Source organism: Brevundimonas sp. 2YAF1, from assembly GCF_052114745.1.
Classification (GTDB): Bacteria; Pseudomonadota; Alphaproteobacteria; order Caulobacterales; family Caulobacteraceae; genus Brevundimonas.
The window spans coordinates 56814-113267 of sequence record NZ_JBFRFI010000001.1 but is presented as its reverse complement, the minus strand read 5'-3'; the positions used below and the strand labels follow the sequence as shown (position 1 = coordinate 113267).

Annotated in this window: 53 protein-coding genes (1 of these 53 cut by a window edge); 32 read left to right on the top strand and 21 right to left on the bottom strand. The window is 67.5% G+C overall.

Annotated features, from left to right (window positions below; genetic code table 11):
* The first annotated feature begins 142 nt into the window (after positions 1 to 142).
* The 4 genes from AB4Y68_RS00510 (at position 143) to AB4Y68_RS00495 (ending at position 5029) form a co-directional block, all read left to right on the top strand.
* On the top strand, positions 143 to 817 hold the full coding sequence (locus tag AB4Y68_RS00510) for a chromosomal replication initiator DnaA (RefSeq protein WP_441453092.1): 675 nt from the start codon (positions 143 to 145) through the stop codon (positions 815 to 817).
* 61 nt (positions 818 to 878) lie between these two features.
* On the top strand, positions 879 to 3110 hold the full coding sequence (locus tag AB4Y68_RS00505; RefSeq protein ID WP_441453090.1) for an RNA degradosome polyphosphate kinase: 2232 nt from the start codon (positions 879 to 881) through the stop codon (positions 3108 to 3110).
* Positions 3110 to 4630: a Ppx/GppA phosphatase family protein gene (locus AB4Y68_RS00500; RefSeq protein ID WP_441453088.1), complete on the top strand. Its 1521-nt coding sequence runs from the start codon at positions 3110 to 3112 to the stop codon at positions 4628 to 4630. Before AB4Y68_RS00505 ends, AB4Y68_RS00500 begins: the two co-directional genes overlap by 1 nt.
* Before the next feature lie 33 nt (positions 4631 to 4663).
* Complete coding sequence (locus tag AB4Y68_RS00495) at positions 4664 to 5029, top strand: VOC family protein (RefSeq protein ID WP_441453086.1); 366 nt, start codon at positions 4664 to 4666, stop codon at positions 5027 to 5029.
* 3 nt (positions 5030 to 5032) lie between these two features.
* On the opposite strand, the gene rnd is transcribed toward AB4Y68_RS00495, so the two are convergent.
* A complete protein-coding gene (gene rnd, locus AB4Y68_RS00490; RefSeq protein WP_441453084.1) occupies positions 5033 to 6184 on the bottom strand; it encodes a ribonuclease D in 1152 nt (383 codons plus the stop codon).
* Positions 6185 to 6265: 81 nt separating this feature from the next.
* On the opposite strand from rnd, the gene purM reads away from it, so the two are divergent.
* Positions 6266 to 7303, top strand: a complete 1038-nt coding sequence (gene purM, locus AB4Y68_RS00485; RefSeq protein ID WP_441453082.1) for a phosphoribosylformylglycinamidine cyclo-ligase — start codon at positions 6266 to 6268, stop codon at positions 7301 to 7303.
* A 248-nt stretch (positions 7304 to 7551) separates the two neighbouring features.
* On the opposite strand, the gene AB4Y68_RS00480 is transcribed toward purM, so the two are convergent.
* Positions 7552 to 9144 carry a S10 family peptidase gene (locus tag AB4Y68_RS00480; RefSeq protein WP_441453081.1) on the bottom strand — a complete coding sequence of 531 codons (1593 nt, stop codon included), beginning with the start codon at positions 9142 to 9144 and terminating at the stop codon, positions 7552 to 7554.
* Positions 9145 to 9317: 173 nt separating this feature from the next.
* Between AB4Y68_RS00480 and purN the strand changes: the two genes are divergently transcribed.
* Both purN and AB4Y68_RS00470 read left to right on the top strand, forming a co-directional pair.
* A complete protein-coding gene (gene purN, locus AB4Y68_RS00475; protein ID WP_441453079.1) occupies positions 9318 to 9911 on the top strand; it encodes a phosphoribosylglycinamide formyltransferase in 594 nt (197 codons plus the stop codon).
* 126 nt (positions 9912 to 10037) lie between these two features.
* The gene (locus tag AB4Y68_RS00470) at positions 10038 to 12095 is read left to right on the top strand and encodes a M13 family metallopeptidase (RefSeq protein WP_441453078.1); all 2058 of its coding nucleotides are present in this window, start codon (positions 10038 to 10040) and stop codon (positions 12093 to 12095) included.
* Positions 12096 to 12273: 178 nt separating this feature from the next.
* Here the strand turns inward: AB4Y68_RS00470 and ndk are convergent, their stop codons facing one another.
* Complete coding sequence (ndk, locus tag AB4Y68_RS00465) at positions 12274 to 12693, bottom strand: nucleoside-diphosphate kinase (protein ID WP_441453076.1); 420 nt, start codon at positions 12691 to 12693, stop codon at positions 12274 to 12276.
* Positions 12694 to 12790: 97 nt separating this feature from the next.
* Between ndk and AB4Y68_RS00460 the strand changes: the two genes are divergently transcribed.
* From AB4Y68_RS00460 to AB4Y68_RS00450, 3 genes are all read left to right on the top strand, one after another.
* Positions 12791 to 14674 carry an ABC-F family ATP-binding cassette domain-containing protein gene (locus AB4Y68_RS00460; RefSeq protein ID WP_441453074.1) on the top strand — a complete coding sequence of 628 codons (1884 nt, stop codon included), beginning with the start codon at positions 12791 to 12793 and terminating at the stop codon, positions 14672 to 14674.
* A 16-nt stretch (positions 14675 to 14690) separates the two neighbouring features.
* A complete protein-coding gene (locus tag AB4Y68_RS00455; RefSeq protein ID WP_441453072.1) occupies positions 14691 to 14948 on the top strand; it encodes a DUF2164 domain-containing protein in 258 nt (85 codons plus the stop codon).
* A 64-nt stretch (positions 14949 to 15012) separates the two neighbouring features.
* A complete protein-coding gene (locus AB4Y68_RS00450; protein WP_441453070.1) occupies positions 15013 to 15408 on the top strand; it encodes a hypothetical protein in 396 nt (131 codons plus the stop codon).
* A gap of 6 nt (positions 15409 to 15414) precedes the next feature.
* Here the strand turns inward: AB4Y68_RS00450 and AB4Y68_RS00445 are convergent, their stop codons facing one another.
* The 4 genes from AB4Y68_RS00445 to AB4Y68_RS00430 are packed head-to-tail and all read right to left on the bottom strand — an operon-like array spanning position 15415 to position 18036.
* A complete protein-coding gene (locus AB4Y68_RS00445) occupies positions 15415 to 15711 on the bottom strand; it encodes a hemolysin (RefSeq protein WP_441453069.1) in 297 nt (98 codons plus the stop codon).
* Between the two features lie 22 nt (positions 15712 to 15733).
* Entirely contained in the window at positions 15734 to 16054 is a 321-nt protein-coding gene (locus tag AB4Y68_RS00440) for a hypothetical protein (RefSeq protein WP_441453067.1), read from the bottom strand.
* Between the two features lie 17 nt (positions 16055 to 16071).
* A complete protein-coding gene (locus AB4Y68_RS00435) occupies positions 16072 to 16533 on the bottom strand; it encodes a DNA polymerase III subunit chi (protein ID WP_441453065.1) in 462 nt (153 codons plus the stop codon).
* A gap of 27 nt (positions 16534 to 16560) precedes the next feature.
* A complete protein-coding gene (locus AB4Y68_RS00430) occupies positions 16561 to 18036 on the bottom strand; it encodes a leucyl aminopeptidase (RefSeq protein ID WP_441453063.1) in 1476 nt (491 codons plus the stop codon).
* A 157-nt stretch (positions 18037 to 18193) separates the two neighbouring features.
* Between AB4Y68_RS00430 and AB4Y68_RS00425 the strand changes: the two genes are divergently transcribed.
* The 8 genes from AB4Y68_RS00425 to AB4Y68_RS00390 all read left to right on the top strand — a co-directional run bounded on the left by AB4Y68_RS00425 (position 18194) and on the right by AB4Y68_RS00390 (position 28474).
* On the top strand, positions 18194 to 19327 hold the full coding sequence (locus AB4Y68_RS00425; protein WP_441453061.1) for an LptF/LptG family permease: 1134 nt from the start codon (positions 18194 to 18196) through the stop codon (positions 19325 to 19327).
* A complete protein-coding gene (lptG, locus tag AB4Y68_RS00420; RefSeq protein WP_441453059.1) occupies positions 19324 to 20427 on the top strand; it encodes an LPS export ABC transporter permease LptG in 1104 nt (367 codons plus the stop codon). Before AB4Y68_RS00425 ends, lptG begins: the two co-directional genes overlap by 4 nt.
* A 40-nt stretch (positions 20428 to 20467) precedes the next feature.
* The gene (locus AB4Y68_RS00415; protein ID WP_441453057.1) at positions 20468 to 22927 is read left to right on the top strand and encodes an LPS-assembly protein LptD; all 2460 of its coding nucleotides are present in this window, start codon (positions 20468 to 20470) and stop codon (positions 22925 to 22927) included.
* Between the two features lie 92 nt (positions 22928 to 23019).
* A complete protein-coding gene (locus AB4Y68_RS00410; RefSeq protein ID WP_441453055.1) occupies positions 23020 to 24384 on the top strand; it encodes a peptidylprolyl isomerase in 1365 nt (454 codons plus the stop codon).
* On the top strand, positions 24381 to 25400 hold the full coding sequence (gene pdxA / locus AB4Y68_RS00405; protein ID WP_441453054.1) for a 4-hydroxythreonine-4-phosphate dehydrogenase PdxA: 1020 nt from the start codon (positions 24381 to 24383) through the stop codon (positions 25398 to 25400). Before AB4Y68_RS00410 ends, pdxA begins: the two co-directional genes overlap by 4 nt.
* Before the next feature lie 9 nt (positions 25401 to 25409).
* Positions 25410 to 26219, top strand: a complete 810-nt coding sequence (gene rsmA, locus AB4Y68_RS00400; RefSeq protein WP_441453052.1) for a 16S rRNA (adenine(1518)-N(6)/adenine(1519)-N(6))-dimethyltransferase RsmA — start codon at positions 25410 to 25412, stop codon at positions 26217 to 26219.
* A gap of 7 nt (positions 26220 to 26226) precedes the next feature.
* Positions 26227 to 27384, top strand: a complete 1158-nt coding sequence (locus AB4Y68_RS00395; RefSeq protein ID WP_441453050.1) for a pyridoxal phosphate-dependent aminotransferase — start codon at positions 26227 to 26229, stop codon at positions 27382 to 27384.
* Positions 27385 to 27577: 193 nt separating this feature from the next.
* Complete coding sequence (locus AB4Y68_RS00390; protein WP_441453048.1) at positions 27578 to 28474, top strand: L,D-transpeptidase family protein; 897 nt, start codon at positions 27578 to 27580, stop codon at positions 28472 to 28474.
* A gap of 308 nt (positions 28475 to 28782) precedes the next feature.
* Here the strand turns inward: AB4Y68_RS00390 and gmk are convergent, their stop codons facing one another.
* The 7 genes from gmk to fabD all read right to left on the bottom strand — a co-directional run bounded on the left by gmk (position 28783) and on the right by fabD (position 35123).
* Positions 28783 to 29424 carry a guanylate kinase gene (gmk, locus tag AB4Y68_RS00385; RefSeq protein ID WP_441453046.1) on the bottom strand — a complete coding sequence of 214 codons (642 nt, stop codon included), beginning with the start codon at positions 29422 to 29424 and terminating at the stop codon, positions 28783 to 28785.
* The gene (locus tag AB4Y68_RS00380; protein ID WP_441453044.1) at positions 29414 to 30298 is read right to left on the bottom strand and encodes a YicC/YloC family endoribonuclease; all 885 of its coding nucleotides are present in this window, start codon (positions 30296 to 30298) and stop codon (positions 29414 to 29416) included. The genes gmk and AB4Y68_RS00380 overlap by 11 nt, the downstream gene beginning before the upstream one ends.
* The gene (mltG, locus tag AB4Y68_RS00375) at positions 30295 to 31491 is read right to left on the bottom strand and encodes an endolytic transglycosylase MltG (protein ID WP_441453042.1); all 1197 of its coding nucleotides are present in this window, start codon (positions 31489 to 31491) and stop codon (positions 30295 to 30297) included. Before mltG ends, AB4Y68_RS00380 begins: the two co-directional genes overlap by 4 nt.
* 1 nt (position 31492) lies before the next feature.
* The gene (gene fabF / locus AB4Y68_RS00370; RefSeq protein ID WP_441453040.1) at positions 31493 to 32773 is read right to left on the bottom strand and encodes a beta-ketoacyl-ACP synthase II; all 1281 of its coding nucleotides are present in this window, start codon (positions 32771 to 32773) and stop codon (positions 31493 to 31495) included.
* 118 nt (positions 32774 to 32891) lie between these two features.
* Complete coding sequence (locus AB4Y68_RS00365; RefSeq protein WP_105564338.1) at positions 32892 to 33131, bottom strand: acyl carrier protein; 240 nt, start codon at positions 33129 to 33131, stop codon at positions 32892 to 32894.
* A gap of 184 nt (positions 33132 to 33315) precedes the next feature.
* Entirely contained in the window at positions 33316 to 34056 is a 741-nt protein-coding gene (gene fabG / locus AB4Y68_RS00360) for a 3-oxoacyl-[acyl-carrier-protein] reductase (protein ID WP_441453038.1), read from the bottom strand.
* A 122-nt stretch (positions 34057 to 34178) separates the two neighbouring features.
* Positions 34179 to 35123, bottom strand: coding sequence for an ACP S-malonyltransferase (gene fabD / locus AB4Y68_RS00355; protein WP_441453036.1), 945 nt, complete (start codon positions 35121 to 35123; stop codon positions 34179 to 34181).
* 716 nt (positions 35124 to 35839) lie between these two features.
* Between fabD and rpsF the strand changes: the two genes are divergently transcribed.
* The 8 genes from rpsF to alr all read left to right on the top strand — a co-directional run bounded on the left by rpsF (position 35840) and on the right by alr (position 44170).
* Positions 35840 to 36220 (top strand): 30S ribosomal protein S6, encoded by a 381-nt coding sequence (gene rpsF / locus AB4Y68_RS00350; RefSeq protein ID WP_178827467.1) that lies wholly within the window; start codon positions 35840 to 35842, stop codon positions 36218 to 36220.
* 11 nt (positions 36221 to 36231) lie between these two features.
* Positions 36232 to 36510, top strand: a complete 279-nt coding sequence (gene rpsR, locus AB4Y68_RS00345) for a 30S ribosomal protein S18 (RefSeq protein WP_114816677.1) — start codon at positions 36232 to 36234, stop codon at positions 36508 to 36510.
* A 1-nt stretch (position 36511) separates the two neighbouring features.
* Complete coding sequence (rplI, locus tag AB4Y68_RS00340; protein ID WP_114816678.1) at positions 36512 to 37096, top strand: 50S ribosomal protein L9; 585 nt, start codon at positions 36512 to 36514, stop codon at positions 37094 to 37096.
* Between the two features lie 364 nt (positions 37097 to 37460).
* Complete coding sequence (locus AB4Y68_RS00335) at positions 37461 to 39863, top strand: TonB-dependent receptor plug domain-containing protein (protein WP_441453033.1); 2403 nt, start codon at positions 37461 to 37463, stop codon at positions 39861 to 39863.
* A 231-nt stretch (positions 39864 to 40094) separates the two neighbouring features.
* Positions 40095 to 40466 carry a hypothetical protein gene (locus tag AB4Y68_RS00330; protein ID WP_441453031.1) on the top strand — a complete coding sequence of 124 codons (372 nt, stop codon included), beginning with the start codon at positions 40095 to 40097 and terminating at the stop codon, positions 40464 to 40466.
* Between the two features lie 53 nt (positions 40467 to 40519).
* Entirely contained in the window at positions 40520 to 40897 is a 378-nt protein-coding gene (locus AB4Y68_RS00325) for a hypothetical protein (protein ID WP_441453029.1), read from the top strand.
* 123 nt (positions 40898 to 41020) lie between these two features.
* On the top strand, positions 41021 to 42520 hold the full coding sequence (locus AB4Y68_RS00320; RefSeq protein ID WP_441453027.1) for a replicative DNA helicase: 1500 nt from the start codon (positions 41021 to 41023) through the stop codon (positions 42518 to 42520).
* Between the two features lie 612 nt (positions 42521 to 43132).
* Positions 43133 to 44170: an alanine racemase gene (gene alr / locus AB4Y68_RS00315; protein ID WP_441453025.1), complete on the top strand. Its 1038-nt coding sequence runs from the start codon at positions 43133 to 43135 to the stop codon at positions 44168 to 44170.
* A gap of 4 nt (positions 44171 to 44174) precedes the next feature.
* On the opposite strand, the gene AB4Y68_RS00310 is transcribed toward alr, so the two are convergent.
* The gene (locus tag AB4Y68_RS00310; protein ID WP_441453023.1) at positions 44175 to 44816 is read right to left on the bottom strand and encodes a Yip1 family protein; all 642 of its coding nucleotides are present in this window, start codon (positions 44814 to 44816) and stop codon (positions 44175 to 44177) included.
* 161 nt (positions 44817 to 44977) lie between these two features.
* Between AB4Y68_RS00310 and radA the strand changes: the two genes are divergently transcribed.
* The 6 genes from radA to AB4Y68_RS00280 all read left to right on the top strand — a co-directional run bounded on the left by radA (position 44978) and on the right by AB4Y68_RS00280 (position 51087).
* Positions 44978 to 46354 (top strand): DNA repair protein RadA, encoded by a 1377-nt coding sequence (gene radA, locus AB4Y68_RS00305; protein ID WP_441453021.1) that lies wholly within the window; start codon positions 44978 to 44980, stop codon positions 46352 to 46354.
* Positions 46355 to 46388: 34 nt separating this feature from the next.
* The gene (locus tag AB4Y68_RS00300) at positions 46389 to 46925 is read left to right on the top strand and encodes a CvpA family protein (protein WP_441453019.1); all 537 of its coding nucleotides are present in this window, start codon (positions 46389 to 46391) and stop codon (positions 46923 to 46925) included.
* 81 nt (positions 46926 to 47006) lie between these two features.
* Positions 47007 to 48512 (top strand): amidophosphoribosyltransferase, encoded by a 1506-nt coding sequence (gene purF, locus AB4Y68_RS00295; RefSeq protein ID WP_441453017.1) that lies wholly within the window; start codon positions 47007 to 47009, stop codon positions 48510 to 48512.
* 6 nt (positions 48513 to 48518) lie between these two features.
* Positions 48519 to 48860 carry a VOC family protein gene (locus tag AB4Y68_RS00290; protein ID WP_441453016.1) on the top strand — a complete coding sequence of 114 codons (342 nt, stop codon included), beginning with the start codon at positions 48519 to 48521 and terminating at the stop codon, positions 48858 to 48860.
* 98 nt (positions 48861 to 48958) lie between these two features.
* Complete coding sequence (locus AB4Y68_RS00285; protein ID WP_441453014.1) at positions 48959 to 49720, top strand: SDR family NAD(P)-dependent oxidoreductase; 762 nt, start codon at positions 48959 to 48961, stop codon at positions 49718 to 49720.
* Positions 49721 to 49818: 98 nt separating this feature from the next.
* Positions 49819 to 51087: an O-antigen ligase family protein gene (locus tag AB4Y68_RS00280; protein ID WP_441453012.1), complete on the top strand. Its 1269-nt coding sequence runs from the start codon at positions 49819 to 49821 to the stop codon at positions 51085 to 51087.
* Here AB4Y68_RS00280 and AB4Y68_RS00275 read toward each other — a convergent pair.
* The 6 genes from AB4Y68_RS00275 to AB4Y68_RS00250 all read right to left on the bottom strand — a co-directional run.
* Positions 51084 to 51395, bottom strand: a complete 312-nt coding sequence (locus AB4Y68_RS00275; RefSeq protein WP_441453010.1) for a cupredoxin domain-containing protein — start codon at positions 51393 to 51395, stop codon at positions 51084 to 51086. The genes AB4Y68_RS00280 and AB4Y68_RS00275 overlap by 4 nt on opposite strands.
* Positions 51396 to 51423: 28 nt before the next feature.
* The gene (locus AB4Y68_RS00270; RefSeq protein WP_441453009.1) at positions 51424 to 51945 is read right to left on the bottom strand and encodes a DUF4142 domain-containing protein; all 522 of its coding nucleotides are present in this window, start codon (positions 51943 to 51945) and stop codon (positions 51424 to 51426) included.
* Positions 51946 to 52026: 81 nt separating this feature from the next.
* Complete coding sequence (locus AB4Y68_RS00265) at positions 52027 to 52740, bottom strand: RNA polymerase sigma factor (RefSeq protein ID WP_441453007.1); 714 nt, start codon at positions 52738 to 52740, stop codon at positions 52027 to 52029.
* 137 nt (positions 52741 to 52877) lie between these two features.
* The gene (gene der, locus AB4Y68_RS00260; RefSeq protein ID WP_441453006.1) at positions 52878 to 54500 is read right to left on the bottom strand and encodes a ribosome biogenesis GTPase Der; all 1623 of its coding nucleotides are present in this window, start codon (positions 54498 to 54500) and stop codon (positions 52878 to 52880) included.
* Positions 54501 to 54532: 32 nt separating this feature from the next.
* Positions 54533 to 55954 (bottom strand): outer membrane protein assembly factor BamB family protein, encoded by a 1422-nt coding sequence (locus AB4Y68_RS00255; RefSeq protein ID WP_441453004.1) that lies wholly within the window; start codon positions 55952 to 55954, stop codon positions 54533 to 54535.
* Positions 55955 to 55977: 23 nt separating this feature from the next.
* A protein-coding gene (locus AB4Y68_RS00250) for a tetratricopeptide repeat protein (protein WP_441453002.1) crosses the window boundary here: on the bottom strand, positions 55978 to 56454 show its 3' portion. The gene runs 303 nt beyond the window's last position; 477 of the gene's 780 nt are visible here — the last part of the coding sequence; its start codon lies off the right edge, out of view — the gene reads right to left on this strand; its stop codon occupies positions 55978 to 55980.

Genomic DNA, 56454 nt, shown 5'->3' with positions numbered 1-56454 from the left:
GCGTGAATTAGGAGGGGCGAAAGGCCCACCATCGCCCCGGAAAGTCAAGGCTGGCGGCTAAATCCACAGCACCGCGCGGTTGTCCACCGCAGCAAGGAACCTGCCCACAGCACGCCCGGCGGCCTCTGCTATGGTTCCCTTCATGACCGCCCTCGGCACCGACATCCAGCAACTGCGCCTGCCCCTGCGGCAGGAGGCGTCTCAGCGCGCCTCGGATTTCGTCGTGTCCGAATCCAATTCCAGCGCGACCTCGGTGCTGGCGACCTGGCCCGAGACGCCCGGTTCGGTCCTGTCGATCTTCGGCCCGCCCGGCAGCGGCAAGAGCCATCTGGCCGCCGCCTGGGTCGAGCGCACCGGCGCCGTCGCCCTGCACGGGGCCGAGGCCGCCCTGGTGGATCCGCTGGAACTGGAGGGCCAGTTCGTCCTCCTGGATCGCGCCCAGGACGCCGACGACGAGAGCCTGTTCCACCTGATCAACCTGACCCAGTCGGGGGGCGGTGCCCTGCTGCTGGTGTCGCGCGACCCTCCGGCGGCCTGGGCCTGCGACCTGCCCGACCTGCGCTCGCGCCTGAACGCCATCCGCACCGTCGGGATCGAGGCGCCCGACGACGCCGTTCTGGCCGCCATGCTGAAGCGCGCCTTCGCCACCCGCAACATCACGCCGGGCGAAGAGGTCGTGGACTATCTGGCCCGCCGCATCGACCGCTCGGCCGACGCCGTTGAGAACATCGTGGACCAACTGGACGCCTTCCACCGCCCGGTCACCCGCGTCCTGGCCCGTCAGGTGCTGGACGACAGCGACGAACTGTCCGACTGATCACGCAAGATCAGGCCAGATCACGGTTGCAGCCGTCACAGGGCCGCGCGACAACGGCTACATGACTGAAATCGCGCCCATCGCCGTCGACACCACCGGCGAGGAAGTCCCCTCCTCGCGCGCGCCGCAGCTGGAGCTGTCCGAGGCACTGATGGCCTCGCCCGAGCGCTTCATCAACCGCGAGCTGTCCTGGTTGGCCTTCAACGGACGCGTGCTGGAGGAAGCCGCCAACGAGGGCCATCCGCTGCTGGAGCGGGTCCGCTTCCTGTCGATCTCGGCCAACAACCTGGATGAGTTCTTCATGACCCGCGTGGCGGGCCTGAAAGGCCAGGTGCGCGAGCGCGTCCGCGTCGTCTCGCCAGACGGCCTGACCCCTGCGGAACAGCTGGAACAGGTCAACGCCGCCGCCGGGGGCCTGATGGCCGAACAGCAGCGCCAGTGGCGCGTGCTGCGCAAGGAGATGACGGCCGCCGGGATCGAGGTCGTCGACGGCGCCAAGATCACGCGCACCGAGCGCGAGCGGCTGGAGCCCGAGTTCCTGAACCAGTTGTTCGCCGTGCTGACGCCGATGGCGATCGACCCGGCCCACCCCTTCCCCTTCCTGCCCAACCTCGGCTTCTCGCTGGCGCTCAAACTGCGCCGTCACAGCGACAACCGGGTGCTCTATGCGCTGGTGCCGGTGCCGACCCAGGTGCGACGCTTCTGGGCGCTGGCGACCGACGGCCGTTCAGCGCCGGGGCGCAAGCGGTTCGTCTCGCTGGAAAACCTGCTGCTGCTGTTCATCGACCATCTCTTCCCCGGCTGCGAAATTCTGGAGAAGGGACTGTTCCGCCTGATCCGCGACTCGGACATCGAGATCGAGGAAGAAGCCGAAGATCTGGTCATGGAGTTCGAAGAGGCGCTGAAGCAGCGCCGGATGGGTTCGGTCGTCCGCATCAAGATTCAGGCCTCCATGCCCGAGGACCTGCGCCAGTTCATCATCGCCGAACTGCACGCCCAGCCTCAGGACGTGGTTCTGGTCGAGGGGATGCTGGGGCTGGCGCAACTGGCCGAACTGATCCCCGGCGGCCACCCGGACCTGAAGTTCAAGGGCTATGAGCCGCGCTATCCCGAGCGGGTGCGCGACAACGGCGGCGACATCTTCGCGGCGGTCCGCGAAAAGGACATGCTGATCCACCACCCGTTCGAGAGCTTCGACGTGGTGGTGCAGTTCCTGCGACAGGCGGCGCGCGACCCCAACGTCATCGCCATAAAGCAGACCCTGTATCGCACCTCCAAGGACAGCCCGATCGTCGCCGCCCTGATCGAGGCGGCCGAGAACGGCAAGAACGTCACCGCCCTGATCGAACTCAAGGCGCGCTTTGACGAGGAGGCCAACCTGCGCTGGGCACGGCAGATGGAGCGGGCCGGCGTCCACGTCGTCTTCGGCTTCGTCGAGTATAAGACCCACGCCAAGCTGAGCGTCGTCGTGCGTCGCGAGGGCGAGGCCCTGCGGACCTACTGCCACTTCGGCACCGGCAACTACCACCCGACGACGGCCAAGATTTACACCGACCTCAGCCTCTTCACCTGCGATCCGGTGCTGGGGCGCGATGCGACGCGGGTGTTCAACTACATCACCGGCTATGCCGCCCCGGACGAACTGGAGGCCCTGATCGTCTCGCCGCTGAACATGAAGACCAGCCTGCTGGAGATGATCGGCAAGGAGATGTCGGCCGCCGCCAAGGGCAAGCCCGCCGCCATCTGGGCCAAGATGAACGCCCTGGTCGACCCCGAAATCATCGACGCCCTGTACCGCGCCAGTCAGTGGGGCGTGCGGATCGAACTCGTCATTCGCGGCATCTGCTGCCTGCGCCCCGGGGTGGCGGGCCTGTCCGAGAATATCCGGGTCAAGTCGATCATCGGCCGCTTCCTGGAACACAGCCGCATCATCGCCTTCGCCAACGGCCACGACCTGCCCAACAACAAGGCGCGCCTTTTCATTTCGTCCGCCGACTGGATGCCGCGCAACCTCGACCGTCGCGTCGAGCTGATGACGCCGATTCTGAACGCCACCGTCCACGATCAGGTGCTGGACCAGATCATGGTCGCCAATCTGAAGGACGACGCCCAGAGCTGGGTGTTGGAGTCGGACGGAACCTATCGTCGCGTCACGCCCTCCGGTCCTGAACGTCCGTTCTCGGCCCACAAATATTTCATGACCAATCCCAGCCTGTCGGGCCGCGGCCGCAAGGTGAAGACCCTGCCCGGCGCCCTGTCCTATGCGGGTCTCAAGCCCCGGAAGCGCCGCTGATGGGCGTCGAGGCCGAATACCCGTCACGCCAGATCGCCGTCATCGACATCGGCTCCAACTCGGTGCGTCTGGTCCTCTACCGGCTGGAAGGCCGGGCGGTCTGGACCATGTTCAACGAAAAGGTTCTGGCGGGGCTGGGCCGTGACATGGCTGCCACGAAGCATCTGTCAGTTCCAGGCGTGGTCTCGGCCATGATCGCTCTGCGCCGCTTCGCCGCCCTGATCGAAGGCGTGCAGCCGGATCAGACCATCGTCGCCGCCACCGCCGCCGTGCGAGAGGCCCAGGACGGCTCCGAGTTTTGCGCCCGCGTCACCGCCGAGACCGGCCTCAAGGTCCGCGTCCTGAGCGGCGAGGAAGAGGCCCGCTATTCGGCGCTCGGCGTCCTGGCTGGCGCCCCGCGATCGCGCGGCGTCGCCGCCGACATGGGCGGCGCCAGCCTGGAGTTGACCCGCATCGGCGACAGCGCCCGGCATCAGCCGCTGGGCAAGGGCGTGACCCTGCCTCTGGGGCCGTTCGCCCTGGCCGACCCCAAGGGGTTCGACGCCGACCGCCTGCGCGCCCGTATCGCCAAACGGCTGGAGCCGGTCGCTGCGCCCTTCGCCACCGACGCCCTGCACGCGGTCGGCGGCGCCTGGCGCAGCCTGGCCCAGATGCATATGGCCATGAGCAACCATCCGCTGCGGATCGTGCACGAATACGCCATGACCGCCGCGGACGCGCGCGATCTGGCCCGACTGGTGGCGCGCCAGTCCAAGGCGTCGCTGGAAAAGCTGCCGGGCGTGTCCAAGCGCCGGGCCGAAACCCTGCCCTACGCCGCTCTGGTGCTGGATGGGCTGATCGACGCCCTGGGGCTGAAATCCGTGACCTTCTCGGCCTGGGGCGTGCGCGAAGGTCTGCTCTACGCCGGGATGTCGCCGGACATGGCGGCGGTCGACCCCTTGCTGGCCGGCTGTTCGGCCTGGGGCGGGCGCCAGGGCGTCGATCCGGCCCTGCCGCGCGCGCTGGACGGCTGGCTGCAACCGGTCGTCTCAGCCATGCCTGAGGCCTTTGGCGAGGAACGCGACGCCGTTCTGACCTCGTCGGTCTGCCGTCTGGCCGACCTCGGCGCCCGGCTGCACCCCGACCATCGCGTCGAACTGGTGTTCGATCAGGTGTTGCGCTCGCCCATTCCGGGCCAGACCCACGCCGAACGCGCCTTCCTGGCCGTGGCGATGAACGCCCGCTACGGCGGCGACGCCAAGACGCCGTCTCCCGGCGCCGTGGACCGGCTGCTGTCCGAAACGGGCCAGAAGCGCGCTCGCGCCCTCGGGCTGGCCATGCGGCTGGCCTGCGACCTGTCGGGCCGCTCGCCGCAACTCCTCGCCAACGCCGCCGCCACCGTCGAAAAGGGCGCGTTGCGGATCACGGCCGCCGAGGGCTACGCTGACATGTTGCTGGGCGAACAGACGCGCCGCCGGGCCAAGGCCTTGGCCGAGGCCATGGGGCTAGGCTTGAAAATTCAGGATGCGGCGTCGGTCTGACGTCGCTCGGATCTCGTTTTGGGAGGAACGACCATGCCAGTCACCGGAATCGGCGGCTTCTTCTTTCGCTCGAAGGACACCAAGGCCTTGGCCGACTGGTATCTGACGCACCTCGGCGTCGGCGCGCCCGAGGGCGTGTGGGTCTGGGATCAGCAGGCCGGCCCGACCGTCTTCGCTCCGTTCAAGGAAGACAGCGACTATTTCGCCACCGACCACCGCTGGATGCTGAACCTGCGCGTCGAGGGGCTGGACGATCTGATCGCCTCCCTCACGGCCGCCGGGATCGAGGTGATCACCAAGCCGGAATGGGAAGCCCCCGAGATCGGACGCTTTGCGCGCATCCACGATCCCGAAGGCAATCCGATCGAACTGTGGGAGCCGGCTTCGCCACCGGCCTGATCCCTAGCCTTCGATTTCGACCACTTCGACCCGGGCGCCGTTCAGCACCAGGGCGATCTCGCCGCGCTTCAGCTTCAGCGCGTCTTCGCCGAACAACTGGCGGCGCCACCCCTTCATGGCCTCGATGTCGGCGTTGTCGTCCAGGGCGATCTTTTCCAGATCGGCGACGTTGGCGATCAGCTTGGTCGCCACGCCGGCGTTGTCGCTCTTGGCCTTCAGCAGCACCTTCAGCAGCTCGACCACCGAGGGGGGCGCCGGCTGGCCGTGCGCCGGGCGCTCCAGCTTGGGCGCATGAGCTTCCGGGTCGGCCAGGACGCGCTTCAGCTCGGCCGCCAGCTCGATGCCCAGACGCGAGCCGCCGAAGCCCTTGGGCACCGAACGCAGGCGGTTGAAAGCGTCGGGGTCGGTCGGGGCCTGGGTCGCGATCTCGTCGATCGCCTCGTCCTTGAGGATACGGCCACGCGGCTGGTCGCGCTCCTGGGCCGCGCGCTCACGCCAGACGGCGACGGCGACGAAGGCGGCCAGGTATTTGGCGGCGTATTTCTTGGGCTTCAGACGTTTCCACGCATTCTCGGGCGTGGTGTCGTAGAGGGCCGGATCGGTCAGGGCTGCCATTTCGGACATGACCCAGTCGAGACGGCCCTCCTTCTGCAGCCGCTCCAGCAGCTTGGGATAGAGGGCGGCCAGGTGGGTCACATCGCCCAGGGCGTAGACCAGTTGCGCTTCCGACAGCGGGCGGCGCGCCCAGTCAGTGAAGCGGCTGCCCTTGTCCAGTTCCTGGCGCAGCATCTGGCGGACCAGTTGCTCATAGCTGACCTGATCGCCGAAGCCGGCGGCCATGGCGGCGACCTGGGTGTCGAACATCGGCCTGGGCATGGCGCCCAGCCGGTTGAAGATTTCCACGTCCTGTCGGGCGGCATGGAAGACCTTGATGATCGATTCGTCGCGCAGCAGCGCGAGGAAGGGTTCGAGGTCCAGATCCTCGGCCATCGGGTCGATGATCGCGGCGTCCGTGGGCGAAGCGGCCTGGATCAGGCACAGCTTGGGCCAGTAGGTCGTCTCGCGCATGAACTCGGTGTCGACCGTGATGAACGGGGCCTTGGCCAGGCGTTCGCAGAACTCGATCAGCGCGTCATTGGTGGTGATTGGCGTCATTCCGATGCTATAGCCCCGCGCGACGCCGTCGTGGCAAGAGCGCTGCGACAGATTTTCGCCCCCGATTTCGAGCCGTGACCGATGAGCGACACCCCGAAAGCCCCGAATTCCGGCCTCACCTACGCCGATGCGGGTGTGGATATCGACGCCGGAGAAATGTTGGTCGACGCCATCAAACCCCTGGCCAAGTCGACTCGCCGCCCCGGCGCCGAGGCTTCGCTGGGCGGATTCGGCGCCCTGTTCGACCTGAAGGCTGCCGGTTTCCAAGACCCGCTGATCGTCACCACGACGGACGGCGTCGGCACCAAGCTGAAGATCGCCATCGAGACTGGCCGTCATGACGGCGTGGGCGTCGATCTGGTCGCCATGTGCGTCAACGACCTGCTGGCGCAAGGCGCCGAGCCGCTGATGTTCCTGGACTACTACGCCACGGGCAAGCTGGACGTGGACGCCGCGCGCCGCGTCGTCGCCGGCATCGCCGAGGGCTGCCGCCAGTCGGGCAGCGCCCTGGTCGGCGGCGAGACGGCCGAGATGCCGGGCATGTATTCGGGCGGCGACTATGATTTGGCCGGCTTCTCGGTCGGCGCCGTCGAGCGCGGTCAGGTTCTGCCCTATCTGGACCAGCAGAAGGCCGGCGACGTCATCATCGGCCTGGCCTCGTCGGGCCCGCACTCGAACGGCTATTCGCTCATCCGCAAGGTCGTGGAAAAGTCTGGCCTGGCCTGGGGCGACGACGCCCCCTTCGCCAAGGACCGCACCCTGGCCCAGGCCCTGATGGAGCCGACCCGCATCTATGTGAAGCCGGTCCTCCCGCTGATGAAGGCCGGCCTGATCAAGGGCGCGGCCCACATCACGGGCGGGGGCCTGATCGAAAACCCGCCGCGCTGCATCGCCGACGGCCTGCAGGCCGCGTTCGACTGGAACGCCTGGTCCCTGCCCCCCGTCTTCGAATGGCTGAGCGTCGTCGGCGGCATCTCCGACCACGAACTGCGCCGCACCTTCAACTGCGGCGTCGGCTTCATCCTGATCGTCTCGCCCGAGAACGCCGAGCCGGTCCTGGCCGCCCTGCTGAACGCGGGCGAAGGAGCCTTCGTTTGCGGCCAACTCGAAGCCGCCTGAAGCGCGCCTCGCGCCTGAAATGACAAAGGCCCCGGTCGCGAGACCGGGGCCTTTTTTCTTGGGCCGGATTTATCAAGAGCCCTCCCCCTCGATGGGGGAGGGTTGGGTGGGGGTGAGGGCAAGCCGTTTCCGAAGAAAGCCCAGGAGGCGCCGACGCGTCACATGAGCCCTATCCGAAATGTCATGCGCACACCCCCATCCCCAGCCCTTCCCCCATCGAGGGGGAAGGGAGATGCACAGCCTGAGGCCTATCGAACCCCGCCGTTCTCGGTTTCCTCGTAGAACTTGGCCAGATCGCGGTGCAGGGCCACCAGCGCGGGGCGGCTCGTGTACATCATGTGTCCGCCCTCATAGTAGGTGAACTCCAGGTTCTGGCGCAGCTTCGGCTCCAGCATCATCTGGGCCAGATCGAACTCGGTCGAGAAGAAGGGCGTGGCGCCGTCGTAATAGCCGTTCAGCGACAGCACCTTCAGATGCGGATTGCGCCGCATCGTCGTGGCCAGATCGACCGCCGTGTTCGGCGTGGTCTGCGGACCACCCACCGGCGGACGGTGGCTCCAGTTCCAGTTGAAGCCCGGCAGGCCGCGCGCCGACTGGCGATACTCCATGTCGGTCCGGTAGTTCAGCGTATTGGCCACATAGTCGTTGAAGATGCCGAAATAGGCCCCGGTGACGGCGCTGCTCGACGGGTCTTCCTCCGGCTCGCCGCCCACGGCGTCGGCGTCCATGCCCAGGTAGCGGGTGTCCAGACGGCCGATGGTCTCACGGCGGTCACGCAGCAGTTCCTTGCGGAACGGCGACAGCTCGACCCTCAGGTTGGCGTTGTCGATGAAGGTCGGCGAGACGCCGATCAGTTCGCTCATCTGCTGGGCGATCTGGGCGCGCTCGGCGTTCGAGATCATGTGACCCTTGGCCAGGGCCGCAGCATAGGGCCCCATGGCGAACTCGCGCGTCCGCTGGACGTGGGCCTCGACCGTGGCGGTGCGGTTCGGCACCTTGTTGTGATACCAGGCCGTGGCTGCATAGGTCGGCAGCAGGGTGATGAAGTTCTGCGCATAGCCCGGCTGGCGCACGCCGTAGTTCATGATCGAGGACAGCAGGATGACGCCGTTCAGCGACATGCCGCGGCTTTCCAGTTGATGCGCCACGGCCCCGGTGCGCAGCGTGCCGTAGCTTTCGCCGAGAACGTATTTCGGGCTGGACCAGCGGTTGAACTTGGTCGTGTAGCGCATGATGGCGCGGGTGAAGGCGTCCGCGTCCTGATCCACGCCCCAGAAGGCCGAGCCCGGCGTCTCGCCCAGCGGGCGCGAGTATCCAGCGCCGACCATGTCGATGAAGACCAGGTCGGTCTTGTCCAGCAGGGTCATGTCGTTGGGACCGACGTTGAACGGCGCCGGACGCTCGACCACCGGGCTGTCGGTCTGCACCCGCACGGGGCCGAAGGCCCCCATGTGCAGCCACACGGTCGGCGAGCCCGGACCCCCGTTGTAGAGGTAGGTCACCGGCCGGCTGCCCGCCTGCTGGCCGTCCAGCGTATAGGCGACATAGAACAGGCTGGCCGTCGGCATGCCCGCGTCGTCGCGGATGGTCAGGGTGCCAGCCGTGGCCTTGTAGCGCATGGCGCGACCGTGGGCGGTGATCGAATGGCTGGTCGTCACCTCCTTTTCCTCGGGCGTCGCGCGCGCCCAGTTGCGCTCCACCTGCTCGGCGGTGGCGTTGCGCAGCCGGTCGGCAGCCGAGCGCACGGGGCCAGAGCCTCCGCCGGACGCTTCCTGAGCCGCAGAAACCATCGGCACGGCCAAAATCGCCGTCGCACAGACAGCGGTAAGCAGATGACGCATTGTGAAACTCCCCCTCACGCACCGGATATCCCGGCGCCGGGACGCTAGCGCCAAGCCGGTCCATCCGGCAACGGACTTTGTAACGCCCCCCCTGATAGCGGCATGGGGCTTGCCAAGCCGCCGTCGCGGTCGCATCCCTCGTCTCCTCCCCGATCCGTCGCCCGAGCCGCCCCATGCCGACTGAAACCGCCAAGCCCAAGACGCGCGTGGCCGTGCTGATCTCCGGCTCCGGCACCAACATGGCCTCGCTGATCGCGGCGGGACAGGCGGCGGACGCCCCCTATGAGGTCGTGGTCGTCCTCTCCAACGTGGCGAATGTGGCCGGTCTGGAGAAGGCCCGCGCCGCCGGGGTCGAGGCCCTGACGATTGAACACAAGCCCTTCGGCAAGGACCGCGAAGCGCATGAGCGCGCGCTGGACACCCTGCTGGTAGAGCGGAACATCGAGGTGATCTCCCTCGCCGGTTATATGCGGCTGCTGACGCCCTGGCTGGTGCAGAAATGGGCGGGCAGGATGCTGAACATCCATCCATCCTTGCTGCCCCTCTATCCCGGCCTGAACACCCACGCCCGCGCCATCGAAGCCGGCGACGCCGAGGCCGGTTGCACCGTCCATCTCGTCACCGAAGGGGTCGATGAAGGCCCCGTCCTGGGTCAGGCGCGCGTGCCGATCCTGCCCGGCGACACCGCCGAAACCCTGGCCGAACGGGTCAAGGCAGCGGAACATACGCTGTATCCGCAGACGCTAGCGGCCTTCGTCGCGCACTGACGGCGACGCTTTCCTTAACTATTATTAATGTGACGGTTGGTTCCAGGCGGGAGCAGGTTCGCCGCTCAAGCTCGACCCGGCTCTGCCGGCGACTGCGCTCGCCTGTTTCCACATGGGGAAGACCCGATGCTCAAGACCCGCCTTATGGGCGCCGCCGGCCTGGCGCTCGCCCTCGCGCTCTCCGCCCAGGCCGCCACAGCCCAGAACGCCCACCCCGCCCATGCCGCTGCTGACGCGCCCCAAATCCACCCCTGGGGCTTTGACCTGGGCGGTCGCGATCTGGCGGTGAAGCCGGGCGACGATTTCAACGAATACGCCAACGGGACCTATCTCAGGAACCTGCAGATCCCCGCCGACAAGGCCCGTTTCGGCCCGTTCGACGCCCTTTATGAGAACGCCCAAGGCCAGTTGAAGTCGATCATCGAGACCAGCGCCGCCAACCCGACCAACGCCAACGCCCAGAAGGTCGGCGCCCTCTACGCCAGCTTCATGGACGAGACCCGCGTCAACCAGCTGGGCGCCCAGCCCCTGGCCGCCGATCTGGCCGCCGTGCGCGCCGCTGCGGACCGTTCCGACATCGCCCGCCTGATGGGCGAGAGCCACGCGAAATTCGGCGGCTCGCTGTTCGCCATAGACGTGGCCGAGGATCTGAAGAACCCCCAGTTCAACACCGCCTATATGGGTCAGGGCAACCTCGGCCTGCCCGACCGCGACTATTACCTGAAACCCGATTTCGCGCCTCAGCGTGAAGCCTACGTCGCCTATGTCACCCGCGCCCTGACCGCCGCTGGCTGGGCTGAGCCGGCCCAGGCCGCCGCCGACATCCTGGCCTTCGAGACCAAGGTCGCCGAGAAGCAGTGGACGACGGTCGAGCGTCGCCAGATGGACAAGATCTACAACCCGGCCCCGACCGCCAACCTGGCCAATCTGGCCCCAGGCTTTGACTGGGCCGCCTTCCTGCAAAGCGCCCAGATCGGCGACGTGGACACCATCGTCCTGATGGAAAACACCGCCATCCCGGGCATCGCCCAGGTCTTCGCTGCTACCTCGCTGGACACGCTGAAGGCGTGGGCAGCCTTCCAGATCGTCGATCAGGCTAGCCCCTACCTGTCTGACGCCTTCGTGAACTCGCGCTTCGAGTTCCGCGGCAAGACCCTGCGCGGTCAGCCCGAGAACCGCCCGCGCTGGAACCGCGGCGTCGCCCTGGTCGACAACCAGTTGGGCGAGGTGCTGGGCCAGGAATACGTCCGCCTGCACTTCCCGGCCTCGTCCAAGACGCAGATGGAGGCCCTGGTCGCCAACCTCCGGGCCGCCATGACCGAGCGCCTGAAGGCTCTGGACTGGATGAGCGAGGCCACGCGCGAACAGGCCCTGCTGAAAATGTCCAAGTTCGGCGTGAAGATCGGCTACCCCGAGAAATGGCGCAGCTATGACGGGCTGGAGCTGTCGGCTGACGACCTCTACGGCAACGTCGAGCGGGCCTCGGCCTTCGACTGGGCGTGGAAGCGCGGCAAGATCGGCCAGCCGGTCGATCCGCTGGAATGGATCATGACGCCTCAGACGGTGAACGCCTACTACAACCCGCCGCGCAACGAGATCGTCTTCCCGGCCGCCATCCTGCAGCCGCCCTTCTTCGATCCCAAGGCGGACCCGGCGGTCAACTACGGCGGCATCGGCGCCGTCATCGGCCACGAGATCACCCACGGCTTCGACGATCAGGGCCGCAAGTCCGACGCCGACGGCGTGCTGCGCGACTGGTGGACGCCCGAGGACGCCGCCCGCTTCGACGCCCGCGCCAAGGTGCTGGGCGCCCTCTACGACGCTCAGGAGCCCATTCCGGGCGTGCATATCAACGGCGACCTGACCATGGGCGAGAACATCGCCGATCTGGGCGGCCTGCTGATGGCGCTGGACGCCTATCATCGCAGCCTCAACGGCCAGCCGGCCCCGGTGATCGACGGCCTGACGGGCGATCAACGCGTCTTCCTGGGCTGGGCCCAGGTCTGGCGCCAGAAGTCGCGCGAGGCGGCGTTGAAGGAGCAACTGACCACCGACCCGCACTCGCCGGGCGCTGCCCGCGCCGCCACCCCGCCGCGCAATATCGACGCTTGGTACGCCGCCTTCGGCGTCAAGCCGGGTCAGGCGGAATACCTCGCCCCGGACAAGCGCGCCCGCATCTGGTAGGCGCGACCTCCCTACGGACATGAGAACGGCGTCGGCTGCAAAGCCGACGCCGTTTCTTTTTGCCCGCGACCCAAAAGAAAGGCCCGCCTCCGTTTCCGAAGGCGGGCCGCTTTATCCCTGCCAGGCCGCGTCGGGTCGAAAAGGCGGAGCCTTTTGACCGCGGCCCAACAAGAAAGCCTTAGCCAACGATGTCGGCGTCGGTGAAGAACTGGGCGATTTCGATGCCGGCGTTTTCCAGCGAGTCCGAACCATGGACCGAGTTCTCGCCGATCGACAGGGCGAACAGCTTGCGGATGGTGCCTTCGGCGGCGTCGTTCGGGTTGGTGGCGCCCATGACTTCGCGGTACTTGGCGACGGCGTTGTCGCCTTCCAGCACCTGCACGACGACCGGCTCAGCGATCATCTGGCCGACCAGTTCGCCGTAGAAGGGACGCTCGGCGTGCACTTCGTAGAATTTCTTGGCTTGGGCTTCGGTCAGCTTGATGCGGCGTTGAGCGACGATGCGCAGGCCTGCGCCTTCGATGACGGCGTTGATCGCGCCGGTCAGGTTGCGGCGCGTGGCGTCGGGTTTCAGGATCGAGAAAGTACGTTCGGTCATGGCGAAGACTCTTTGCAGTTTGGAGGATTGAGGGTCGCGGGCTTATAGCGGCGCCCTCCCCGCTTTCCAACCGCCACCTGAACGTCAGACGCTCGCAATGCTCCAGATCACCAACCTGACGTTCAACGCCTGGGGCCGCCAGTTCCTCGACGACGCCTCCGTCAGCCTGCCGCCGGGCTCCAAAGTCGGCCTAGTGGGCCGCAACGGCATCGGCAAGTCGACCCTGTTCAAGCTGATCCTGGGCGAACTGGCCGCCAACGGCGACGAAGTCAGCCTGCCCAAGACCGCCCGCGTCGGCTCGGTGGATCAGGAACACCCGGCCACGCCCGACAGCGTGCTGGACACCATTCTGGAAGCGGACGCCGAACGCCATGACCTGCTGACCCGGCTTGAAACCGCGCCGCCGGAAGAGATGGGCGAGATCTGGGCGCGTCTGATCGACATCGACGCCGATTCGGCCCCCGCCCGCGCCGGTGAAATCCTGGCCGGCCTGGGTTTCAGCCAGGAAGACCAGCAGCGTCCCATGTCCGAGTTTTCGGGCGGCTGGCGGATGCGCGTGGCCCTGGCCGCGGCCCTGTTCTCAGAGCCGGACATGCTGCTGCTCGACGAACCGACCAACTACCTCGACCTGGAAGGCGCCCTGTGGCTCGAAAGCCGCCTGCAGAAATACCCGCACACGGCCCTGATCATCAGCCACGACCGCGAACTGCTGAACAACAGCTGCACCCACACCCTGCACCTGGCGAACCGCAAGCTGGAACTCTACACCGGCGGCTACGACATGTTCGAAAAGGCGCGCGCCGAGAAGGCTCGCCTGCAACTGTCGGCCAAGGCCAAGCAGGACGCCGAGCGGGCTCACCTGCAAGCCTTCGTGGACCGCTTCAAGGCCAAGGCCTCCAAGGCCGCCCAGGCCCAGTCGAGGATGAAGCGCCTGGCCAAGATGGAGCCGGTCTCGACCACCATCGAGGAACGCGTCGCCCCCTTCACCCTGCCCTCGCCGCCGCGTCCTCTGGCGCCGCCGCTGATCCGTCTGGAACGCGCCAACGTCGGCTATGAGACCGGCAAGCCCATCCTGCGCAATCTGAACCTGCGCATGGACCTGGACGACCGCATCGGCCTGCTGGGCGTCAACGGCGCCGGCAAGTCGACCTTCGCCAAGATGATCGCCGGCGCACTGAACGTCTCCGAGGGCGAACTGCACCGCGACAAGAAGATGCGCGTGGGCTGGTTCCACCAGCATCAGATCGAGGCCATGGACCCGACCGACACCCCGCTGGAGATCATCCGCCGGGCCATGCCGGACGCCAACGAAAGCAGCCGCCGCTCCAAGCTGGCCCAGTTCGGCCTCGGCTATGAAAAGCAGGAAACCACGGTCGAGAGCCTGTCCGGCGGCGAGCGCGCCCGACTGCTGTTGAACATGGTGGCGATGGACGCCCCCCACGTCCTGATCCTCGACGAACCGACCAACCACCTGGACATCGACAGCCGCCGCGCCCTGCTGGACGCGCTGAACGACTACAACGGCGCCGTCATCCTGATCACCCACGACCGCTCGCTGATGGAGATGGTCGCCGACCGTCTGTGGCTGGCCGCGGACGGCACGGTGAAGCCCTATGAGGGCGACATGGACGACTATCAGAAGTTCGTCCTCGACCGCGCCAAGGCCGCCGCCGTCAAACCCAGCCAGATCAAGCAGGAGGCCGCAGCCGCAGCCCCCGTTCAAGGCGGCAAGAAGAAGAACGACAAGAAATCAGGGCCTTCGCCCTCAACCCTGCGCCACGCAGTGAAGAAGGCCGAGGAGCGCATGGCCGCCCTGACCGCCGAGGTCGCTCGCATCGACGACGACCTGTCCAACGCCGCCGTGTCCAATCCCAAGGCGCTGGAAGGCCTGACGCGCGCCCGCGCCAAGACCCAGTCCGATCTGGAGGCCGCCGAGGCCGCCTGGGTCGAGGCCGAAGAAGCCCTGGCCGCCGTTTCCTGATGAACAAAGCTTCCTGATGACCAAGCCGATCCAGTTCACCAAGGAAGAACGCACCGCCATCGGCGGCCGCATCCGCGGCTTCTTCAGCAAGGAGTTGGATCAGGACATCAGCCAGCTTCAAGCCGAGATGGTGCTGGAGTTCTTCGGCGGACAGATCGGCGGCTGGTTCTACAATCGCGGCCTGGCCGACGCCCAGGCCGTGGTCACGGCCAAGGCCGAGGACATCGCCGACGCCATCTACGCCCTGCAGCGGAACGAACCGCCGCTTCGGTAAATCGTCGTTCTTCGAGGTGTAAGAATCATGCGACGGCTTCGGGCATTAGATCCTCGGAGCCGACATGATCAGAACCCTCGCCGCCCTCGCCCTGACAGCAGCCCTGATCACGCCCCCCTCCGCCCTGGCGCAAAGCGCCGCACCGCAGCGCTACGCCGTGGAGCTTCAGGTGATGGAGGCCGGCAAGGACGTGGTCGTGGCGCGCACCTTCGTGGCGGAAGGCCACCCGGCGACCCTGACGCTTAACGCGGACAAGGATGCGCTTGAGTTCAACGCCAACATCTACACCCAGCAGGGCGACGGCGCCGACGACCTGCTGGTCACCGAGATCAGCCTGGCGCGCAACGGCGAAGAAATCGCCGCGCCACGTATGATGATGAGGCGCGGCGGAACGGCGCGCTATGAAGTCGGGACCGAGGGGGCCGATGCGGTCCGCATCACGGTCAAGCCCGCCCCCTGAACCGCATCAGCCACAGCTGACGCGCGTCACCAGATCGCTCTTGTCGTCGTAGGTGAAGGTCACGCGGTTCTCACGGAAATCCATCGTGGCGGCGCAGCTGCTGCACAGGACGCGGAAGATACGGCCGGCCGGCGCGGTCGGAATCGTCGAGCGGTTGCGGCCGACATATTCCTGATAATCGCTGGCCTTGCAGGTCACCGGCGTCGCCTCGACGCCCGGGGTCGACGTCGTGCTCTGGCTCGGGGCGCAGGCCGAGAGCGCCACGGCGCTCGCGAAGGCGGTCAGCATCAGCATCGTCTTCATGGCGTCTCTCTCCGTTTTCGGCCTAGCCGCAGCCCACGCGTTCGACGATGCCGGTTTTCTGATTGTAGAAGATATTCAATCGGTAAGGTGAGTAGTCTTCGGTAACGGGACAGGTGGTGCAGGCCACCCTTCGGTTCACCACATCCACCGGAACGGGAATCTCGGTTTTGGGTTTCCCGACCAGCCACTGAAGCTCGCCCGCCTTGCACATGTCGGCGTCGGTCTGAGGCAGACGCGTGACGATCAGCTGGCTCTGGCGCTGTTCAACGATGCGGGGAGCGGTCGGAGCGGGCGCGCGCGAGGGCGAGGAAGAAGAGCAGCCGGCGACCGCCAGCAGCCCCAATGCGGCCAGAAAGGCGATCAGGCCGCCTTTTCCCAGCGCCCTTCGTCCGTCTGTTTCCAGTAGGCCAGATTGGCGTGCGCCGCCTTCAGCGTGCGCCAGCGCTGCCGCGCGAACTGCAACGCCTGTTCGTTTCGACCGTCGAAAATGATGAAGCACCGCTCGTACCCCTCCGTGGCCCCCAGCTCTGACTCATCGACGATGAACAGCGCCTGAGCAACGTTCAGGTTGTCGCCCGATTCGGACAGCAGGATCGGCTGGCGCGCGGCGTGGTCGTCCGACGCCCGGCCATGCGGCAGGAAGCTGTCGGCGCGATAGGTCCACAGATGTTCGTCGATGTCGTCGAGGCGGTGCGACGTCGCCCCGCGCACCAGCGCGCGCCAGCCCCGCTGGAGGGTCTTCTCCAGCAGGCCCGGCAGCACCTGATCCAGCGTCGAGCGCTCCAGGTGGTAGAACCAGATTTCCGGCTTTGCGTCAGACACCCGGCCCTACCCCCTAAATGCGTCGGATCAGGCTTCGTAGGTGTCGGCGACCATACGGTCCAGCAGACGCACGCCCCAGCCCACGGCGCCGTCCGGCACGGTCGGGTTGCGGCTGTCCTTGACCCAGGCGGTCGGAGCGATGTCGATGTGCGCCCACGGCACGCCGTTGGTGAAGCGCTGCAGGAACAGGGCGGCGGTGATCGAGCCACCGGCGCGGCCGTTGCCGGTGTTCTTCACGTCGGCGATCGGACTGTCGATGTGACGCTCGTATTGCGCCGGGATCGGCATGCGCCAGACGTTTTCGCCGACCTTGGGACCGGCGGCCAGGATACCGTTCGCCACGCCGTCGTCGTTCGAGAAGACGCCCGCGTATTCCAGACCCAACGAGATGATCATGGCGCCCGTCAGGGTGGCCAGGTCGATCATGAATTTCGGCTTGAAACGCTCCTGCGTGTACCAGAGCGCGTCCGCCAGAACGAGGCGGCCCTCAGCGTCGGTGTTCAGGACTTCGACGGTCTGGCCCGACATGGACACGACCACGTCGCCCGGACGCTGGGCCGCGCCGTCAGGCATGTTCTCGACCAGACCCAGGACGCCGACGGCGTTGACCTTGGCCTTGCGGCCCGCCAGCGCGTGCATCAGGCCGGCCACGGCGGCGGCGCCGCCCATGTCCCACTTCATCTCTTCCATGCCGTCGGCCGGCTTCAGGCTGATACCGCCGGTGTCGAAGCAGACGCCCTTGCCGACGAAGGCGATGGGGGCCTCGCCCGCCTTGCCGCCGTTCCACTTGATGACGGCCAGTTGGCTTTCACGCACCGAGCCCATGCCGACGGCCAGCAGGGTGCGCATGCCCAGCTTTTCCATCTCGGCTTCGCCCAGGATCTCGACTTCCAGGCCCAGGCTTTCCAGGTCCTTCACGCGGCGCGCGAACTCGGCCGGGTAGAGGACGTTCGCCGGCTCAGCGACCAGATCGCGCGAGAACAGGACGGCGTCGGCGACGGCCGACAGCGGCTGGAAGGCGGCCTCGGCGGCCTTCACGTCCGAGGTGACGACGCGAATTGTCGTGACCGAGGGAATCTTGTCGGCCTTCTGCTTGGTCAGGTACTTGGCGAAGCGGTAGGCGGCCAGACGCGCGGCGAAGGCGCCGCGAGCGGCGTGCTCGGGCGACAGGTGGGCGGCGTCGAAGGTCAGGACTTCCGCGCCCGACAGCTTGGTCGCGTGATAGGCGGCGGCGGCGGCGGTTTCGACCGCCAGGTCGTCCAGCTTGTCCGACGCGCCCGCGCCGACCAGCAGAACCGAGTTGGCGTCGACGCCGGCCGGAGCGGCCACGGTCAGGGTGCTGTTCGCGCCGCCAGTGAAGCGGCTGTTCGTCATCGCCTTGGTCAGGGTGCCCGACGCTGCGGCGTCCAGGGCCGAGCCCGCGCCGACCAGCGCGCGCCCGTCATGGACCAGCACGGCAAGGATTTCGGCGGAGCCGGGCGAAGCGACGAACTCGATTTTCATTAAACCTACTCCAGGCCGAGGTTCTGTGCCCCGGTCGTGCTTGAAACAGACATAGGCGCACCGGCTGTTTCGCCGTTGCGCTCGGATGTGTATTACATGGCCCGCATCGCTCGCGGCTGCAACTCGCTCGCCTCCCGAAACGCTTTCTTTCCCGACCATGACGCTGATTCAGGGCTATCTTTTCCGCCAGATCGGTCTGCCCGTCGTGGCGGCGTGCGCGGCGCTGGCCGGAATCGGCCTTTTGAGCCAGAGCCTGGATCAGCTCGAGGTCATCGTCGAACGCGGCCAGAGCGTCTGGGTCATGGCCAAGCTGACCTTGCTGGCCCTGCCGCAGTTGGTCGCCGTGATCCTGCCCATCGGCCTGTTCGTCGGGGCCCTGATCGCCCTGACGCGTCTGCAGCGCGAACAGGAGTTGACCGCCGCCTACGCCGCCGGCGTCAGTCGCTGGTCGCTGATCCGGCCCGCCATCCGCATCGCCGTCATCGTCGCCGTGGCGGCCCTGATCACCAATGTCTTCGTCCAGCCCTGGGCCCAGCGCGAGGCGCGGCGTCAGGCCTTCGCCATCCGCACCGACCTGGCCGCCCTGCTGGTCGAGGAAGGCCAGTTCGTTCAGGGGCCGGGCGGACTGACCGTTTATGTGCAGCAGATCGAGCAGAACGGCCTGCTCAAGAACCTGTTCGTCTATCTGGACAACGGCAAGACGGTGACGACCTGGGACGCCGAGACCGCGCGCTTCGGCCGGGTCGACGGCGTGCCCGTCCTGACCATGCAGAACGGATCGATGCAGCGTTATTCGTCGCGCGACGTGCTGAACCAGCTGTCGTTCGACCAGCAGGTGTTCGACCTGTCGCCCTATACCCAGACCACCGAGCGCATTCGTTTCAAGCCGTCGGACATGTGGCTGACCGAACTGTTCGACCCCACGCCGGCCCTGCTGGAAAGCGCGGGAACCCGCGGCGAACTGATGGCCGAGGCCCATTCTCGCCTGGCCTCGCCCCTCTACGCGCTGGCGGCGATGGCGCTGGCGCTCACGGCCATCCTCGGCGGATCGTTCAGCCGCACCGGCTACAGCGGGCGGATCGCCAAGGCGGCGGGCGTCTTCCTCGTGGTGCGGGTCATCGGCTACGGCCTGGTCGCGGCCAGCGCCTGGAACGGCGCGCTGAACCTGCTTCAGTATCTGCTGCCGCTGGCGACCTGTTTCGTGGCCCTGCGCCTGCTGTTCCGCGCGCTCAAGCCGCACCGGCGGCGCATCTGGGCGCCCTATGAGCGCTTCAAGGCGAGGTTCGCATGAGGGTCCGTCTCGGCCGCATCGAGCGCTATGTGCTGATCCAGCAGTTGCGCGCCCTGGCCGTCGCCTTGGCCATCATCTCGACGCTGGTGATGCTGATCGACTTCGTCGAGGTGTCGCGCGGGCTGAACTCGTCCGGCGAGCTTTCCAGCGCCCGCATCTTCGGCCTGGTGCTGCTGAAGTCGCCGACCGTGATCGTCCAGTTGCTGCCCTTCGTCTTCCTGTTCGGCACCCTGGCGGCCTTCGTGGGCCTGAACCGGCGCAGCGAACTGATCGCCATGCGCGCAGCCGGCGTCTCGGCCTGGCGCTTCGTGCTGCCCGCGGCCGCGGCGGCCCTGGTGCTCGGCGTCCTCACCGTCACGGTGTTCGGCCCCATGGCCGCCGCCGGCGACGGCATGTGGCAGCGCGAGCGGGGCCGCATCTCCGGCTCGACCCCCGGCGTCGAAACACAGGAAGCTGTCTGGCTGCGCGAGGGCGACGCCGCGCGCCAGATGATCATTCGCGGCGCGCGTCAGGAGCAAGCCAGCGGACGCCTGCTGGACGCCACCTTCTTCATCTACACGACCACGACCGGCGGCCGCCGCACCTTCACCGAGCGGATCGACGCCGCCACCGCCACCCTGAACGCCGGACGCTGGCGCCTAACCGACGCCACGGGGGCGCAGACCGGCCAGCGCGCCGTGCGCTACGCCACGCTCGACCTCCCCTCCAACCTGGCGGACAAGGAGGCGTTCCAGCGCTTCGCCCGCCCGCAGTCGACGCCCTTCTGGTCGCTGCCGAACCAGATTCAGCGAATCGAGGACGCAGGCTTCGCCTCGACCGCCTATCGCCTGCGCCTGCAACAGCTTCTGGCCACGCCGCTGATGTTCGCCGCCATGTCGATTCTGGCGGCGGCTTTCTCGCTGCGTCTGATGCGCCTGGGCGATCTGGCGAAGATGACGGTGGCGGCGGTGGTGCTGGGCTTCGCCTTCTTCTTCGTGAACCAGTTTTCCTCGGCCATGGGTTCGGCCGAGGTCGTGCCGCCTGTCCTGGCCGCCTGGCTGCCGCCGGTGTTGACGGCGCTCGCCGCCTTTACCTTGCTGTTCTATACCGAAGACGGCTAATCGGACGGTTTCCGGTCGCCCGGCAATGAGTGGATTCCGCATGAGTGATCGCCGCACATCCCGAGAGGGAGCCCTGCGCGCCCGGCTCCTGGCCGGCGCCGCTGCGATCGCCTGCCTGCCCGCCCTTCCCGCGATGGCCCAGGACCCCGCCTCGACGCCCCGCCCCGCCCCGACGACCGCCGCCCGGCCCGCGCCCGGCGCTGACGGCCTGGAGCCGGGCGCCGTCTATGTGGACGCCGCGTCCGCCAGCCGCCAGGGCGACGTCATCACCGCCGACGGCACGGCGCTGGACCGGGTCTTCGCGCGTTTCCGCGACCACAGCCTACGGGCCGAGGGCGTCACCTATGACCTCAAGACCGGCGCCGCCACGGCTGTCGGCCACGCCGAACTGACCGCGCCGGACGGCACGGTCGTTCACGCCAGCCGCATCGAACTGGATTCCGACTTCAAGGCCGGCGTGGCCACCGATCTGGCCCTGCGCCTCGCCAACGGCGCCAGCCTGATGGCCGCGACGGCGGTTCGCCGCTCCCAGAACGTCAGCGAACTGAACCGCGTCATCTTCACGCCCTGCCCGATCTGCGACGTGAACGGCCCCAAACAGCCCAGCATTTCGATCCAGGCCGACAAGGCGGTCCAGGACGAGAATCTGCGGGCCATCCTGTATCGCAACGTGGTCTTCCGTGTCGGCGGAATCCCCGTCTTCTACCTGCCCGTCTTCGCCCACCCCGATCCCAGCGTGGACCGGGCCTCGGGCTTCCTGATCCCCTTCCCCGACTATGACGAAGGGCGGGGTTTCTCGCTGGAGACGCCCTATCTCCACGTCGTTTCCCCGTCCGAAGACTGGCTGATCAGCCCGCAGATCAACACCAAGGTCGCGCCGCTGCTGAACCTGCAATGGCGGCGGCGCTTCGACGACGGCATGATCGTGGTCCGGGGCGGCTACACCTATGAGCGCAACTTCGGCGACTTCGATCTGAACGGCGACGGCAACGCCGAGAGCAACGTCCGCTTCGGCGACCGCACCAGCAGAAGCTACGTGCTGGCGCACGGTAAATTCGACCTCGAGGGGCCCTGGCGCTGGGGCTTCACCGCCGAGCGCACCTCGGACAAGACCCTCTTCGACCGCTACAATGTGCGCGATCCCTATCAGGACAACGGCCTCTACTACGGCGACCGCCGCCGTCTGATCAGCCAGATCTACGCCGAGCGTCAGACCCAGCGGTCCTATCTGTCGGTGGCCGCCTTCTCGATCCAGAGCCTGCGGGTCGCGCAGTTCAACGCCGTCACGCCCGCCCTGAACATCTTCGAGGACGACAAGACCCTGCCGCTGGTCGCGCCGCTGATCGACGCTCGGTGGGAACCCGAAGGCCCCGTGTTCGGGGGCCGGCTGCGTCTGCACGGCTCGGCGGTCGCATTGACGCGCGACGCCTATGTCGGCTTCCCGACGCTGTCTCCCGAACTGATTCCCTCCGGACCGACCGACGGCCTTCCTGGAGTGGACAGCCGCCGCGTCACGGGCCAGGTCGACTGGCGCCGCACCCTGATCTCGCCGATGGGCCTGCGCTGGGAACCGTTCGTCGACGCCCGATTGGACGTCTATTCGGTCGACGACCTGCCGCCGATGATGGGCGTGACCTCGGACGTCCTCACACGCGGTCGCGCCAGCGCCGGCGTGGACGTCAGCTACCCCCTGTATCGCCGGCTCAGCGCCCACGCGGATCTGATTCTCGAGCCCATGGCCCAGGTGTCGGTGTCGACCGACGCCGATCTGGATCCTCGCATTCCCAACGAAGACAGCCAGACGCTGGAACTGGACGACTCGTCGCTGTTCCGCATGGACCGCTTCCCGGGCTACGACCTGATGGAGGGCGGGCCGCGTTTCACGGCCGGCGCACGCGCGACCCTGCGTTGGGACGCCGGCCGCTCCGCCAGCCTCTTCATCGGCCGCAGCATACGCGCCGAGGACCAGCGCGAGTTCCTGACGCCGATTCCCGACGACCCTGCGCGCCTCTACGATCCCTCGGGTCTGGCCTCGCGCACCTCGGACTGGGTGGTTCAGGCCACCTTCTCGCCGTCCGACCGAATCCGCGGCTGGGCCCACGCGACCATCGACCCGAACGGCAACGTGCGTCGCGGCGAGACGACCGTCGATGGTCGCTGGGGCCGACGCAATCTGGCGAGCCTGAGCTACATCATCGACCGCTCCAATCCGCTCGCCGGCCCGCTGAACCGCAACTACGAGTTCGTCCAGCTTACCGGCCAACAGTTCGTCTACGGCAACTGGGGCGTGGCGGTGAACGGCATCGCCGATCTGGAACGCGACATCATCACCCGCTCCGAAGTGGGCCTTCTGTTCGACGACGACTGCTTCCGCGTCGAACTGGGCTGGCGTCGCGACAACACCCGGGTGCGCCCGACCGGCCCCTCGGAAGGGGTCTATATTCGTCTTAACCTCGCCACTTTTGGAGGTTCAGGCTATGATCGAAGTGATATGCGGTAAGCATGGCGTGCAGGGGCGTGCGCCCGCCATGGCTCAGGATCGTCTATGACGCTGCTGGGCCGGACGAGACTGCTAGGGAATCAGGACTGACGATGCGTTTGATGCGTTATACGACGGGCGTGGCCATGGCCGCCCTCATCGCCGGCTCAGCCGTCGGTCAGTCCGCGGCCCAGACGGCGCCTGCGCCGCGGGCGACCGCTCCGGCTCCGGCCGCGGGGACGCTGAATCCCGCCGCCGAAGAAGCGCCCCAGCGCCCGACCGCGACCCCGCAGTTCCGCCTGTCGGACGGCATCATCGCCACGGTCAACGACCGGATCATCACAGGCTACGATCTGCGCCAGCGGATGCTGGTCCTGATGGCCATGACCCAGGTCCAGCCGACCGAAGAGAACATCGGCGCCATCCAGCAGCAGGCGCTCAACGATCTGATCGAGCAGCATCTGCAGGCCGCCGAGATCGCCAAGTTCGAGCAGTTGAAGATCACGGACCAGGAAGTCGACGAAGAGATCGCCGGCATGGCCCGCGAGGCCGGCACCACCGGCCCGAACTACATGGCCTTCCTGGAACAGGGCGGCATCCGTCCCCAGGCCTTCCGCGAACAACTTCGCACCGAGATCGGCTGGCGCGACCTGGTCGGCGGCCGCTTCCGCGATCGCGCCAAGGTCAGCCGCGCCCAGGTCGAACAGGCCATGCGCCAGCTGACCGAATCGGCCACCAAGCCCCAGTATCTGGTCGGCGAAATCTATCTTGAGGCCAGCCGCGTCGGCGGCATGCAGGAGGCCATGAACGGCGCCCGCCAACTGGTGCAGCAGATGATTCAAGGCGCGCCCTTCATGGCCGTGGCTCGCCAGTTCTCGGCCGCGCCCTCGGCGGCCCGCGGCGGCGACGCCGGCTGGGTGGTCCAGGGCACGGTCCAGCCCGCCCTGGAACAGGCCATGGAAGCCCTGACCGTCGGCCAGCTGTCCAATCCGATCCCGGTCGATGGCGGCGTCTACATCCTCTACATGCGCGACAAGCGCTCGGGCGCAGCGACCAGCCTGGTGCAGATGAAACAGGTCATGATCGAGCTGCCGGAAACCGCCGGCGAAGCCGAAGTGACCGCCGCCACCCAGCGGCTTGAGGCGATCCGCAGCGGGCTCACCTGCGACAACATCCTGCAACGCGCCCGGTCGGAACAGGGCATGCAAGGCGCCGATCTGGGCGAGAGCGACGTGGCCAACCTGCTGCCGCAGTTCCAGCAGGTCGCCCGTTCGGCCGATGTCGGCACGGTCAGCAGCGTCGTGCGCACCCCGCTGGGCGTCCACCTCCTGGCCGTCTGCGGTCGTCGTCTCGGCGGCCCGGAGGCGCCCTCGGCTCGCGAAGTCGAATCGCGTCTGCAAAATCAGAACTACGCCATGCTGGGCCGGCGCTATCTGCGCGACCTGCGGGCCGACGCCCTGATCGAAATCAAGCAATGACGACCGGGCGGCCGCTCATCGTCACGATGGGCGACCCCGCCGGCGTGGGGCCAGAGATCATCGCCAAGGCGTGGCCCGTTCTGGCCACGCCGCCCGGCCCGCTCGCCCCCGTCACGCCCTTCGCCGTCATCGGCGACGCCGACGTGCTCGCGGCCCAGGGCGTCAAGGTCGAACAGATCTTCAGCCCGTCCGAGGCCGCCGCCGTCTTCGGCCGCGCCATCCCGGTCCTGCACCACCCGGCCCCCGCCCCGGTGACGCCGGGCCAGCCCGACCCGCGCAACGCCGTCGCCGTGGCCGACTGGATCGAACGGGCCGTCGATCTGGTCATCTCGGGCGAAGGCGGCGGCGTCGTCACCGCCCCCATCGCCAAGGCGCCGATGTACGCCTCGGGCTTCCGCTTCCCCGGCCATACCGAGTTCATCGCCGAACTGACCGCCGACATGCCGTTTTCCGGCACGCGAGGCCCGGTCATGATGCTGACCGCCAAGAACCTGCGCGCCTGTCTGGTGACCATCCATGTCGCCATCGATCAACTGCCGGAACTGGTGACGGCGGAGCGGGTCATGCGCGTGGCCCGCGTCGTCCACGAATCGATGAAGCGCGATTTCGGCATCAAGGCTCCGCGCCTGGCCATGGCCGCCCTGAACCCCCACGCGGGCGAAGGCGGCGCCATCGGCCTGCAGGAAATCAAGGTCCTGAGGCCTGCGGCTGAAGCCCTGCGCGCCGAGGGGCTGAACATCACCGACCCGCTGCCCGCCGACACCCTGTTCCACGACGAAGCCCGCGCCCGCTATGACGCGGTCGTCTGCCTCTATCACGATCAGGCCCTGATCCCGGTCAAGACGCTGGACTTCTGGGGCGGGGTGAACGCCACCCTCGGCCTGCCCATCGTCCGCACCTCGCCCGACCACGGCACCGGCTTCGACATCGCCGGCAAGGGGATCGCCCGCGCCGACAGCTTCATCGCCGCCGTGCGACTGGCTTCAGAGATGGCGGCGGCGCGCGCCACGCGCTAAGCGGTTCGTATGACGGACCTCCCCTCCCTTCGCGAAACGCTCGACGCCCACGGCCTGCTGGCCAAGAAGAGCTTCGGCCAGCATTTTCTGCTGGACCTCAATGTGACGCGCAAGATCGTCCGCTACGCTGGACCGTTCGAGGGCCGGGCCGTGATCGAGGTCGGCCCCGGCCCCGGCGGCCTGACCCGCGCCATCCTGGAAAGCGACGCGGGCAAGGTGGTTCTGGTCGAGAAGGACCCCCGCTTCATCCCGCTGCTCAGCGAGCTGGACGACGGCTCCGGCCGCCTGACCATCGTCGAGGGCGACGCCCTGAACGTGCGCGAGGCGCAACTGGTCGAGGGGCCGACGCATCTGGTGTCGAACCTGCCTTACAACGTCGGCACGCCCCTGCTGATCAAGTGGCTGACCGGCCCGTGGACGCCCTGCGCCCTGACCCTGATGTTCCAGAAGGAGGTGGCCGAGCGCATCGTGGCCGGCCCAGGCGACGACGCCTACGGCCGTCTGGCCGTCATCACCCAGGCGGTGGCCGAGGCCCGCATCGTCATGCACCTGCCCGCCGCCGCCTTCACCCCTCCGCCCAAGGTGGCCTCGGCGGTCGTGCATGTCGTCCCGCTGGCTGATCGCCCCTCGCCCGAACGGCTGAAGAAGCTGGAACGCGTCACCGCCGCCGCCTTCGGCCAGCGCCGCAAGATGCTGCGCTCCAGCCTGAAACAACTCGGCGGCGCCGCCCTGTGCGAGGCCGCCGGCATCGAACCCGACGCCCGCGCCGAAGTCATCGACATCGCCGGCTTCCTGCGCCTTGCCGACGCCCTGAAGTAAGCCTGCCATGACCGTTGAAATCGATCCCTTCCGCGCCATCAGCGTCAGCCGCCTGGCCCATGAACTGAAGACCGAAGGCCGCTCCATCATCCACATGGAGTTCGGCCAGCCCTCGACCGGCGCGCCCGACGCCGCCATCGCCGAGGCGCACCGGATTCTGGACAGCGAGCCCGGCGGCTATTGGGAAAGCCCGGCCCTGCGCGCCCGCATCGCCAAACTCTACGACGACCGCTACGGCGTGAGCGTCGATCCCGAGCGGATCGTCATGACCGCCGGCGCCTCGCCCGCCCTGGTGCTGGCCCTGATGATGCGGTTCCAGCCGGGCGACCGGGTGGCCATGGCCCGCCCCGGCTACGTCGCCTATCGCAACACGCTGAAGGCCCTGCACATGGAGCCGGTCGAGATCGACTGCGGCCCCGAGGTGCGCTTCCAGCTGACGGCCCAGGCCCTGCGCGCCCTCGATCCGGCCCCGGCGGGCGTCATCATCGCCAGCCCCGCCAACCCGACCGGCACCATCATCCCCGAGGCCGAGCTGAAGGCCATCGCCGAGGTCTGCCGCGAGCGGGGCATCGCCGTCATCTCAGACGAGATCTACCACGGCCTGTCCTACACCGGCCCGACGCCGTCGATGCTGCAGTTCGAACCCAACGCCTTGATCGTCAACAGCTTCTCCAAATACTGGAGCATGGCCGGCTGGCGTCTGGGCTGGCTGCTGCTGCCCGAAGCCGAGGTGCCCCAGGCCCGCGCCCGCGTCGGCAACATGTTCCTGACGCCCGCGACGCTCAGCCAGCACGCCGGTCTGATCGCCATGGACTGCGAGGACGACCTTGAGGCCAATATCGAGGTCTATCGCCAGAACCGCGCCCGGATGCTGGAGGCCCTGCCGGCCATGGGCCTGCGCTCTATCGCCCCGCCCGACGGCGCCTTCTACATCTACGCCGACATCGGCCACCTGACCGACGACAGCATCGGCTTCTGCGAGGCCCTGTTGCGCGAAACCGGCGTGGCGACAGCGCCGGGCGTCGACTTCGACCCGATCAACGGCCACCGCTTCATCCGCTTCAGCTTCGCCGTCTCGACGCCCCAGGTCGAGGACGCCATCAGCCGCATCAAGCCCTTCTTCGCGGCGCGAACGGCGGCTGCCGAGGAACGCCTCAGCGCCTAGAGGCGTTCGACAAGCCCCCGAAACCTTCGGAGCTTTCATGCCGAAATCGCGTCTCGCCGCTTCCGCCGCCCTGCCCTTCGCCCTGATCGTCCTGACCGCCTGCGGTTCTCCCTCTGAGACGCCAAAGCCCGAACAGCCGCCTGCCTCACCGGCCCCTCTCCCCGCGTTGACGCGAGATGCGATTGAGACGGCCGTGTTAGAGACCGCCTCGCCGTCCACTGCGAACGGTCAGACACCGCCCACCGCGCCCGATCCGGCCATCGCCCGCGCCCAAATCCTGCTGGACCGCGCCAACTTCTCGCCCGGCGTCATTGACGGCCTGGGCGGGGACAATACGCGTCAGGCCGTCGCTGCCTTCGAGAAGGCTGCGGGCCTGCCGGAGGACGGCGTTCTGGACGCCGAGGTCTTTCGGCGGCTGACGGCGGGCGACAACGGCAAGGTTCTGGCCGACTATGCGATCACCGCCGCCGACCTGACCGGGCCGTTCATTGGTCAGGTCCCGTCCAGCCTGCCCGACATGGCCAAGCTGAAGACCCTCGGCTACGCCACGCCGCTCGAGGCGCTGGCCGAAAAGTTCCACATGACCGAGGGCCTGCTGCGCGCCCTCAACCCCGGCGTCGATTTCGGCAAGGCGGGCCAGACCATCATCGTGGCGTCGGTCGCCCAGACGGACCTGGCCGGAGACGTGGCCCGCATCGTCGTGGACAAGACCGAACGCTCGGTCCGCGCCTATGACGCCGACGACAAGCTGCTGGCCTTCTATCCGGCCACCATCGGCAGTTCGGCGCGCCCGGCGCCCTCGGGCGACCTGACCGTGGTCGGCGTCGCGCCAGAGCCCAACTACACCTACGATCCCGACCGGGTCAGCTATGATCGGGGCGACCGCAAGATAATCGTGCCGCCGGGGCCGAACAATCCGGTCGGCTCAGTGTGGATCGACCTGTCGCGCGACACCTACGGCATCCACGGCACGCCGGACCCGTCAAAGGTCGGCAAGACCTTCTCCAGCGGTTGCGTGCGTCTGACCAACTGGGACGCCGAGCAACTGGCGTCGAAGGTCAAACCGGGGGTGAAGGTGGCGTTTCGATAGGAGCCCGCTCTCCTTCGCTGTCATCCCGGCAGCGACGCAACTGCTATCCGGGACCGCTCTAAACGCGACGCGTCGGGCGGTCCCGGCTCTCCGCCTCGCTACGCGAGGCTCCGGCCGGGATAATGAACTCCTCTTTCGTCATCCTCCGGCGAGCCCAGCGAGACCGGGGGACCCAGCGGCGCCGCAGGCGACCTTCACGGCAAGCACAGCGTGTGGATTTTTCGCCCTACGGGCGCCGCTGGGTTCCCCGGTTCCGCGCAGGCGCGGCCCGGAGAATGACGAAAGTTGGGTACAGCGCGTTGGCCGGGTCAGACCACTTCCTTCAGCAGCGCGCTCTTGTAGCCGTCGACCCACAGGTTGCGGTGACGGCGGCTGCGTTCGGCGTGGTAGATATGGGCCAGTTCGGCGTAGCTGCTGTCGAAGTCTTCGTTGACCAGGACGTAGTCGAACTCGTCGCAGTGTTCGATCTCGCCCTTGGCGTTGGCGACGCGGCGTTCGATCACGTCGTCGGCGTCCTGCGAGCGCGTCACCAGGCGGCGGCGCAGTTCTTCAAGGCTGGGCGGCAGAACGAAGACGCGCACGGCGTCGCCGGGGCATTTCTCGGCCACGTCGCGGGCGCCTTGCCAGTCGATATCGAACAGGACGTCGCGGCCCTCGGCCAGGGCGCGGTTCACCGGCGCGGCGGGCGAGCCGTAGCGGTTGCCGTGCACGTCGGCCCATTCCAGGAAGGCGTCGCCGTCGATCAGGCGCTGGAACTCTTCGTGAGGGACGAAATTATAGTCGCGGCCGTCGACCTCGCCCGGGCGGATGCCGCGCGTGGTCATGGACACGGACAGTTCCAGCCCCTTGTGGTCCGCCATCAGCCGGCGGCACAGCGACGTCTTCCCGGCCCCCGACGGACTGGCCACGATCAGCAGGACGCCACGGCGGGGGGTGCGGTTATTCGACATTCTGAACTTGTTCTCGAAGCTGCTCGATCACGGCCTTCAGTTCGAGGCCGATTCCAGTGAGCGCGGTCGTAGCGGATTTCGAGCAGAGCGTGTTCGCTTCCCGCATGAATTCCTGCATCAGGAAGTCGAGTTTTCGACCGGCGGGGGGTTGCTGCAACAGTGTCCGGGCCGAATCGACGTGGGCGGTCAGCCGATCCAGCTCCTCGCGCACGTCCGCCTTGGTGGCCAAAGCAGCGGCTTCGAGGAAGATTCTATCGTCCAGACCCGGCGCATCGGCGGCCAGTTCGCTGATCCGGCGGGTGAAGCGCTCGCGGATCGTCTCGGTCTGGGCCGAGGCTTCCTGTTCCGCCCGCGCCACCAGGGCCTCGATAGTCCCAACGAAATCGTGGATGACCGGCGTCAGCTGCGCGCCCTCGCGCTGACGCGACAGCTTCAGGGCGTCCAGCGCCTGTTCGATCGTGGCGGCGATGGCGGCCTCGACGGCGGCGTGCGCTTCGGGGTCCTCGACCTCCTCAGCGACTTCGATGACGCCCCGCAGGGACAGCAGACCGTCGGCCGAGGGCGGCGCCGCCCCCTCCTCCGCCAACTGGTTCGCCAGTTTCAGATAGGTCGCCAGCACGGCCTCATTGACGCGCGGCGCGGGCTCCGAGCCCTCGGCCCGCTTGGCCTGAACGCCCAGCGTGACCTGACCCCGGTTCAGGCGGGCTTGCGCCGCCGCCTTGGTCAGCCGCTCCAGATTGTCAAAGCCGCCGGGACCGCGATAGCGCACCTCCAGCGAGCGCCCGTTGACCGCGCGCGCCTCGACCGTCCAGGTCCAGCCGTCCAGCGCGCCGTCGGCCCGGCCAAAGCCGGTCATGCCAGAGATTGGGCTCATCGCGGCGTTCCCGGATTCATGGTGATGACGGCGGCGCCCGCGGGCGTCTCGACCACTGCGCCCTCGCCCATCGGCGTCGTCGGCACGGCGCCCGCGACCGCAGGGGCCTGACCCGGCGGCAGCCCGGCCTTGCGCCGCTCAATCTCGCGCCAGCGCGCCACGTTCAGCAGATGCTCGGGATAGGTGCTGGCGAAGACATGGCCGCCCGTGCCGTCGGCGACGAAGAAGACATATTCAGAACGCGGCGGATTCAGCACCGCCTTCAGCGCCTCCTCGCCGGGGTTGGCGATGGGCGTCGGCGGCAGGCCGTCGATCAGATAGGTGTTCCACGACGTCTTGGCGCGCAGTTCCGACAGGCGGATTCCGCGTCCCAGCGGACGGCCTTTGGTCACGCCGTAAACGATGGTCGGATCGCTCTCCAGCCGCATCCCCAACCGCAGCCGGTTGGTGAAGACCCCCGCCACCTGAGGCCGCTCCGACGCCAGCCCGGTCTCCTTCTCGACGATGGAGGCCAGGACCAGGGCTTCCTCCGGCGTCGTGACGATTGTGTTGGGCGAGCGCGCGGCCCACAGGGCCGCCAGCTTGGTCGTCGCGGCGCGCTGCATCCGGGCGACGACGGCGGCGCGGGTTTCGCCGCGCGACACCTCATAGGTATCGGGCCACAGGCTGCCCTCGGCAGGGACCTCGACCTCGCCGGTCAGGACCGGCTGCTTCATCAGGATGTCGACCGCCTGGGCCGAGGACCAGCCCTCGGGCAGGGTCACGTAGTGGCGCACGACCTTGCCGTCGACCAGCAGGCCGACGACAGCGGCCAGGGACGCGCCCGACGGCACCTGATATTCGCCCGCGCGGATCTTGCGGTCCGCGCCGGTCAGGCTGACGGCGGCGCGGAACAGGTCGGTCGAGCGGATCACCCCCGCCGATTTCAGGTTGGCGGCGATGGCCGGGACGCCCGCCCCCGACGGCAGGGTGACGATGGTCGCCTCGCCCTGTTGCGCCGACGGCCCTGGGCCCCAATAGACGGCCCAGAAGGCGATCAGAGCCGCAACCACGAACAGGCCCAATGTCCCCGCCGCCGTGATCAGGCCGACGCCGAGACTGGATTTGGGCGCTCCGCCGCCTCGACGCTTGGGCACGCGTTTCTTGGGAATGCGAACCTTGGGCTTGGCACGACGCGACGGAGCCTTGGCCAAATCAGTCGACCTTCTTGAAGATCAAGGCCGCATTGGTGCCGCCGAAACCGAAGCTGTTGGACATCGCAACATCGATCTTCATCGGCTTGCCCTTGTGCGGCACAAGATCAATGGCCGTTTCATGCTCGGGGTCGTCCAGGTTGATGGTCGGCGGGGCGATCTGGTCGCGGATGGCCAGAACCGAGAAGATGCTCTCGATGGCCCCGGCCGCGCCCAGCAAATGGCCCGTCATCGACTTGGTCGAGGACACCGCCATGTCCTTGGCGTGGTCGCCGACCAGACGCTCGATGGCCTTCAGTTCGATCCAGTCGGCCATGGTCGAGGTGCCGTGAGCGTTGATATAGTCGAGGTCCGACGGCTCCATCCCCGCCCGCTTCAGCGCCGCCTTCATGGCCCGCAGGCCGCCCTCGCCGTCTTCCGACGGAGCGGTGATGTGATAGGCGTCGCCGCTCATGCCGTAGCCGACGACTTCAGCGTAGATCTTGGCGCCGCGCGCCTTGGCGTGTTCGTACTCTTCCAGCACCATGACGCCGGCGCCCTCGCCCATGATGAAGCCGGCGTGGCCGCGGTCATAGGGGCGGGAGGCCTTCTCGGGCGTATCGTTATAGGCGGTGCACAGGGCCTTGCAGGCCAGGAAGCCGGCGATGCCGATCGGCACGACCGAGCTTTCGGCGCCGCCCGCCACCATGACGTCGGCGTCGCCCAGGGCGATCATGCGCGACGCGTCGCCGATGGCGTGGGCGCCGGTGGCGCAGGCGGTGACGACCGAATGGTTCGGCCCCTTCAGGCCGTGACGGATCGAGATCTGGCCCGAGGCCAGGTTGATCAGGGACGAGGGGATGAAGAAGGGGCTGACCCGGCGCGGACCCTGTTCCTTCAGGATGATCGCGGTGTCGGCGATGGGGCCGAGGCCGCCGATGCCGGAGCCGACCGTGACGCCGGTCGCTTCCTTGTCTTCCTCGGTCTCGGGATGCCAGTTCGCGTCGGCCAGGGCCTCGTCGGCGGCGGCAATGGCGTACAGGATGAAGTCGTCGACGCGCTTGCGGTCCTTGTGCGACATCACCTGATCGGGATCAAACACGCCCGGCTGGTCCGGCGCGCCGCGACCGCGACCGTCCACGGACGGCACTTCGCCGGCGATGGTGCAGCCATAGCCCTCAGTGTCGAAGCAGGTGATCGGACCGATGCCCGAACGGCCCTCGACGATGCCCTTCCAGACATGTTCCACGCCCGAACCGAGCGGAGTGACGAGGCCGAGGCCCGTAATGACGACGCGGCGCATGGTTCGCGCTCCTTCTTGGTCAGAATCGTAGCCCAAAATAGTAATGGCCGCCGGACGGTCCCGCTAGGGGCCCGTCACGGCGGCCATCATCTTGGAAGTGCGACGAATCGCAGCCGGATTAACCGGCCAGCTTCTCGTCGATGAACTTCACAGCGTCGCCGACGGTCTGGATGTGCTCAGCGGCGTCATCCGGAATCTCGACGTCGAATTCTTCTTCGAAGGCCATGACCAGTTCGACGTTGTCGAGCGAGTCAGCGCCCAGGTCGTCGATGAAGGAGGCCTTTTCCGTGACCTTGTCCGGATCGGCGTCCAGATGGTCGATAACGATCTTGCGGACGCGTTCGAGGGTGTCGGACATGAGTGTCTCTCTGCCTGTTTGTGGTCGCCGTGAAGGCGGGGTCTCATTTGTTCGCCGTGTCACGGCAGCCCCGAGGACGCAAGCCCCCGAAAAGACTCACCGCCGCGAAGCGTTCCCGCCCTTTAGCACAGCCATCGGGGCGGGAAATAGATTGTTGCGCGTCGTGAACGTGACGCGCAACGCCTTAAATCATCGCCATGCCGCCGTTCACGTGCAGGGTCTGCCCCGTGACATAGGCGGCTTCGTTCGACGACAGATAGACGGCGGCGGCTGCGATTTCCTCGCCCGTGCCCAGACGGCCCGAGGGAATCTTGCCCAGAATGGCCTCGCGCTGCTGGTCGTTCAGCACGTCGGTCATCGGCGAGGCGATGAAGCCCGGCGCGATGCAATTCACCGTGATCCCGCGCGAACCCACTTCCTGGGCCAGCGACTTGGAGAAACCGATCATGCCGGCCTTGGACGCCGAATAATTGGTCTGGCCCGGGTTGCCGGTCACGCCGACCACCGAGGTGATGCCGATGATGCGGCCCGAACGGCGCTTCATCATCCCCTTCACCGCCGCGCGGGTCAGGCGGAAATAGCTCTCCAGATTGATCTGGATGACGGACTGGAAATCCTCGTCCTTCATCCGCATCAGCAGGCCGTCCTTGGTGATGCCGGCGTTGGCGACCAGGATGTCCAGCGGACCGCCGGCGGCTTCCTCAGCCCGCGCCACCAGCCCATCGACCGATTCCGCGTCCGACAGGTTGGCGGCGGCGAAGAAGGCGCGCTCCCCCAGTTCCTTGGCCAGATCAGCCAGCACCGCTTCCCGCGTCCCCGACAGCACCACCGTCGCGCCCTGAGCGTGCAGCGAGCGCGCAATGGCCCCGCCGATGCCGCCGGTCGCGCCGGTGACCAGGGCGATCCTTCCCGAAAGGTTGAACATCAGATTCTCCTCTTCCTTCTCCCCTTGCGGGAGAAGGTGGCCCGCAGGGCCGGATGAGGGGTCGCACCGACCCCTCCATTAATCTCGTTGCTTGCGTACCTTCCCCCTCAACGGGAGAAGGATCAAAGGCTTTTCGCGAACGCTTCCAGGTCTTCCGGCGTATTCAGCGCCAGGCTCTCGGCGTCGGGCGCGATGCGCTTGGCCATGCCCGTCAGGACCTTGCCCGAGCCGATCTCGGCGAAGCGGGTCACGCCGCCTTCAGTCGCCATCCACTCCATGCTCTCGCGCCAGCGCACGCGGCCCGTGACCTGCTCGACCAGCAGGCGGCGCAGGACTTCCGGGTCCGTTTCCGGGCGAGCGGTGACGTTGGCAACCACGGCGACCCGAGGCGCGATGATCTTCGCGTCCGCCAAAGCATCAGCCATCTCATCGGCGGCAGGCTGCATCAGCGGACAGTGGAAGGGCGCCGAGACGTTCAGCGGGATCGCCCGCGCGCCCAGTTCCTTGGCCTTCTCGATGGCGCGGTCCACGGCGGCCTTGTCGCCCGAGATGACGACGTTGCCGTTGTTATTGTCGTTGGCGACGACGCAGACGCCGACTTCCGAACCGGCTTTCGCGGCGGCTTCGGCCAGGGCCAGATCAGTCTTGGGACCGATCAGCGAGGCCATCGCGCCCTTGCCCACCGGCACGGCGCGCTGCATGGCCTGACCGCGCAGCTTCAGCAGACGCGCGGTGTCCGACAGGCTGATCGCCCCGACCGCCGCCAGAGCCGAATATTCGCCCAGCGAGTGACCGGCGACGAAACCCGCCTTGGTCACGTCCACGCCGAACTCGACCTTCAGCACCCGCACCGCCGCGGCCGAGACGGCCATCAGGGCCGGCTGAGCGTTCTCGGTCAGGGTCAGCTGGTCTTCCGGGCCTTCGCGCATCAGGTCGAACAGCTTCTGGTTCAGCGCGTCGTCGACCTCGGCGAAGACCTCGCGGGCGCTGGCGAAGGCGTCCGCCAGGGCTGCGCCCATGCCGACGCTCTGGCTGCCCTGTCCGGGGAAGAGAAGCGCGAGGGTCATAGGGGAACGATCCGTGGTCCGTTGATTCAAGGGGGCGAGGCGTAGGCGAAACCCGCCCCTACGGCAAGAAGTCGCCCTCTCGAACCGGAACCTTCCGCACAACCGAACGCGCCGATCCCAATGAATTACGGGGATTGGACGGTTCTAGCATCCGTCAACGCGGGCCCGCCTGAACCTGAGCAACAATAGCGTCATGACACGTCGCACCGCTGCTCATTCAAAACCCTCCCCCGTTCTCGGGAAAGGAGACCGCCAAAGGCGGTGGAGGGCGGCGGCCACAGGCACAACCTCTCTCGCCAAGCCCGTCCTTGAACTCATACCGTGCGCGCGCGATCTCGCCCCCTTCACCATGCTTCGCACGACGCCCCTCCCCCGCTGCGCAAGGGAGGATCGCCACCCTGTCTCGGCGCGCCATGGGAAAAGCGGAGGACAACGGACGCTCCCGCCGATGGCGCCTATTGCACCAATTGCACTGTTTTTTTTCGTCGCGCAGTGCAATGCGGTCCTCCATCGAGGGTCGCGACATGTCGCCTGATCGACCGTCATCCTTGCCCTTGCGGCCCTTTTCCCCTATACGCGCCGCCTTTCCAGGGCTTCGGTCCTGTTGCGGAACGCCAAAGGGTTCGGGAAGTCATCCCGGCCGCCGCTTCAGGAGCCATCGTGGATAGGACTTACCCGGTCCGTTTCACGCCGATGCCCACAAGGGAGACTACCGCATGGCTCTTTACGAGCACACGGTCATGACGCGCCAAGATATCTCGGCGCAACAGGCCGAAGCGCTGAACGACACCATCAAGGCTCTGATCGAAGAAGGCGGCGGCAGCGTCGCCAAGATCGAGTACTGGGGTCTGCGCAACCTGACCTACCGGGTCAAAAAGAACCGCAAGGCTCACTATTCCCTGCTCGCTCTGGACGCCCCGGCTGCCGCCGTGGCCGAAGTCGAACGTCAGCTGTCGCTGAACGAAGACGTCCTGCGCTGGCTGACCGTCCGCGTCGAGGAACTCGACCTGGAACTGTCGCCCCTGCTGGCCCGTCGTGAACGTGAGCGCGATCGTGATCGCCCCGCGCGCACCGACGAAGCTGCGGCTTCGGAATAAGGAACCGGATCATGACCGACACCACTGCCCCCTCGCCGGGCGCTCCGGCTGGCTCCGGCGCCGCCGGCCGTCGCCCGTTCTACCGCCGCCGCAAGGTCTGCCCGTTCTCGGGCGCCAACGCGCCGAAAATCGACTACAAGGACGTGAAGCTGCTGCAGCGTTACGTTTCCGAACGCGGCAAAATCGTGCCCTCGCGCATCACCGCCGTTTCCGCCAAGAAGCAACGCGAACTGGCCAAGGCCATCAAGCGCGCTCGCTACCTGGCCCTCCTGCCGTACGTGGTGAAGTAAGATGAAGGTCGTTCTGCTGGAACGCGTCGAGAACCTCGGCGCCATCGGCGACGTCGTCACCGTCAAGGACGGCTTCGCTCGTAACTACCTGCTGCCGCGCGACAAGGCTCGTCGCGCGACCTCGGCCAACCTCAAGGCGTTCGAACTCGACCGCGCGGCTATCGAAGCCCGCAACGAGAAGAACAAGGCCGACGCTCAGAAGGTCGCCGACAAGATCGACGGCCAGACCTACGTGATGATCCGTCAGGCCGGTGAAACCGGTCACCTGTACGGTTCGGTCGCCGGTCGCGACGTGGCTGAAATCATTCAGTCCGAAGGCGGCAAGGTCGAGCGTTCGCAAGTCGTGCTGAACGTCGCGATCAAGGCCCTGGGCGTCCACGAAGTGCCGGTTCGCCTGCACCCCGAGGTTCGCGCCACGGTCAAGATCAACATCGCGCGCTCGGCCGAAGAAGCCGAACGTCAAGCCAAGGGCGAGGATGTCATCCGCGCCCAGTTCGACGACGAGCGTAACGCCGCAGAGCAGTCCGCCAAGGAACTGATCGAAGGCGGCGCTGGTCAACAAGAAGGCTTCGGCGACGAAGCCTGATCTGTCGACTGACGGTATCAATCAAGGGGCGCGTCCAGCCGGGCGCGCCCCTTTTTCTTGGCTGCTCGGTTTAGATTTTCTACGCATTTACCTACGGATTCTCGATACCCCGCGCCGCTTTCGCACCGTAATATCGCCATGGCTCATCCTCCCCGGTGGGCAGGAGACGATGATGCGAATGCGCTACTACGCCGACACACACCGCCCGGTTGTTCGACCGACGTGATGTCCAGTCCGCCGCTGATCGCCTTCCGGCCGGTCCGCCGCCGGCCCTGACCACAAAGACAATCGACGCAGTCTCACGCCGCCGGTCAACGGCGGCGCCCGATCCTGTGCGTCCAATCAGAAAAGCTGACTTCTCGAGATGCCCCGTCCCTTCGCCTACCGTTCCAGTCTGTTTCTCGCCGCATCCGGCGCCGCCCTGCTGATCGCGGGCGCGGCCTCAGCCCAAGAAAACCCCGCCGACGCCTCCACCGTCGACGACGTGGTCGTTACCGGCAGCCGCGTACCCAGCCGCTCGCGCCTCGACACCCTGGCCCCCGTCGATGTCGTGACCGCCGAGACCCTGTCGAACCGTGGCACCACCGAGTTCGCCGCCGCCCTGGCCCAGACGGTCCCGTCGCTGAGCTTCGCCCGCCCGTCAGCCAACGACGGTTCGGACTCGGTCCGCCCCGCCACCCTGCGCGGCCTGTCGCCGGACCAGACCCTCGTCTTGCTGAACGGCACGCGCCGGCACGCCTCGGCCCTGGTCAACGTCAACGGCACGGTCGGACGCGGCTCGGCCGCCGTCGACCTGAATGCCATCCCGACCGTCGCCCTGAACCGGGTCGAGGTGCTGCGCGACGGCGCCTCGGCGCAATACGGCTCGGACGCTATTGCCGGCGTCATCAACCTCCGCCTCAAGGAGGCCCGCGAGGGCGGCGGTGCCAGCGTCACCTACGGCCAGTACGCCACGACGGTGAAGACCGCGCGCGGCAAGCGTGACGAGACTGACGGCCGCACCGTCACCGCTTCGGCCTGGCAGGGACTGGGCCTGGGGTCCGACGGCTTCCTGACCCTGTCCGCCGAGTATTTGAACCGAGAGCCGACCAACCGTTCGGACCTGGACCCGCGCGTCGCCCCGAACGCCGTCACGGCCCGCCTGGGCGATCCCAAGGTCGAGCAGTGGACCGTCTTCGCCAACGCCGGCAAGCCGCTGGCGGCGGGCTGGGAGGCCTATGGCTGGGCCGGCTATCAGGATCGCGATAGCCAAGGCGCCGCCTTCCCTCGCCTGGCCGACAACGCCAACAACGTCGTCAGCGTCTATCCCAGCGGCTTCCTGCCCGAGATCGCCATCAACTCGCGCGACCTGTCGCTGGCCGGCGGCGTCAAGGGCGAGATCGCCGGATGGAACTCTGACTTCAGCCTGGTCTATGGCCGCAACGCCCTGGACTTCCGCACCGAGGACTCGCTGAACGCCACCTATGGCGCGGCCTCGCCGACCAGCTTCGATTCCGGCAGCCTGATCTATGACCAACTGGTCTTCGGCGCCGACTTCACCCGTCAGTTCGAGGTCGGCCTCAGCGGCCCGCTGAACTTCGCCTGGGGTCTGGAAGCCCGCCGCGAAGGCTACAAGATCGAGGCCGGACAGCCGGAATCCTGGAACCGCGGCCCCTTGGGCGGCAACACCGCCCTGGCTGGCGGCGCGCAGGGCTTCGTCGGCTTCCAGCCGTCGAACGAGGTGGACGAGGACCGCAACGCCGTCGCCCTCTACGCCGACGTCGAAATCCCGCTGACCGACAGGTTCACGGTCTCGGGCGCCCTGCGAGTCGAGGACTATTCCGACTTCGGCGACGCCCAGACCGGCAAGCTGGCCGCGCGCTACGACTTCACGCCGAACTTCGCCCTGCGCGGCTCGGTCTCGACCGGCTTTCGCGCCCCTTCGCTGCAACAGAGCTTCTTCACCTCGACCTCGTCCGTCATCCAGAACGGCGCCGTGGTCGAAACCGGCACCTTCCCGGCCACCAGCGACGTCGCCACGGCGCTGGGCGCCAGGGCGCTGAAGCCCGAGACCTCGACCAACTATTCGCTGGGCGCGGTGGTCCGGCTGGGGAACTTCGACCTGACGGTGGACGCCTACAAGATCACCATCGAGGATCAGATCGTCCTGTCCGAACTCATCAACCACAGCTTCTCGCCCCAGGTCGCGGGCCTGCTGGACCTGCGGAGCGTGCAGGCGGCGCGCTTCTTCCTGAACGGGGTGACGACCGAGACCGAGGGCGTGGACATGGTGGGCCGCTATCGCCTGCGGACCGAAAGCGTGGGTGATTTCGACTTCACCGTCGCCGCCAACGTCAACGACGTCAGCGTGACCAAGCTGCCGACCTCCTCGTCGGTGCTGAACCCGGTGCCGACCCTGTTCGCCCGCAGCCGCATCCTCACCATCGAGGAAGGCACGCCGGACACGAAGGTTTCGGCCTCGGCCGACTGGAGCCTGGGCCGGTGGGGCGCGACGGCGCGGGCGACCTATTACGCCGACGTGCTGCAACCGGGTTCGACCCTGGCCAATGACTATTCGACCGGGGCCAAGACGACGGTCGATCTGGAAGGCCGCTTCCAGATCACGGATCGCGTCGGACTGGCGATCGGGGTCGATAACGTCTTCGACGAATATCCTGACTTCGTCCCGGCCAGCCTGAACAGCAACGGCGTTCTGGGTTTCCCCTACTATTCGCCCTTCGGCTTCAACGGGCGTTACGGCTACGCTCGCCTGAGCGTGAAGTGGTGACGGCAGGAGACGACGCACGCGAGGAGGGCCTGCCGTCCTCCTCGTGCCGGACCCTGCTGCTGGGGGGGCTGCGGCGGCGTCCCGCCCGGCCGAGGCGTTGGGCGGCGAGGTGGAGCGGGTCTATCCCAACACCCTGCCGACGGCGCCCCTGGAAATCTGACCGCGTTCGACGGTCATTGTTCCGCCATCGAAGTTGGGCCAAGCTTGGCCTTTCCAATTCGGAGGGTCCCTATGAAAAAAACCACGCTTGCCCTCGCCGTCGTCGCCAGCCTCTGGGCGACCGGCGCCAGCGCCATGACGGTCCAGGAGTTCCTGACCTCGGCCAATCGCATCCCGCGCAATCCAACCGCCCTGCTGCGGTCCGACACGCGGCGGCTGATGACCGAGATGAATACTGCTCTCAAGACCGTCCGCGACGAACAGAAGGCCGCCCAGGCATCAAACCGACGCGCCGCCACCTGCATTCCCGAAGGCACCAAGATCAGCCTGACGCCCGACATGATCATGAACCGCTTCAACGCCATACCGGCGGCCCGCCGCAACATCAGCGTGACCCAGGCGGTGGGGGAATGGATGGCGGAACGCCACCCTTGCCCGGCGTGAACTGACGCCAAAGTCTCGCTTGCCTCAGGGACACCCCGTACCATCTCTGTCTGATGTCGCTGCGCGCGTTCCTGATCGCGGTCGCCCTGTGGCTGGCTGCTGTGTCGCCCGTCATGGCCGAGGCCATGACGGTGCAGCAGTTCATGACCATTGCCGACCGGATCCCGCACAATCCGTTGGCCATCCTTCGCCCTGACACCCATCAACTGATCGGCGAGGTCAAACAGGCGGTGCTGACGGTCAAGGCCGAGCAGGCCTCGGCCATCCAGGCCGGTCGACGGCCCGCCACCTGCATTCCACCGTCAGGCACGGGCATCACAGCCCAGACCCTGATGGCGCGCTTCAATAGCCTACCCGCATCGCGCCGCCAGGACAGCATCACCCAGGCCGTGCGCGACTGGATGGCGGAACGCTATCCCTGCCCGGGCTGAAGCGGCCAGCGCCGCTGATCGCACAGGGGTTTTCGGGACCGTCCACAGACGCTGGCGGAGTGTCCACCACGACGGCGGCGCCCGCGTCTGACGTAAGCGCCGCTTAAGGCTATGCGTAATCCGATGAACGCCTTCGCTCCCCTGCCCTACGGAAACGCCGATCAGGTGTCCGTCTCGTCGATGCCCCATAACCTGGAGGCGGAGCAGGCGCTGCTGGGCTCGCTGATGTTCGACAACGCCGTGTTCGAGCGGCTGAGCGACCGCCTGCGCGGCTCGCACATGTACGAACCCTTCCACCAGCGGCTGTTCGAGGCGATCGAGGACCATATCCGTCAGGGAATGCTGGCCGAGCCGACCATCCTGATGGAGCGGTTCAAGCAGGACCCGGCGTTCCAGGAATTCGGCGGCCTGCGCTACCTCGCCGATCTGGTCGACCGCGCACCCCCGGCGGCCAACGCTCCCGACTACGCCCGCGTCATCTATGACCTGGCCCTGCGCCGCGACCTGATCCGCATCGGCGGCGAGATGATCAAGGAGGCGCCCAACCCCGAGACGCCCGCCGACGAACAGATCGAACAGGCCGAACACACCCTCTATTCGCTGGCCGAGACGGGCAAGCCGTCGTCGGGCTTCGTCAACTTCTCCACCGCCCTGGCCGGGGCCGTCGAGATGGCGGGCGAGGCCTATCAGCGCGAGGGCAAGCTGGCCGGTCTGGCCACGCGCCTGGACGATCTGGACCAGAAGCTGGGCGGCCTGCACCCCTCCGACCTTCTGATCCTCGCGGGCCGTCCCTCGATGGGCAAGACGGCGCTGGCGACCAACATCGCCTTCAACGTGGCCCGCAACTATCGCTGGGAGCCGACCCCGGATGGCGGACGCAAGACCGTCGACGGCGGCGTGGTCGCCTTCTACTCGCTGGAAATGAGCGCCGAACAGCTGGCCATGCGTATTCTGGCCGACGCCTCCGGCGTGTCGTCGGACAAGCTGCGCAAGGGCGAGATCGACTCGTCCGACTTCGGCAAGATCCGCGACGCGGCGGTCGAGATCGGCGAAAGCCCCCTCTACATCGACGCCACCGGCGGCCTGTCCATCTCCAAGCTGGCGGCCCGCGCGCGGCGCCTGAAGCGGATGGAGCATGGCCTCGACCTGATCGTCGTCGACTACCTCCAGCTCGTGACGACCGGCGACAACAGCCAGAAGAACCGGGTGCAGGAAGTGTCCGAGATCACCGGCGGCCTGAAGGCCCTGGCCAAGGAACTGTCCGTACCGATCATCGCCCTGTCGCAGCTGTCGCGTCAGGTCGAGAACCGCGAGGACAAGCGGCCCCAGCTGTCCGACCTGCGTGAATCCGGCTCAATCGAGCAGGACGCCGACTGCGTCATGTTCGTCTATCGCGAGAGCTACTACCTGGGCCGCGCCGAACCGCGCGAGGGCTCGGAAGAACACCTGAAGTGGCAAGAAGACATGGACCGGCTGGAGCACCAGGCCGAGGTCGTGATCGGCAAGCAGCGTCACGGCCCCATCGGCATCGTCAAGCTGGCCTTCGACGCCAACACCACCCGCTTCGGCAACCTGGCCCACGACGGCCGCTACGGCGGCGCCTTCTCGGATATTCCCGAGTAAGGACCGGCGTCGCATTGCACTGCGCAAAGAAAAAAACAGTGCAATTGGTGCAATGGAAACGGGCGACGAACTGACTTGCCCTCCCGATGGGAGAGGGCCTGAGCCTCGGAGAGCGTAGCGATCCGTCAAGGCAAGGGGTGAGGGACCAAGGTGTCAGTCGACGCGAGTCGTGACGAAGGACGGCGCGACGGCTTACGCCGAAGGCAGTCGAGGAACCCTCATCCGGCCCTGCGGGCCACCTTCTCCCAACGGGAGAAGGAAAAGTGGGAAGCGCGGCTGAAGCCCTTTGACGGGCGGCGGCGGATGGCGATGTCAAAGACCGGCGAGCGCCAATCTAGGCCAGAGACGGACTACGGCGCGCTGGCGGACACCGCCGGCACGCAATCCCGGACGGTTCAAGGGATTGAGGGCGGTTCATAGGCGAGCTGACGCCTCTCGGCCGTCATCCTCGGGCTTGACCCGAGGATCGAATTTTCCGCGTGCGCGAGGCTGGATAGGTCGAGCGCGCGCCTCCGCTCGATCCTCGGCTCAAGCCCGAGGATGACGGGCAGAGTGGGGAAACCCGCGCCAAAGCCGGTGGCGCCGCACGAAACTTGCGGCATAAGGGGGCTCATGTCCCTCCCCGCCTCCCTCACCGTCGATCTCAGCGCTCTGGCGCGCAATTTCCACACCCTGCAGGGCCTGATCGGCGTGCCGGTCAATCCGGTCGTCAAGGCGGACGGCTACGGCCTGGGCGCTGGCACCGTGGCCAAGCGGCTGATGGCCGAGGGGGCGCGGACCTTCTTCGTGGCGCGGGCGGCTGAGGGCGTGCTCTTGCGCGACGCCATCGGGGCCGAGCCGGTCATCTATGTGCTGGACGGCTGTCACGGTCAGTCGGCGGCCCTGATCAAGGCCGCCAACCTGCGCCCCGTACTGAACCAGCCGGGCCAGATCGAGGCCTGGACGGCGGCGGGGGGCGGCGCGTGCGGCCTGCAACTGGACACCGGCATGAACCGGCTGGGCTTCCGCGTCGAGGACGCGCCCGAGCCGTTCGACGGGCTGGAGTTGGTCATGACCCACCTGGCCTGCGCCGACGAACCGGCCCATCCGATGAACCGGGCTCAGCGCGACGCCTATGCGGCGGCGGCAGCGCGCTATCCCGGCGTGACGCGGTCCTTCGCCAACTCCGGCGGCTGCTTCCTGGGACCCGACTTCGCCTTTGACGTGGCGCGGCCCGGCATATGCCTGTTTGGCGGCGGACCGGAGGGCAGGCCCGACAGCCGCATCGCCCCGGTGGCGACGCTGAACGCCCAGATCATGCAGGTGCGCGACGTGCCGCCAGGCGAGACGGTCGGCTATTCACAGGGCTATCGCGCCGAGGCGCCGATCCGCGTGGCGACCTGCGGCACCGGCTATGCCGACGGGGTGATGCGCGCCAACAGCCCGCGCGGTCAGGTCTGGGTCGCGGGCGAGTTGCGCCCCATTATCGGTCGGGTGTCGATGGACGTGCTGGCGGTGGACGTCACCGGCCTGGACGTGGCGGCTGGCGACACGGTCGAGGTCTTCGGCGCCAACCGTCTGGTGGACGACGCGGCGACGGCGGCGGGAACCATCAGCTATGAGTTGCTGACTTCGATCACGCCGCGCGTGCCGCGCCTCTACGTCAGCTAGGGGGTCAGTTGAGGGCCATCGCGCCCAGGCCGACCGTGCCGACCACGAAGCTGGCGACCACGGCGGCGGCGATGGCGCTGACCACGATCCACAGCACGATGGCGGAGATGACCACGACCGCGGTGTAGCCCAGCGCCTTGTCCTGCGACGTCTTCATTAGCGTCGGCAGGCCGAGGTAGAGCAGATAGAAGCCATAAAGGCCCAGCAGGCCGCCCAGCCAGGCCAGCGTCGGGAACAGGTTGAAGACCGAGGCCACCCAGGCCGCCGTCATCGAATAGACGGCGACCTTCATCGCCTGCACCCTGTCCTTGGTCCCGTTGAAGGTCGGGGCCAGGGCGTCGATGATCAGGCTCAGAACGAAGACCGACAGCAGCGACAGGCCCCAGGCGACGATGGCGCCCAGCACGCCGCCGACCGCCGGCGTCCGCATCACCGAGCCGAAGATGTGGATCGGGAACAACTGCCCGCCGATCAGGCCAGCGACCGGGCCGATCGCGGCCAGCAGCATGGCGTAGCGGGCGAACAGGCTACGCGGCGTGGCGTATTCAGCCTCGATGACCGGCCATTCCAGCTTGGGCCGCATCAGGATGTTCTTCACCCGGGCGACGAGGCCCGGATCGATGGCGGGCGGGTTCGGAGCGGTCATGGCGGCCTCGGCGGGGGTTGAGTCGTAACAGCGCTATAGCGTGGCAGGATGACGGGCATATGCGGCCCAATGCAACCCGCGCGCGTCGCCTTGCGTCAGATCCGGTCGCAGCTCCGCGCATCGCCCCTCGCCCGCGTGGCGATTCCTGCTAGGTCAGGAGCATGGCGCGCGACTCCCTTCTCTATGTCTGTCAGTCCTGCGGGGCGGTTCACACCAAGTGGGCGGGGCAATGCTCTGGCTGCGGCGAGTGGAACAGCCTGGCCGAGGAGTCAAAATCGGCCCCGCCCGGCGCGATGAAGCCGGCCTCGACGGCGCGCGGACGCGGCCTGCAGTTCGAGACCCTGCAATCCGACACCCCCGAGCCGCCGCGCATCGTCACCGGCGTGACCGAGTTCGACCGCGTCTGCGGCGGCGGCGTGGTGCCGGGCTCGGCCATCCTGCTGGGCGGCGATCCCGGCGTCGGCAAGTCCACCCTGCTGCTGGAGGTCACGGCCAAGGCGGCGCGCAACGGCGCCCGCGTGGCCTATATCTCGGGCGAAGAAGCCATCGAACAGATCCGGGCGCGGGCCAAGCGGATGGGGCTGGCCGACGCCAACGTCGCGCTGGCCTCGGCCACGGCGCTGCGCGAAATCCTGACGACGCTGAAGCGCGACAAGTTCGACATCGTCATCCTCGATTCCATCCAGACCCTGTGGTCCGACGCGCACGAAGCCGGTCCCGGATCGGTGACCCAGGTCCGCGCCTGCGCCGCCGAACTGGTGCGGCTGGCCAAGGACAACGGCCCGGCCATCGTCCTGGTCGGCCACGTCACCAAGGACGGCCAGATCGCCGGGCCGCGCGTGGTCGAGCACATGGTGGACGCCGTCCTCAGCTTCGAGGGCGAGCGCGGCTACCCCTTCCGCATCCTGCGCGCGGGCAAGAACCGTTTCGGCGCGACGGATGAGATCGGCGTCTTCGAGATGAGCGACGTCGGTCTGCGCGAAGTCGCCAATCCGTCGGCTCTGTTCCTGGGCGAGGGCAAGACGCGCGCGCCAGGCGCAGCCGTCTTCGCCGGGATCGAGGGGTCGCGCCCGGTTCTGGTGGAGATTCAGGCGCTGGTCGCGCCCTCCGCCTACGGCACGCCAAGACGGGCAGTCGTCGGCTGGGACAATGGGCGCCTGGCCATGCTGCTGGCGGTGCTGGAGGCGCGCTGCGGCATCGGCTTCGGAGACAAGGACGTCTATCTGAACGTGGCCGGGGGGTTGCGGATCAACGAGCCCGCCGCCGACCTGGCCGCCGCCGCCGCCCTGATTTCCTCAGCGATGGATATGCCCCTGCCCCAGGGCTGCGTCGTCTTCGGCGAGATCGGCCTGTCGGGCGAGGTTCGCGCCGTCGGCCGCGCCGAGGCTCGGCTGCGCGAGGCGCAGAAACTGGGCTTCGACCATGCCCTGACCCCGCCGCAGGCCAACGGCAAGACCAGGAAGAAGGGCGACGTCGCCGTCACCTCCATCGGCCTGCTGACCGAGGCGGTCGAGCGAATCTCTCAGAACCGCTATTGAGGCCGTCCATCTTCCTCCAACGATTGCAGTGCGCGTGACCGGCTACGACGTCTTCGTCATCCTGATGCTTCTGGCATCATGCGCCGCCGGCTGGTTCCGGGGCGGCGTGCGCGAGCTGACGGCCCTGTTCAGCTTCTTCCTGGCGGGACTGCTGGCATTGATCACCTTGCCGTGGACGGCGCCGCTGGGGCGGTCGCTTGTCGATCCCGACTGGGCCGGGTCGGTGCTGGCGGTGGGGCTGACGTTTCTGATTCTCTATTTCGGCCTGCGCTTCCTCGGCTCGGCCATTTCCAAGGGGGCGCGCGGCCATGCGCTTGGCCTCGTCGATCAGGTCTTCGGTCTGGCCCTCGGTCTGGTGCGGGCCCTGGCTCTGGTCGGCGCGGCGCACCTGACCATCATGGGCGTCATGACCGACAATCCCCCGCGCTGGCTGACGCAGGCCGCCCTGGCCCCGGTCAGCGCCAAGGCCGCCCACGCTATCCAGATCGTGCTGCCGACGCTCGGAAAAGGCGCCGACGCGCTCACGCCGGTCGTCGGCTCGTCTGTCCGCGAAGGGTTTTCGGATCGATGAGCCTTGCCCCCGCCCCAATAGCGGACTACGTGCGCGGCGCCGCCGCCTGAGTTATCCTGTCCCGGTCATCGGAGCCTGACGATGCGCCACCATATCGCCGATCCCATCGTTCACCGCGAACACTGGCGCGAGCCGGAGGATGACCAGCTGCGGTTGGAGTGCGGCGTCTGCGGCGTCTGGGGCGCGCCAGAGAACGAGGCCTCTTCCATCGTCGCCCTCGGCCTGCACGCCCTGCAGCATCGCGGCCAGGAAGCCTGCGGCATCGCCAGCGTCCATGACGACCGCTTCTACACGGAGCGCCATCAGGGCCTCGTCGGCGAGGCTTTCGGCAACGCCGAACTGACCACCCGCCTGCCCGGCGGCGCTGCGGTCGGCCACACCCGTTATTCCACCGCCGGCGGCAGCTTCCTGCGTAACATCCAGCCGATGTTCGCCGATCTGGACCAGGGCGGCATTGCCATCGCCCACAACGGCAATCTGACGAATTTCAAATACCTGCACGGCCAGCTGGTGTCGGAAGGCGCGATCTTCCAGTCGACGTCGGACTCCGAGGCCATCCTTCACCTGATCGCCCGCAGCCGTAAGGCCAAGATCATCGACCGCTTCATCGACGCCCTGGGCCGGATCGAGGGCGGCTACGCCCTGGTCGCCCAGACCCGCTACAAGATGATCGGCGCCCGCGACCCGCTGGGCATCCGCCCGCTGGTGCTGGGCAAGGTCGGCGAGGCCTGGGTGCTGGCGTCCGAGACCTGCGCGCTCGACACCATCGGCGCCACCTTCATCCGCGATGTCGAACATGGCGAAGTGGTCGTGATCGACGAGGAAGGCCTGACCTCAATCAAGCCCTTCCCGGCCCGCGCCGCCCGCCCCTGCCTGTTCGAATACGTCTACTTCGCCCGCCCCGACAGCGTGGTGAACGGTCGCTCGGTCTATAACGTCCGCAAGGAAATGGGCCGCCGCCTGGCGCGCGAGTTCCAGGTCGACGCCGACGTGGTCGTGCCGGTGCCAGACTCGGGCGTGCCGGCGGCTCTGGGCTATGCCCAGGAAAGCGGCATCCCCTACGAGATGGGCATCATCCGCAGCCACTATCTGGGCCGTACCTTCATCCAGCCCAGCCAGGGCGCCCGGCAGAAGGGCGTGCGCATGAAGCACAGCCCCAACCGCGCCGCTCTAGAAGGCAAGCGCGTCGTGCTGATCGACGACTCGATCGTGCGCGGCACCACCTCGCTGAAGCTGGTTCGCGCCGTCCGCGCGGCGGGTGCCAAGGAGGTGCACCTGCGCTCGGCCAGCCCGCAGATCCTCTTCCCAGACTTCTACGGCATCGACATGCCCGAGCGGACGCAGCTGATGGCCGCGACCCATACGATGGACGAGATGCGCGCCATCCTCGAGGTCGACTCTCTGGGCTTCCTGTCCATCGACGGCCTCTATCACGCCATGGGCGTCGGGCCGCGCGACCCGGCCCAGCCGCAGTTCACGGACCACTATTTCACCGGCGACTATCCGACCCGGCTGCTGGACCGCGAGATCGAAGAAGGCGGCCGCGACGCCCGGGGTTCGCAACTTTCCCTGCTGGTGACCGCTTAAGGCGGGATGATCCAGCTCGGCTACTTCACCCTCGACACCCCTGACGTCGAAAAGGCCCGCGCCTTCTATGCGGGCCTGTTCGGCTGGACGTTCGACGAAGAGGCCTCGCACCCTACCTATGCCCATGTGAGCGGCGGCCAGCCGGCCTTCGGCATCACCAAGGGCGAACACAGGGCGTTTCCGCATCTCTATTTCCGCGTGGACGACATTCACGCCGCCTGCGCCCGCGCCCACGAACTGGGCGGTCGCGCCGCCATACCCGCCGAAAGCCCGTCCGGCCTGTCCGCCGTGGTCAGCGACGATCAGGGCGTCAGCTTCAGTCTGTGGCAGCCGGCGCCGGGTTACTAGATCCCTCTCCCGCCGGGAGAGGGATCTAACCGCCATCAACCTTCGCCAATCTCAGCCTTGTTCTTTCAACCCGCGACGGGGCGCGCTATCAGCGGCCCATGTCCGAACACGCCTCCCTCCCCCTCGCCAACCGTATCGCCCTGGTCGTCGGCGCCTCGCGCGGCATCGGCTATGAAAGCGCCTTGGCGCTGGCCAAGGCCGGCGCCCACGTCGTGGCGACCGCGCGCACGCAAGGCGGCCTGGAAGAGCTGGACGACGCCATCTTCGCCGCCACGGGCCAGCACGCGACCCTGGTCCCGTTCGACCTGGTGGACGGCGGCGCCATCGACCGCCTCGGCGGCGCCCTGTTCGAGCGTTTCGGCAAGCTGGACATCTGGGTCCAGGCGGCTGCGACCATGGGTCCGTCGGGCCTGACGCCGGTGGCGCATGCCGAGCCGCGCGAGTTCGCCAAGGTCGAGAAGATCAACTTCACCGGCGTCTATCGCCTGATCCGCTCGCTGGAGCCGCTGCTGCGCGCCTCGGACGCCGGACGCGCCATCTACCTGACCTCGAGCGTGGCCACCGCCCCGCGCGCCTTCTGGGGCATGTATGCGGCGACCAAGGCCGGGGCCGAGGCCCTGGTCAAATGCTGGGCCGACGAGATCGAGAGCACCCCCGTCCGCGTCGCCGTGGTCGATCCGGGCCGGATGCGCACCCAGTTGCGCGCCCAGGCCTTCCCGGGTGAAGATCCGGAAACCCTGCCCCATCCCTCCGAGATCGGTCCCCTGATGGTGGAACTGGCCCGCCCCGACTTCACCCCGCCCCTGACCGTCAGCTTCAAGGACTGGAAGCACGGCCTGTCGGCGGACGCCCTGGTCTAGAGGGCTCCATGTCGATCCAGTCGCCGGGGGGCCGACTTTCAGGACCGACAGCACAATCCGTTCGACTGACGGCCGGCGGGGCGTCCCGGTCGGGGCCCGTGACCCGTGCGACGCCCTATGCGGACATTCTGGCGTTCCTGGCCTCGGTGCTGGTGGTGCTGATCTATTCGCAGTCCTGGGCCGCGCCGATGACGGGTTACGGCGCGCGCTCCGCCGACTTTCTGCGCAACGGCTACTACCCCGCCTACGTCCTGGCGGTCGGCCTGGTCCTGATCCGACCGGGCGCGGCGCTGAAGGCCCTGGCCCGCTCGCCGCTGATGATCCTGCTGCTGGCGCTGACGGCGGCCTCCGTCCTGTGGTCGATCAATCCGGACGTGACGCTGCGCCGGGTGTTGGCCCTGCTGTTCACGACGCTGGGCGGCGTCGCCCTGGCCTCGCGCTGGCGCTGGGCCACCCTGGCCGAGATCTTCGCCACGGCCATGGCGGTGATGATGGTCGCCTCCCTCTTCCTCGGAGCGTTGATGCCCGAGTGGGGGCGGATGCAGGAAATCTTCCCCGGCGCCTGGCGCGGCCTGTGGCTCGAGAAGAACGCCCTGGGCGAGAACATGGGGCTGGCCGCCCTGTTCATGACGGCCGCGGCGATCATGGTCCCGGCGCGACGGCGTCTGTGGCTGGCTCTCGCGGTGATCGCGGCGGTGCTGGTGATCCTGTCCACCTCCAAGACCGGTCTGGTGGTGCTGATCCTGTCCTTCGCCAGCATGGGCTTCGTCGCCCTGGTCCAGGCCGGACCCAAGCGCGCCATTGTCGGCACCTGGCTGGCCGTCGTGGCCGTCTGCGCCGCCCTGCTGGTCATCGTGACGCGCAGCGATCTGATTTTCGATTTGCTGGGCAAGGACGCCACCCTGACCGGCCGAACCGAAATCTGGGGCGGCATCCTTCACCAGATGCAGCAGCGCCCGTGGACCGGCTTCGGCTACGGCGTGGTCTGGGATGATACGTCGCCGGGCGGCCCCAACGCCTGGATCGCCCATGAAGCCAAGTTCACCGCCGCCCACGCGCACAGCGGCTGGCTGGAGGTCTATCTGGCGCTCGGCATTCCCGGCGTCGTCCTGCTGGGGGCCTGGATGGTCGAGATGTGGGGCCGGTCGCTGTGGGCGGCCTATGCCCGCCCGTCGGGCTGGCTGCTGATGCCGATGATGACGGCCTACACCCTGACCATGCTCACCGAGAGCATCACCATGAACTGGCACAACCTCCGCTGGGTGCTGTTCGTCGCCCTGGCGTTGAAGGCGGTCATCGGCGATCAGGATGCGCCAGCGCGGGTCGTTCCTGTATCTTCGCGCGTGCGAAGACCGAGACCGTTCTAGGCTGCGACGACGATCTGCCCCGTCATGGCGGGGTGAAAACGACAGGCGTAGGGAAAGGTCCCGGCCGCCCGCATCACCGCCGACCCCGTCGCGCCGGGCTGAAGGTCGACATCGAACACGCCATTGCGGGCCGTCGCCGTATGCCGGAATATATCCCGATTGACCCAGGCCACGGTGTCGCCGACCCGCACGCCTATCGGGGCCGGGCCGAACTTCATCTTGTCGACGACGATGGTGTGGGTCCGGGCCGCAGCGGCAGCCGGGAGCGCCGGCGCGAACGCCAACGCTCCCGCCGACATCAGGAGCATTCGCCGGGAGAGGCGCTCCGATCTCAAATCAGGGGAATTCATGAGCCAGGTGCTCAGCATGGGCCTGATGCTGCTCGAACAGTTCCAGCCCCGTCTGCAGCAGGGACTTCAGCTCGGGGTTGTCGGCGTCGGGGATGAGCGTCTTGCGCAACGCCTCGTTGACGGTGCGGTGATAGGCGACCTCGTTGTCGATATAGGCCTTGTCGAAGGCCCTGCCCGAAAGCCCGGCCAGCCGATGACGGGTCGTCGCCGCCGCCTCGCTCAACGACGCGCTGGTCGGATTGGCTTCCGGCGTGACATGCAGACGGGTGACGAGAGCCAAGGCCTGCTGGTTCACCGCCGCATGATCGCGCTCCATAGTTTCGGCGAAGGCGCGGACCTGGGGATTGGTCGACTTCTCCAGCGCCTGCTTGGCCGCGTCGATGTCCAGTTGGCCAGCGGTATAGGCGATGTGCGCGATCTGGGGGTCGGTCGGGCCGGCGTTCTGGGCCATGGCCGGAGCCAGAGGTGCGAACATCAGGACGCCGGCCAGCAGGAGGGCTTTCGACATGGGGTTTCTTCCTTTGCTGCGACGGCTTGACCGCCATCGTCTCAGCATTTGACGTCACATGACCGGAAAGGTTCCCCCCGCCTAGGCTAGCCGCCCTTCCCTACCCAATCTTTCCAGCACCGCCTCGGTGATGCGCGCGCATCGCGCCCCCAGGAAGGGGAAGACGCCGACCATGGTCGCGCCCAGTTGGACGTCCAGCGCCTGACGCAACAGGCGACGCGCGCGGTGCAGCCGGGTCTTCACCGTCTCGGGCTTCAGCCGCAGATTGGCGGCGGTCTCCTCGATGGTGCATTCCTCGATGTCGCGCATGATGAAGACCATGCGAAAGGGCGCCGGCAGGTCGTCCACGGCCCGTTCGATCAGGTGCCGGATCTGCATCCGCGCCGCATCGACCTCGGGGCTGCCGCCGCCAAAAGCGCCGACACCAAGGGCGTTGGGGAAAGGGATCACCTCGGCGGCCGTTTGCTGCGCCTGCTCGATGACATCCAGATCGACGGTGGGCCGGCGCCGACGCACCCGGTCCCGTGCTTCATTCAGAACGATCCGGGTCAGCCAGGTCAGGATACTGGCGTCGCCGCGAAAGGCGCCCATCGCCGCAAAGGCGCGCGCATAGGCCTCCTGCAGCACGTCTTCCGCCTCGGTATCGTCGCGGACCACGCCCCGGGCGATGCGGAACAGGCGCTGATTGCCTAACTGCATGATGGCGCGAAACTCCTCGCGGTCGCCGGACTGGGCCAGGCGCACCAGATCAGCCTGATCCAGCGCAGCGTAGTCGTTGGGTTTCCGCAGGTTCATGACGCGCTCCATCCAAGGCCTTTGGACGCGCGACGGTGGCTCAAGGTTCCCGAAAAGACAAAGGGCGAGCCGTCGTCGCCGACCGCTCGCCCTTCAACCTGTTCCGGCAGCCTGTTCCGGCAGCCTGTTTGGCCGCCTTACTTCTTCGGCGCGTGCTTCTGGCCGGTGCGGACCCGGCCCGAGCGCGAGACCTGACGGGCGCCGCCGCGGGCGCCCTTCTGGACCGCGATGCTCTGGCCAGCCTTCTTGCTGGAGCTGGCCTTCAGACCGCCCAAGGCCTTCACCTTGGGCTTGATGCCCGACTTCTTCTGCGCCAGCGCCTTGCCGGGCAGGTTCGACAGGGCCTCGGCCTTCTCGGCCTTCAGCACCTTGCGCGGCGCGGTCTTGGCGTCGCCCTTGTAGCGTTCGGGACCGGACTTGGAGCCGCCCTCGGCATAGGGGTTGGCCGAGCCGGACTTGACCGTCAGCCGGATCGGCGTGCCAGGCAGGTCGAAGCTCTCACGCAGGCTGTTCACCAGATAGCGTTGGTAGTGCTCGGGCATGTCGGACGCCCGGCTGGCCATCAGCACAAAGGTCGGCGGACGGGCCTTGGTCTGGGCCATGTATTTCGGCTTCACGCGCTTGCCGTTGACGGCGGGGGGCGGATGCCTCTGGGTAGCCATGGCCAGCCAGGTGTTCAGGTCCTTGGTCTTGACCTTCACCGACCAGGTTTCATAGGCCTTGATGATGGCCGGCATCAGCCGCTCGACGCCGCGTCCGTTGTGCGACGACAGGGCGACGAAGGGCGAGCCCTTCAGCTGCGGCAGCTTGTTCTCGGCCAGGGATTTGAGCTCGGCCATCTTGGCCTGCGGCTCTTCTTCCAGGTCCCATTTGGACGCGACATAGACCAGGGCGCGGCCTTCGCGCTCGACCAGGTCCGCCAGTTGCAGGTCCTGGGTGTCGAAGGCGTCGTCCTTGTCCATCACCAGCACGACCACCTCGGCGAAGGTGATGGCGCGGATGGTGTCGGCGACCGAGAGCTTTTCCAGCTTCTCCTGGACGCGGGCCTTGCGGCGCATCCCGGCGGTGTCGACGAAGCGGATCGCGCGACCTTCGTATTCCCAGTCAACCGAGATGGAGTCGCGGGTGATGCCGGCTTCGGGACCGGTCAGCAGGCGGTCTTCGCCCAGCATCCGGTTGATCAGCGTCGACTTGCCCGCATTCGGACGGCCGATGATGGCGATGCGGATCGGCTTATCCGGCTCGTCGATCTCTTCGATGAAGATGTCGGCCGAGGCCGCGATCAGGGCCTGATACAGGTCGGCCATGCCCTCGCCGTGCTCGGCCGAGATGGCGACCGGCTCGCCGAAGCCCAGCGCGTGGGCTTCCCCCACGCCGCCGCCGCTCTCGCGGCTTTCGGACTTGTTGGCCAGCAGGATGATCGGCTTGTGCACCTTGCGCAGGCGCTCGGCGAAGATCCGGTCCAGCGACGTCACGCCCTCGCGGGCATCCATCATGAACATGATGACTTCGGCGTCGTCGAGCGCGGCCTCGGTCTGCTCGCGCATCCGGGCTTCCAAGCTGTCGTCCGTGACGTCCTCGTAGCCGGCCGTGTCGATCAGCGTCAGATCCATGTCGCCGATATTGCCGTCGGCATAGCGACGGTCACGGGTCACGCCCGGGCGATCATCGACCAGCGCCAAACGCTTGCCGACGAGTCGGTTGAACAGTGTCGACTTGCCCACGTTGGGCCGGCCGACGATGGCGACTTTTAGAGCCATGTCGGCTTTCTAACTCAAAAACAGAGAAAAGATCAGCGGATGCTGACCAGTTGCCCCTTGTCCGTCAGGACATAGAGGGCGCCATTGTAGGCGGCGGGGGCGATATAGGCCGCCGCGCCCAGCTTCAGGCTGGACTGCTGCGCGCCGGTCTTCGGATCAAAGGCCACGGCCTCGCCGTCCGAGTTGACCAGCACCAGACGGTTGGAGGCCAGGATCGGACCCGACCATACGGGACGAACCGTCCTGGCGCCCATGCCCAGGAAACCGCCTTCCTTGCGGACGCGGCCCTCGTTCAGGTCGCGGGTCCAGTAGACCTGGCCCGTGTCGCGGTTGACCACGGTCAGTTCGCCCGACTTGGACACCACATAGACCACGTCCCCGACCGGCAGGGGCGCGTTCACGCCGGCGACCGGCAGCGACCATTTCGGCTGGCCCGAGCGAATGTCCATCGCCTCGAGAACGCCCGACTGGCTGATGGCGTAGACGAAGCCGCGGCTGACGACGGGCCGTCCGGCGATGTCGCGCAGTTCCGACAGGGCGCTGGTGCGGCTGGTGCGCGACAGAACCTGCTGCCACACCGGCTGGCCGTTCGAGGCGCGCAGCGCCACAAGCTCACCCGAGGAGAAGGGCGCGAGAACCGTGTCGCCGCTGACCGCCGGGCTGGAAGCGCGCATGATGCGGGCGGGCTCGGTGATGCCGCGATAGGACCAGTCCTGCTGGCCATTGTTGACGTTGAAGGCGACCAGTTGGTTGTCGACGTCGATGACGAAAAGCCGCTGGCCGGCGACGGTCGGCGCGCCGTGGATCGGCACTTCGACGCTGGTGCGCCAGACTTGGGCGCCTGTGGCGGCGTCCAGCGCCGTGACGCTGCGATAGCCAGAGGAGACGAAGACCTTGCCGCCGCTGACGGCGACGCCGCCGCCGAAGCCGCCCCCGGTCGATCCGCCGCCGATGCCGATGCCCAGGATGCGGCTGCCGCGATCCCGCTCGTCGACCTTGACGCTGGCCTTCCACAGGACAGCGCCCGTGCCGGCGTCCACAGCCGTCACGCCGGCCTCGCCGTCCAGGACGAAGATCTTGCCGTCGTCGGCGACGACCGGGGCCATCACCTGACGCGTCCGGCTGGACCCGACGCCGATGTCGCGTTTCCAGCCGATGGCGAAGTTCTGGGCCGCGATGACGTGTTCGACGGCGTTTTCGGCGTTGCCGCCGGGCTGGGTCCAGGCGGTGGCCGCCTGGGGGCCCGGCAGGAAGAAGTCACGCCCGGACAGGGCGGCCGAGGGGGCCAACTGCTGTTCGAACTCCAGGATCGAGATGCGCTGTCCCTCGGTCGCCTTGGCGACGTTCTCCTTCGAGCCGCCCATGCCGAACGGCAAGGCGTTGCGCACGGTGCCGCAGGAAGCGACGGTCATGGCGAGACCGCACAGCAGGGCGACTTTCAGCGTTCGGTTCATGGAGGGCGTCCTGAAAGCGTCGATTACGGGCGAGCGGCGGCGGGCGCCGCCTCGGCTTCGGCGGGAGCCGGCGCTTGGGCCGGAGCGACGACGACCGGCGCTGCTGCCGGCGCCGGCATGGCGATGGCGGCGCGAACGATGGCGGCCAGACCTGCGGCCGTGCCCGAATCAATCGCCTCGACGCCCGCCTGGGCGCGTTGACGAATGTCGTCCGGCACGCCCTGGCCCAGTTGCAGTTGAACGAAGGCCTGACGCGCCTCGGCGGTCTTGCCGTGCTGGAGTTGAGCCATCGCCAGGGCTTCCTGGGCGAAGGCGTGCAGCGGGCGCTTGTCGGCGGCCAGCGGCTCCAGACGCTTCTGAATGTCTTCCAGCGAGGCCGTATCCATCAGCAGGAAGGTGGCCTTGATGGCGGCGGCGTCGGCGATGATCGGGTCGCCGGCGGCCTTGGCGGCCTCGTCGAACAGTTTGACCGCGTCCTGAGTCTTGTTCGCCGTGACGGC

Bases quoted from the DNA above. Each gene is read 5' to 3' on its own strand.
- purN (WP_441453079.1), top strand. From the start codon at position 9,318: ATGCCGACTGAAACCGCCAAGCCCAAGACGCGCGTGGCCGTGCTGATC.
- AB4Y68_RS00330 (WP_441453031.1), top strand. From the start codon at position 40,095: ATGAAAAAAACCACGCTTGCCCTCGCCGTCGTCGCCAGCCTCTGGGCG.
- AB4Y68_RS00310 (WP_441453023.1), bottom strand. From the start codon at position 44,816: ATGACCGCTCCGAACCCGCCCGCCATCGATCCGGGCCTCGTCGCCCGG.
- AB4Y68_RS00425 (WP_441453061.1), top strand. From the start codon at position 18,194: ATGACGCTGATTCAGGGCTATCTTTTCCGCCAGATCGGTCTGCCCGTC.
- AB4Y68_RS00265 (WP_441453007.1), bottom strand. From the start codon at position 52,740: ATGAACCTGCGGAAACCCAACGACTACGCTGCGCTGGATCAGGCTGAT.
- AB4Y68_RS00455 (WP_441453072.1), top strand. From the start codon at position 14,691: ATGACCAAGCCGATCCAGTTCACCAAGGAAGAACGCACCGCCATCGGC.
- rpsF (WP_178827467.1), top strand. From the start codon at position 35,840: ATGGCTCTTTACGAGCACACGGTCATGACGCGCCAAGATATCTCGGCG.
- rplI (WP_114816678.1), top strand. From the start codon at position 36,512: ATGAAGGTCGTTCTGCTGGAACGCGTCGAGAACCTCGGCGCCATCGGC.
- AB4Y68_RS00290 (WP_441453016.1), top strand. From the start codon at position 48,519: ATGATCCAGCTCGGCTACTTCACCCTCGACACCCCTGACGTCGAAAAG.
- AB4Y68_RS00445 (WP_441453069.1), bottom strand. From the start codon at position 15,711: ATGAAGACGATGCTGATGCTGACCGCCTTCGCGAGCGCCGTGGCGCTC.
- der (WP_441453006.1), bottom strand. From the start codon at position 54,500: ATGGCTCTAAAAGTCGCCATCGTCGGCCGGCCCAACGTGGGCAAGTCG.
- AB4Y68_RS00255 (WP_441453004.1), bottom strand. From the start codon at position 55,954: ATGAACCGAACGCTGAAAGTCGCCCTGCTGTGCGGTCTCGCCATGACC.
- AB4Y68_RS00410 (WP_441453055.1), top strand. From the start codon at position 23,020: ATGCGTTTGATGCGTTATACGACGGGCGTGGCCATGGCCGCCCTCATC.
- AB4Y68_RS00415 (WP_441453057.1), top strand. From the start codon at position 20,468: ATGAGTGATCGCCGCACATCCCGAGAGGGAGCCCTGCGCGCCCGGCTC.
- AB4Y68_RS00325 (WP_441453029.1), top strand. From the start codon at position 40,520: ATGTCGCTGCGCGCGTTCCTGATCGCGGTCGCCCTGTGGCTGGCTGCT.
- rsmA (WP_441453052.1), top strand. From the start codon at position 25,410: ATGACGGACCTCCCCTCCCTTCGCGAAACGCTCGACGCCCACGGCCTG.
- gmk (WP_441453046.1), bottom strand. From the start codon at position 29,424: ATGTCGAATAACCGCACCCCCCGCCGTGGCGTCCTGCTGATCGTGGCC.
- alr (WP_441453025.1), top strand. From the start codon at position 43,133: ATGTCCCTCCCCGCCTCCCTCACCGTCGATCTCAGCGCTCTGGCGCGC.
- AB4Y68_RS00495 (WP_441453086.1), top strand. From the start codon at position 4,664: ATGCCAGTCACCGGAATCGGCGGCTTCTTCTTTCGCTCGAAGGACACC.
- AB4Y68_RS00500 (WP_441453088.1), top strand. From the start codon at position 3,110: ATGGGCGTCGAGGCCGAATACCCGTCACGCCAGATCGCCGTCATCGAC.
- AB4Y68_RS00270 (WP_441453009.1), bottom strand. From the start codon at position 51,945: ATGTCGAAAGCCCTCCTGCTGGCCGGCGTCCTGATGTTCGCACCTCTG.
- AB4Y68_RS00335 (WP_441453033.1), top strand. From the start codon at position 37,461: ATGCCCCGTCCCTTCGCCTACCGTTCCAGTCTGTTTCTCGCCGCATCC.
- AB4Y68_RS00365 (WP_105564338.1), bottom strand. From the start codon at position 33,131: ATGTCCGACACCCTCGAACGCGTCCGCAAGATCGTTATCGACCATCTG.
- AB4Y68_RS00450 (WP_441453070.1), top strand. From the start codon at position 15,013: ATGATCAGAACCCTCGCCGCCCTCGCCCTGACAGCAGCCCTGATCACG.
- lptG (WP_441453059.1), top strand. From the start codon at position 19,324: ATGAGGGTCCGTCTCGGCCGCATCGAGCGCTATGTGCTGATCCAGCAG.
- fabF (WP_441453040.1), bottom strand. From the start codon at position 32,773: ATGCGCCGCGTCGTCATTACGGGCCTCGGCCTCGTCACTCCGCTCGGT.
- purF (WP_441453017.1), top strand. From the start codon at position 47,007: ATGCGCCACCATATCGCCGATCCCATCGTTCACCGCGAACACTGGCGC.
- pdxA (WP_441453054.1), top strand. From the start codon at position 24,381: ATGACGACCGGGCGGCCGCTCATCGTCACGATGGGCGACCCCGCCGGC.
- ndk (WP_441453076.1), bottom strand. From the start codon at position 12,693: ATGACCGAACGTACTTTCTCGATCCTGAAACCCGACGCCACGCGCCGC.
- AB4Y68_RS00460 (WP_441453074.1), top strand. From the start codon at position 12,791: ATGCTCCAGATCACCAACCTGACGTTCAACGCCTGGGGCCGCCAGTTC.
- rnd (WP_441453084.1), bottom strand. From the start codon at position 6,184: ATGACGCCAATCACCACCAATGACGCGCTGATCGAGTTCTGCGAACGC.
- radA (WP_441453021.1), top strand. From the start codon at position 44,978: ATGGCGCGCGACTCCCTTCTCTATGTCTGTCAGTCCTGCGGGGCGGTT.
- AB4Y68_RS00480 (WP_441453081.1), bottom strand. From the start codon at position 9,144: ATGCGTCATCTGCTTACCGCTGTCTGTGCGACGGCGATTTTGGCCGTG.
- AB4Y68_RS00380 (WP_441453044.1), bottom strand. From the start codon at position 30,298: ATGAGCCCAATCTCTGGCATGACCGGCTTTGGCCGGGCCGACGGCGCG.
- rpsR (WP_114816677.1), top strand. From the start codon at position 36,232: ATGACCGACACCACTGCCCCCTCGCCGGGCGCTCCGGCTGGCTCCGGC.
- purM (WP_441453082.1), top strand. From the start codon at position 6,266: ATGAGCGACACCCCGAAAGCCCCGAATTCCGGCCTCACCTACGCCGAT.
- fabG (WP_441453038.1), bottom strand. From the start codon at position 34,056: ATGTTCAACCTTTCGGGAAGGATCGCCCTGGTCACCGGCGCGACCGGC.
- AB4Y68_RS00430 (WP_441453063.1), bottom strand. From the start codon at position 18,036: ATGAAAATCGAGTTCGTCGCTTCGCCCGGCTCCGCCGAAATCCTTGCC.
- AB4Y68_RS00275 (WP_441453010.1), bottom strand. From the start codon at position 51,395: ATGCTCCTGATGTCGGCGGGAGCGTTGGCGTTCGCGCCGGCGCTCCCG.
- AB4Y68_RS00470 (WP_441453078.1), top strand. From the start codon at position 10,038: ATGCTCAAGACCCGCCTTATGGGCGCCGCCGGCCTGGCGCTCGCCCTC.
- AB4Y68_RS00505 (WP_441453090.1), top strand. From the start codon at position 879: ATGACTGAAATCGCGCCCATCGCCGTCGACACCACCGGCGAGGAAGTC.
- AB4Y68_RS00395 (WP_441453050.1), top strand. From the start codon at position 26,227: ATGACCGTTGAAATCGATCCCTTCCGCGCCATCAGCGTCAGCCGCCTG.
- AB4Y68_RS00320 (WP_441453027.1), top strand. From the start codon at position 41,021: ATGAACGCCTTCGCTCCCCTGCCCTACGGAAACGCCGATCAGGTGTCC.
- AB4Y68_RS00285 (WP_441453014.1), top strand. From the start codon at position 48,959: ATGTCCGAACACGCCTCCCTCCCCCTCGCCAACCGTATCGCCCTGGTC.
- fabD (WP_441453036.1), bottom strand. From the start codon at position 35,123: ATGACCCTCGCGCTTCTCTTCCCCGGACAGGGCAGCCAGAGCGTCGGC.
- AB4Y68_RS00510 (WP_441453092.1), top strand. From the start codon at position 143: ATGACCGCCCTCGGCACCGACATCCAGCAACTGCGCCTGCCCCTGCGG.